Annotated in this window: 53 protein-coding genes, 3 tRNA genes and 1 rRNA gene (2 of these 57 cut by a window edge); 24 read left to right on the forward strand and 33 right to left on the reverse strand. The window is 56.6% G+C overall.

Annotation, left to right across the window (positions count from 1 at the left end):
* Positions 1 to 201, reverse strand: the 5' portion of a protein-coding gene (gene lgt, locus ACP15P_RS08675; protein WP_424928074.1) for a prolipoprotein diacylglyceryl transferase. 675 nt of this gene lie to the left of the window's left edge; 201 of the gene's 876 nt are visible here — the first part of the coding sequence; it begins with the start codon at positions 199 to 201; its stop codon lies off the left edge, out of view.
* Between the two features lie 139 nt (positions 202 to 340).
* Here lgt and ACP15P_RS08680 point away from each other — a divergent pair, with 139 nt between their 5' ends.
* From ACP15P_RS08680 to ACP15P_RS08705, 6 genes are all read left to right on the forward strand, one after another.
* Complete coding sequence (locus ACP15P_RS08680) at positions 341 to 586, forward strand: accessory factor UbiK family protein (protein ID WP_424928075.1); 246 nt, start codon at positions 341 to 343, stop codon at positions 584 to 586.
* Positions 587 to 791: 205 nt separating this feature from the next.
* Positions 792 to 1,295 carry a type III secretion system chaperone family protein gene (locus ACP15P_RS08685; protein WP_424928076.1) on the forward strand — a complete coding sequence of 168 codons (504 nt, stop codon included), beginning with the start codon at positions 792 to 794 and terminating at the stop codon, positions 1,293 to 1,295.
* Positions 1,296 to 1,347: 52 nt separating this feature from the next.
* Entirely contained in the window at positions 1,348 to 2,169 is an 822-nt protein-coding gene (gene proC / locus ACP15P_RS08690) for a pyrroline-5-carboxylate reductase (RefSeq protein WP_424928077.1), read from the forward strand.
* 104 nt (positions 2,170 to 2,273) lie between these two features.
* Positions 2,274 to 2,759, forward strand: a complete 486-nt coding sequence (locus ACP15P_RS08695; protein WP_424928078.1) for a phasin family protein — start codon at positions 2,274 to 2,276, stop codon at positions 2,757 to 2,759.
* Between the two features lie 94 nt (positions 2,760 to 2,853).
* Positions 2,854 to 3,192, forward strand: a complete 339-nt coding sequence (locus tag ACP15P_RS08700; protein WP_424928079.1) for a tRNA-binding protein — start codon at positions 2,854 to 2,856, stop codon at positions 3,190 to 3,192.
* Between the two features lie 116 nt (positions 3,193 to 3,308).
* Complete coding sequence (locus tag ACP15P_RS08705; RefSeq protein WP_424928080.1) at positions 3,309 to 5,123, forward strand: M3 family oligoendopeptidase; 1,815 nt, start codon at positions 3,309 to 3,311, stop codon at positions 5,121 to 5,123.
* A gap of 21 nt (positions 5,124 to 5,144) precedes the next feature.
* Here ACP15P_RS08705 and ACP15P_RS08710 read toward each other — a convergent pair whose 3' ends face one another.
* Positions 5,145 to 6,317: a glycosyltransferase family 4 protein gene (locus ACP15P_RS08710; RefSeq protein ID WP_424928081.1), complete on the reverse strand. Its 1,173-nt coding sequence runs from the start codon at positions 6,315 to 6,317 to the stop codon at positions 5,145 to 5,147.
* Positions 6,318 to 6,554: 237 nt separating this feature from the next.
* Between ACP15P_RS08710 and ACP15P_RS08715 the strand changes: the two genes are divergently transcribed.
* Both ACP15P_RS08715 and tdh read left to right on the forward strand, forming a co-directional pair.
* Positions 6,555 to 7,763 (forward strand): glycine C-acetyltransferase, encoded by a 1,209-nt coding sequence (locus ACP15P_RS08715; protein ID WP_424928082.1) that lies wholly within the window; start codon positions 6,555 to 6,557, stop codon positions 7,761 to 7,763.
* A gap of 8 nt (positions 7,764 to 7,771) precedes the next feature.
* On the forward strand, positions 7,772 to 8,797 hold the full coding sequence (gene tdh, locus ACP15P_RS08720; RefSeq protein ID WP_424928129.1) for an L-threonine 3-dehydrogenase: 1,026 nt from the start codon (positions 7,772 to 7,774) through the stop codon (positions 8,795 to 8,797).
* Positions 8,798 to 8,804: 7 nt separating this feature from the next.
* Here the strand turns inward: tdh and ACP15P_RS08725 are convergent, their stop codons facing one another.
* The 3 genes from ACP15P_RS08725 to ACP15P_RS08735 form a co-directional block, all read right to left on the reverse strand.
* A complete protein-coding gene (locus ACP15P_RS08725; RefSeq protein ID WP_424928083.1) occupies positions 8,805 to 9,614 on the reverse strand; it encodes a CE1 family esterase in 810 nt (269 codons plus the stop codon).
* Positions 9,615 to 9,629: 15 nt separating this feature from the next.
* Entirely contained in the window at positions 9,630 to 10,724 is a 1,095-nt protein-coding gene (locus ACP15P_RS08730) for a PLP-dependent cysteine synthase family protein (RefSeq protein ID WP_424928084.1), read from the reverse strand.
* A 268-nt stretch (positions 10,725 to 10,992) separates the two neighbouring features.
* Positions 10,993 to 11,637 (reverse strand): L,D-transpeptidase, encoded by a 645-nt coding sequence (locus tag ACP15P_RS08735; RefSeq protein WP_424928085.1) that lies wholly within the window; start codon positions 11,635 to 11,637, stop codon positions 10,993 to 10,995.
* Between the two features lie 268 nt (positions 11,638 to 11,905).
* On the opposite strand from ACP15P_RS08735, the gene ACP15P_RS08740 reads away from it, so the two are divergent.
* Both ACP15P_RS08740 and ACP15P_RS08745 read left to right on the forward strand, forming a co-directional pair.
* A complete protein-coding gene (locus ACP15P_RS08740) occupies positions 11,906 to 12,172 on the forward strand; it encodes a hypothetical protein (protein ID WP_424928086.1) in 267 nt (88 codons plus the stop codon).
* A gap of 215 nt (positions 12,173 to 12,387) precedes the next feature.
* Positions 12,388 to 13,236, forward strand: coding sequence for an alpha/beta fold hydrolase (locus tag ACP15P_RS08745; RefSeq protein ID WP_424928087.1), 849 nt, complete (start codon positions 12,388 to 12,390; stop codon positions 13,234 to 13,236).
* Between the two features lie 18 nt (positions 13,237 to 13,254).
* Here the strand turns inward: ACP15P_RS08745 and ACP15P_RS08750 are convergent, their stop codons facing one another.
* Complete coding sequence (locus tag ACP15P_RS08750; protein WP_424928088.1) at positions 13,255 to 13,521, reverse strand: DUF2312 domain-containing protein; 267 nt, start codon at positions 13,519 to 13,521, stop codon at positions 13,255 to 13,257.
* 109 nt (positions 13,522 to 13,630) lie between these two features.
* Here ACP15P_RS08750 and ACP15P_RS08755 point away from each other — a divergent pair, with 109 nt between their 5' ends.
* Together ACP15P_RS08755 and ACP15P_RS08760 are read left to right on the forward strand one after the other, a co-directional pair.
* Positions 13,631 to 13,843 (forward strand): hypothetical protein, encoded by a 213-nt coding sequence (locus ACP15P_RS08755; protein WP_424928089.1) that lies wholly within the window; start codon positions 13,631 to 13,633, stop codon positions 13,841 to 13,843.
* A 36-nt stretch (positions 13,844 to 13,879) separates the two neighbouring features.
* On the forward strand, positions 13,880 to 14,557 hold the full coding sequence (locus tag ACP15P_RS08760; protein WP_424928090.1) for an SDR family oxidoreductase: 678 nt from the start codon (positions 13,880 to 13,882) through the stop codon (positions 14,555 to 14,557).
* A 7-nt stretch (positions 14,558 to 14,564) separates the two neighbouring features.
* On the opposite strand, the gene ACP15P_RS08765 is transcribed toward ACP15P_RS08760, so the two are convergent.
* The 7 genes from ACP15P_RS08765 to ACP15P_RS08795 all read right to left on the reverse strand — a co-directional run bounded on the left by ACP15P_RS08765 (position 14,565) and on the right by ACP15P_RS08795 (position 20,148).
* Complete coding sequence (locus ACP15P_RS08765; protein WP_424928091.1) at positions 14,565 to 15,305, reverse strand: type 1 glutamine amidotransferase; 741 nt, start codon at positions 15,303 to 15,305, stop codon at positions 14,565 to 14,567.
* A gap of 19 nt (positions 15,306 to 15,324) precedes the next feature.
* Positions 15,325 to 15,996, reverse strand: a complete 672-nt coding sequence (locus ACP15P_RS08770; protein WP_424928092.1) for a LysR substrate-binding domain-containing protein — start codon at positions 15,994 to 15,996, stop codon at positions 15,325 to 15,327.
* Between the two features lie 18 nt (positions 15,997 to 16,014).
* Positions 16,015 to 16,266, reverse strand: a complete 252-nt coding sequence (locus ACP15P_RS08775; protein WP_424928093.1) for a LysR family transcriptional regulator — start codon at positions 16,264 to 16,266, stop codon at positions 16,015 to 16,017.
* Between the two features lie 343 nt (positions 16,267 to 16,609).
* On the reverse strand, positions 16,610 to 17,335 hold the full coding sequence (phbB, locus tag ACP15P_RS08780; protein ID WP_424928094.1) for an acetoacetyl-CoA reductase: 726 nt from the start codon (positions 17,333 to 17,335) through the stop codon (positions 16,610 to 16,612).
* Positions 17,336 to 17,432: 97 nt separating this feature from the next.
* Positions 17,433 to 18,608, reverse strand: a complete 1,176-nt coding sequence (locus ACP15P_RS08785; protein ID WP_424928095.1) for an acetyl-CoA C-acetyltransferase — start codon at positions 18,606 to 18,608, stop codon at positions 17,433 to 17,435.
* Between the two features lie 113 nt (positions 18,609 to 18,721).
* A complete protein-coding gene (locus ACP15P_RS08790; RefSeq protein WP_424928096.1) occupies positions 18,722 to 19,966 on the reverse strand; it encodes an alpha/beta fold hydrolase in 1,245 nt (414 codons plus the stop codon).
* On the reverse strand, positions 19,963 to 20,148 hold the full coding sequence (locus ACP15P_RS08795; RefSeq protein WP_424928097.1) for a hypothetical protein: 186 nt from the start codon (positions 20,146 to 20,148) through the stop codon (positions 19,963 to 19,965). Before ACP15P_RS08795 ends, ACP15P_RS08790 begins: the two co-directional genes overlap by 4 nt.
* A 105-nt stretch (positions 20,149 to 20,253) precedes the next feature.
* Here ACP15P_RS08795 and phaR point away from each other — a divergent pair, with 105 nt between their 5' ends.
* Positions 20,254 to 20,856 (forward strand): polyhydroxyalkanoate synthesis repressor PhaR, encoded by a 603-nt coding sequence (gene phaR, locus ACP15P_RS08800; protein ID WP_424928098.1) that lies wholly within the window; start codon positions 20,254 to 20,256, stop codon positions 20,854 to 20,856.
* A 24-nt stretch (positions 20,857 to 20,880) separates the two neighbouring features.
* On the opposite strand, the gene ACP15P_RS08805 is transcribed toward phaR, so the two are convergent.
* From ACP15P_RS08805 to ACP15P_RS08840, 8 genes are all read right to left on the reverse strand, one after another.
* Positions 20,881 to 21,738 (reverse strand): EAL domain-containing protein, encoded by an 858-nt coding sequence (locus tag ACP15P_RS08805; protein WP_424928099.1) that lies wholly within the window; start codon positions 21,736 to 21,738, stop codon positions 20,881 to 20,883.
* A gap of 55 nt (positions 21,739 to 21,793) precedes the next feature.
* Positions 21,794 to 22,870 (reverse strand): PX domain-containing protein, encoded by a 1,077-nt coding sequence (locus ACP15P_RS08810; RefSeq protein WP_424928100.1) that lies wholly within the window; start codon positions 22,868 to 22,870, stop codon positions 21,794 to 21,796.
* Positions 22,871 to 23,009: 139 nt separating this feature from the next.
* A tRNA-Pro gene (locus ACP15P_RS08815) sits at positions 23,010 to 23,086 on the reverse strand.
* A gap of 79 nt (positions 23,087 to 23,165) precedes the next feature.
* Positions 23,166 to 23,639 (reverse strand): DUF192 domain-containing protein, encoded by a 474-nt coding sequence (locus ACP15P_RS08820; RefSeq protein ID WP_424928101.1) that lies wholly within the window; start codon positions 23,637 to 23,639, stop codon positions 23,166 to 23,168.
* A complete protein-coding gene (locus tag ACP15P_RS08825) occupies positions 23,632 to 24,147 on the reverse strand; it encodes a cold-shock protein (RefSeq protein ID WP_424928102.1) in 516 nt (171 codons plus the stop codon). Before ACP15P_RS08825 ends, ACP15P_RS08820 begins: the two co-directional genes overlap by 8 nt.
* Before the next feature lie 252 nt (positions 24,148 to 24,399).
* Positions 24,400 to 25,134: an SDR family NAD(P)-dependent oxidoreductase gene (locus tag ACP15P_RS08830; protein WP_424928103.1), complete on the reverse strand. Its 735-nt coding sequence runs from the start codon at positions 25,132 to 25,134 to the stop codon at positions 24,400 to 24,402.
* Positions 25,135 to 25,447: 313 nt separating this feature from the next.
* Positions 25,448 to 26,059 carry a pyridoxamine 5'-phosphate oxidase gene (gene pdxH, locus ACP15P_RS08835; protein ID WP_424928104.1) on the reverse strand — a complete coding sequence of 204 codons (612 nt, stop codon included), beginning with the start codon at positions 26,057 to 26,059 and terminating at the stop codon, positions 25,448 to 25,450.
* Between the two features lie 97 nt (positions 26,060 to 26,156).
* Positions 26,157 to 27,452 carry a DEAD/DEAH box helicase gene (locus ACP15P_RS08840; protein WP_424928105.1) on the reverse strand — a complete coding sequence of 432 codons (1,296 nt, stop codon included), beginning with the start codon at positions 27,450 to 27,452 and terminating at the stop codon, positions 26,157 to 26,159.
* Between the two features lie 442 nt (positions 27,453 to 27,894).
* Between ACP15P_RS08840 and gpt the strand changes: the two genes are divergently transcribed.
* The gene (gpt, locus tag ACP15P_RS08845; protein WP_424928106.1) at positions 27,895 to 28,401 is read left to right on the forward strand and encodes a xanthine phosphoribosyltransferase; all 507 of its coding nucleotides are present in this window, start codon (positions 27,895 to 27,897) and stop codon (positions 28,399 to 28,401) included.
* Between the two features lie 48 nt (positions 28,402 to 28,449).
* On the opposite strand, the gene ACP15P_RS08850 is transcribed toward gpt, so the two are convergent.
* The 4 genes from ACP15P_RS08850 to ACP15P_RS08865 all read right to left on the reverse strand — a co-directional run bounded on the left by ACP15P_RS08850 (position 28,450) and on the right by ACP15P_RS08865 (position 32,779).
* The gene (locus ACP15P_RS08850) at positions 28,450 to 28,998 is read right to left on the reverse strand and encodes a P-loop NTPase family protein (protein WP_424928107.1); all 549 of its coding nucleotides are present in this window, start codon (positions 28,996 to 28,998) and stop codon (positions 28,450 to 28,452) included.
* A 57-nt stretch (positions 28,999 to 29,055) separates the two neighbouring features.
* The gene (locus tag ACP15P_RS08855; RefSeq protein WP_424928108.1) at positions 29,056 to 29,361 is read right to left on the reverse strand and encodes a hypothetical protein; all 306 of its coding nucleotides are present in this window, start codon (positions 29,359 to 29,361) and stop codon (positions 29,056 to 29,058) included.
* A gap of 228 nt (positions 29,362 to 29,589) precedes the next feature.
* A tRNA-Leu gene (locus tag ACP15P_RS08860) sits at positions 29,590 to 29,676 on the reverse strand.
* 205 nt (positions 29,677 to 29,881) lie between these two features.
* Positions 29,882 to 32,779 (reverse strand): chemotaxis protein CheB, encoded by a 2,898-nt coding sequence (locus ACP15P_RS08865; RefSeq protein WP_424928109.1) that lies wholly within the window; start codon positions 32,777 to 32,779, stop codon positions 29,882 to 29,884.
* A gap of 230 nt (positions 32,780 to 33,009) precedes the next feature.
* Here ACP15P_RS08865 and ACP15P_RS08870 point away from each other — a divergent pair, with 230 nt between their 5' ends.
* The 6 genes from ACP15P_RS08870 (at position 33,010) to ACP15P_RS08895 (ending at position 38,703) form a co-directional block, all read left to right on the forward strand.
* Positions 33,010 to 33,714, forward strand: a complete 705-nt coding sequence (locus ACP15P_RS08870) for a hypothetical protein (RefSeq protein ID WP_424928110.1) — start codon at positions 33,010 to 33,012, stop codon at positions 33,712 to 33,714.
* A 294-nt stretch (positions 33,715 to 34,008) separates the two neighbouring features.
* On the forward strand, positions 34,009 to 34,665 hold the full coding sequence (locus ACP15P_RS08875) for a hypothetical protein (protein WP_424928111.1): 657 nt from the start codon (positions 34,009 to 34,011) through the stop codon (positions 34,663 to 34,665).
* Between the two features lie 566 nt (positions 34,666 to 35,231).
* Positions 35,232 to 35,882, forward strand: coding sequence for a DsbA family oxidoreductase (locus tag ACP15P_RS08880; RefSeq protein ID WP_424928112.1), 651 nt, complete (start codon positions 35,232 to 35,234; stop codon positions 35,880 to 35,882).
* Positions 35,879 to 36,157, forward strand: coding sequence for a GNAT family N-acetyltransferase (locus tag ACP15P_RS08885; protein ID WP_424928113.1), 279 nt, complete (start codon positions 35,879 to 35,881; stop codon positions 36,155 to 36,157). The genes ACP15P_RS08880 and ACP15P_RS08885 overlap by 4 nt, the downstream gene beginning before the upstream one ends.
* 27 nt (positions 36,158 to 36,184) lie before the next feature.
* Positions 36,185 to 36,787 carry an NAD(P)H-dependent oxidoreductase gene (locus ACP15P_RS08890; RefSeq protein ID WP_424928114.1) on the forward strand — a complete coding sequence of 201 codons (603 nt, stop codon included), beginning with the start codon at positions 36,185 to 36,187 and terminating at the stop codon, positions 36,785 to 36,787.
* Positions 36,784 to 38,703 (forward strand): monovalent cation:proton antiporter-2 (CPA2) family protein, encoded by a 1,920-nt coding sequence (locus ACP15P_RS08895; RefSeq protein WP_424928115.1) that lies wholly within the window; start codon positions 36,784 to 36,786, stop codon positions 38,701 to 38,703. Before ACP15P_RS08890 ends, ACP15P_RS08895 begins: the two co-directional genes overlap by 4 nt.
* 25 nt (positions 38,704 to 38,728) lie before the next feature.
* Here ACP15P_RS08895 and ACP15P_RS08900 read toward each other — a convergent pair whose 3' ends face one another.
* From ACP15P_RS08900 to dctP, 3 genes are read right to left on the reverse strand one after another with little or no spacing between them, the layout of a single operon-like run.
* Complete coding sequence (locus ACP15P_RS08900) at positions 38,729 to 39,985, reverse strand: TRAP transporter large permease (protein ID WP_424928116.1); 1,257 nt, start codon at positions 39,983 to 39,985, stop codon at positions 38,729 to 38,731.
* A 30-nt stretch (positions 39,986 to 40,015) separates the two neighbouring features.
* Complete coding sequence (locus ACP15P_RS08905; protein WP_424928117.1) at positions 40,016 to 40,501, reverse strand: TRAP transporter small permease; 486 nt, start codon at positions 40,499 to 40,501, stop codon at positions 40,016 to 40,018.
* Positions 40,502 to 40,512: 11 nt separating this feature from the next.
* Positions 40,513 to 41,415 carry a TRAP transporter substrate-binding protein DctP gene (gene dctP / locus ACP15P_RS08910; protein ID WP_424928118.1) on the reverse strand — a complete coding sequence of 301 codons (903 nt, stop codon included), beginning with the start codon at positions 41,413 to 41,415 and terminating at the stop codon, positions 40,513 to 40,515.
* A gap of 390 nt (positions 41,416 to 41,805) precedes the next feature.
* Here dctP and ACP15P_RS08915 point away from each other — a divergent pair, with 390 nt between their 5' ends.
* Positions 41,806 to 43,461 carry a hypothetical protein gene (locus ACP15P_RS08915; RefSeq protein WP_424928119.1) on the forward strand — a complete coding sequence of 552 codons (1,656 nt, stop codon included), beginning with the start codon at positions 41,806 to 41,808 and terminating at the stop codon, positions 43,459 to 43,461.
* Between the two features lie 113 nt (positions 43,462 to 43,574).
* Here the strand turns inward: ACP15P_RS08915 and aspT are convergent, their stop codons facing one another.
* Positions 43,575 to 45,266 carry an aspartate-alanine antiporter gene (gene aspT / locus ACP15P_RS08920; RefSeq protein ID WP_424928120.1) on the reverse strand — a complete coding sequence of 564 codons (1,692 nt, stop codon included), beginning with the start codon at positions 45,264 to 45,266 and terminating at the stop codon, positions 43,575 to 43,577.
* Positions 45,267 to 45,339: 73 nt separating this feature from the next.
* Positions 45,340 to 48,081, reverse strand: a complete 2,742-nt coding sequence (locus ACP15P_RS08925; RefSeq protein WP_424928121.1) for an ornithine decarboxylase — start codon at positions 48,079 to 48,081, stop codon at positions 45,340 to 45,342.
* A gap of 745 nt (positions 48,082 to 48,826) precedes the next feature.
* Between ACP15P_RS08925 and ACP15P_RS08930 the strand changes: the two genes are divergently transcribed.
* From ACP15P_RS08930 to ACP15P_RS08940, 3 genes are all read left to right on the forward strand, one after another.
* On the forward strand, positions 48,827 to 49,189 hold the full coding sequence (locus ACP15P_RS08930) for a hypothetical protein (RefSeq protein ID WP_424928122.1): 363 nt from the start codon (positions 48,827 to 48,829) through the stop codon (positions 49,187 to 49,189).
* A 3-nt stretch (positions 49,190 to 49,192) separates the two neighbouring features.
* Positions 49,193 to 50,422: an HlyD family secretion protein gene (locus tag ACP15P_RS08935; protein WP_424928123.1), complete on the forward strand. Its 1,230-nt coding sequence runs from the start codon at positions 49,193 to 49,195 to the stop codon at positions 50,420 to 50,422.
* A 129-nt stretch (positions 50,423 to 50,551) separates the two neighbouring features.
* Complete coding sequence (locus tag ACP15P_RS08940; protein ID WP_424928124.1) at positions 50,552 to 50,893, forward strand: hypothetical protein; 342 nt, start codon at positions 50,552 to 50,554, stop codon at positions 50,891 to 50,893.
* A 24-nt stretch (positions 50,894 to 50,917) separates the two neighbouring features.
* Here ACP15P_RS08940 and ACP15P_RS08945 read toward each other — a convergent pair whose 3' ends face one another.
* The 3 genes from ACP15P_RS08945 to rrf form a co-directional block, all read right to left on the reverse strand.
* A complete protein-coding gene (locus ACP15P_RS08945) occupies positions 50,918 to 51,181 on the reverse strand; it encodes a hypothetical protein (protein ID WP_424928125.1) in 264 nt (87 codons plus the stop codon).
* A 150-nt stretch (positions 51,182 to 51,331) separates the two neighbouring features.
* Positions 51,332 to 51,408 (reverse strand) — tRNA-Met (locus ACP15P_RS08950).
* Positions 51,409 to 51,527: 119 nt separating this feature from the next.
* Positions 51,528 to 51,574: ribosomal RNA gene (rrf, locus tag ACP15P_RS08955) — 5S ribosomal RNA — on the reverse strand; it runs 68 nt beyond the window's last position.

Below are 51,574 nucleotides of genomic sequence, written 5' to 3' on the forward strand. Positions count from 1 at the left end.
GGTCAGCAGATCATCGACCTGCTCGCGGGCCAAGGGAGACCGGCCGCCCCAGAGGTAAGGGTTTCGGCACAGCGAAATCACATACCGCCAGCCCAGCAGCAGCCCAACAATGTAGGCCAGCGCATACCAGCGCAGCGCAACCTGAACCCCGAACAGGTCGACCGCGAAAATGACCGGGTCGATATCTGGGAAAGTGATCATCCGGAAAGGTCCACCCGTGGCTGTTTCGTCGGCACTGCATTCCAGGGGCGCGGATCGAAGTCAAGGCGCAGTTTTCAGCCGGTTGGCAAACGCCGGAAGCATCGCCATATAGGTATGAACGGCAAAACGGAGATACCCGATGCAGACGCGAAACAAGGTTCTGGATGACGTTGCACAGCTGATGTCAAACGCGATGGGCGTGGCACAGGGCGCAAAAACCGAGGCCGAAACGGCAATGAAGGGCATGCTGGACCGCTGGCTGGCGGACCGCGACCTGGTGACACGCGACGAGTTTGAGGCGGTGCGCGCCATGGCTCAGAAAGCGCGCGAAGAGAACGAGGCACTGAAAGCCCGGCTGGATGCTCTGGAATCAAAAACGCCCTAAAAAGTGTCGCCCACAATCGATGCTAATTTTTCGATAATCCGGTGGATGATTTAATTAACCTGGCAAAAATATTTTTCTTTACAGGTTCCGGATCATCCACCACCATATGTGGTAGGTCAGTTGGAGAGTTCACTGACCAGTTGTTGTTCTCACGCCCCCAAGCGGGGTATCCCCGCCCTGGGGGCCTTAAAGAGAGGCGCCGGGTATGAGCATTGTAGAACGTGACTTCGATTGCGAGGATATCCACCCCATCGACATCGTTGAGACACTCGCTGAGGAGCGGGAGTGGGATTTCGACCGCATTGCGGACGATCAGATTGCGATGGCAATTGAAGGTGGCTGGAGCACCTACTCCGTTACTCTGGCGCTTTCACAGGAAGATGAGTCACTGCGCCTGATCTGTGCATTTGAAATGGATCCCGAGGACGAATGCCTTGGCGAGCTTTACAAATCCATGGGAATGGCAAATGATAAATGCTGGTCCGGCGCGTTCACCTATTGGCCGGAACAGCGTTTGATGGCGTATCGGTACAGTCTCAATCTCGCTGGAGGTGCCCTGGCGTCTTCCGCGCAGATCAACGATATGGTCCGCGCGGCGGTAGCTACGAGCGAATGCTTTTATCCAGCGTTCCAGCTTGTGGCCGGAAACAGTGACAGCGCGGAAAACGCGCTTGGAATTGTGATCTCCGAAGCCTACGGTCGCGCCTGATACCGGCCCCCCCTTTCCGGGTCCTTATGGGGTCGGAAAGGGGGTTATTCGAATGGACTTTTCTGAAATTTCCGATCGCGGACTCGTGCTTGTGGGCTGCGGAAAGATGGGTACGGCCCTGCTCGATGGATGGCTGAGACAGGGTCTGGAGCCAAATTGCTTTACCGTTATTGACCCCAAACCGTCCGATCATCTTAAAAATCTGGCCAAGGATGGTCTCCGGCTGAACGCCGAGATGCCGCCGAATCCCGCGATCGCGGTTCTGGCGGTGAAACCGCAAATGATGGGCGAGGTTCTTCCACAGCTCTCCGCACTCTGCGGAGGACAGACCGTGTTCCTGTCAATCGCGGCCGGAACGCCCATTTCGCGGTTCGAGGAAAGCCTTGGTGGAAATTCCCCGATTATTCGAGCCATGCCCAACACACCGTCGGCTATTGGCGAGGGAATTACGGCTCTAGTCGGAAACGCCCAGGTTGACCCTGGCGACCTCGAACTTGCTGACAAACTGATGCAGGCCGTGGGCAAAACGGTCCGGCTCGAAAACGAGAACCAGATGGACGCGGTAACCGGCGTGTCCGGGTCCGGGCCTGCTTACGTGTTCCTGATGATGGAGGCGATGACAAGGGCCGGCGTCGCGCAGGGTCTGCCGGAAGATCTCGCTCTTGAGCTGGTACGTACGACGGTCGCCGGTGCCGGTGCGTTGGCAAACTCAGGTGACACAAAACCGGAACAACTTCGCATTAATGTCACCAGTCCGAAAGGAACGACGGAGGCCGCCCTCAAAGTGCTCATGCGTGAGGGCAACGGGCTGACCGAACTAATGGAGGAAGCCGTGGCGGCTGCCGCGGACAGGGGGCGGGAACTGGCCAAATAAAAAAAGAAAATTGTGCAGCGCAACATTGAGCTCTTGACTTTTTGTTGCACTGCAACATATAGAGAGCGGGAAGCAAAACAAACCCACAACCAAGGAGACGTACAATGTTCGACCCGAAAAGCATGTTTGACCCGAAAGCCTTCTCCTTCGACGCGGAGAAGATGGTGGAATTCTTCAAGCAGAATGACTTCACCAAACAGCTGTCCGAATTCAAAATGCCTGGCGTAGACCCTGAATCCATCATGGCCGCTCAGCAGAAGAATATGGATGCGCTGGTTGAAGCCAACAAAGCTGCTGCTGCCGGTTACCAGGACCTCTTCAAAAAGCAGATCGCAATTTTTGAGGAAACCATGTCCGAGGCACGCAAGCACATGTCCGGCCTCGACAACGCCAAACTCGACCCGGAAACCGCCAAGGCACAGGGCGAGCTTGCAAAGGCGGCTTTTGAGAAAGCACTCGCCAACATGCAGGAACTGGCTGAGACCGCTCAGAAAGCCAACTCCTCCGCCTACGAGATCGTGTCCGCACGCGTTCAGGAAGGCATGAAGGAACTCGGCGATCTGGCTGCGAAAGCAACCACGAAAGCCTGATACTGGCCTTTTTCCGACAGGCATAATGACGAAACCGCTTGCCCCCATTGGGGCAGGCGGTTTTTTTGTGTCCGAAGACAACAAAGGGCCAGACATGACTGAAATTACTTTTGACGACTTCATGAAGGTCGACATCCGCGTTGGCAAAATTGTCCGCGCTGAAGAGTTTCCCGAGGCACGCAAACCGGCATTCAAACTTTGGGTCGATCTTGGCCCGGAGATCGGTGAGAGAAAATCGTCAGCCCAGATTACCAAACACTACACGCCCGAGGAGCTTGAAGGCCGCAGGGTCCTGGCAGTGGTCAATTTCCCGCCGCGCCAAATCGGCCCCATCCGCTCGGAAATCCTCGTGCTGGGCGTCCCGGATGAGGATGGTGAGGTCGTTCTACTGGCACCGGATCAGGACGTTCCCCTCGGCGGGCGAATGTTCTAATCAGCGCCCGCCCTCTTGAGTTGACGCAGGATTGCTTTACCTGATCAGGACCAACGAATTTCCGGACCGCGTGACAGGCTTTCATGTGAACCGGACAAACAGTCAGAAGGATTCCCATGTCCCACCCACTTTATGACGCGCGCGACCCGGCTTCGGGAAACGAATTCGGAAACCTCCCGGAATGGGATTTGACAGATCTCTACGCCGGGCCGGATGCGCCGGAACTGACGCGGGACCTGGACTGGCTGAAATCGGAATGTGCGGCCTTCGCGGGTGAATATGAGGGAAAGCTGGCCGACCTGGACGCGGCTGGCCTGCTGAAATGCATTCAACGGTATGAGCGCATTCAGTCGGTTTCGGGCCGGATCATGTCCTATGCCGGGTTGAGATACTATCAAAACACCACGGATGCGGAGCTCGGCAAGTTTCTGGGAGACCGTCAGGCGCAGCTGACGGAGTTTTCCACACCGCTGGTTTTTTTTAGCCTCGAGATGAACCGGGTGGATGACGCCCGACTGGATGCCCTGCTCAACGAAAACGAGGAACTGGCGCGGTATCGACCGGTCCTTGAGCGTCTGCGGGCCATGAAGCCGTATCAGCTGTCGGATGAACTTGAGAAGTTCCTGCATGACCAGTCGGTGGTCGGTGCCGCCGCATGGAACCGTCTGTTTGATGAGACGATGGCCGGGCTCGAATTTGAGGTCGATGGCGAGATGCTTCCGCTTGAAGCGACGCTGAACCTGCTGTCGGAGCAGGACAGATCGAAACGTCAGGCGGGCGCGGAAGCCCTGGTGGCGGTCTTCCGCAAAAACCTGCCACTGTTCACGCGGATCACAAACACACTGGCGCAGGAAAAGGCCATTGAGGACCGGTGGCGCAAGCTGCCAACACCACAGGCGTCGCGCCACCTTGCGAATCATGTTGAGCCGGAAGTGGTCGAAGCCCTGCGCAATGCCGTGGTGGAGGCCTATCCCCGCCTGTCTCACCGGTACTACGCGTTGAAGGCAAAATGGCTTGGCCTCGAGAAAATGGAGGTCTGGGACCGCAACGCGCCGCTCCCCCAGAAGGACGACAAGAAAATCGGCTGGGACGAGGCGCGAAAGACGGTGCTTGATGCCTATGCCGGGTTTGATCCGAAAATGGCGGAAATTGCAGAACCATTCTTTGAGAAGGGCTGGATTGACGCGCCGGTTAAGCCGGGCAAGGCACCTGGCGCGTTTGCGCACCCAACGGTGACGGACGTGCACCCCTATGTTCTGCTGAACTACCTCGGCAAGCAGAGGGACGTAATGACCCTCGCCCATGAGCTTGGACACGGCGTGCATCAGGTTCTCGCGGCGGATCAGGGCGAGTTGCTGTCGTCAACGCCTCTGACGCTGGCTGAAACCGCGTCGGTGTTTGGCGAGATGCTGACGTTTCAGAAACTGCTCGATGCCGCGCCGGATCAGGCTGCGCGGAAAATCCTTCTGGCCGGCAAGGTCGAGGACATGATCAACACGGTCGTACGGCAGATCGCTTTCTATGACTTTGAATGCAAGCTGCACGCGGCCCGTGCGAACGGTGAGTTGACGCCTGATGACATAAACGCGCTGTGGATGTCGGTGCAGGCCGAGAGCCTTGGGCCGGTGTTCAACTTCATGGACGGCTATGAGACCTTCTGGTCCTACATCCCTCATTTCATCCATTCGCCGTTCTACGTGTATGCCTATGCCTTCGGTGATGGTCTCGTGAATGCGCTTTATGCGGTCTACCGAGAGGGCGACGCGGACTTTACGGACAAGTATTTTGAGATGCTGCGCGCTGGCGGCTCGAAACATCACAGGGAACTGCTGGCACCGTTCGGTCTTGATGCCAGCGATCCAAAGTTCTGGGACAAGGGACTTTCACTGATCAGTTCGATGATCGACGAACTGGAAGCGATGGAAAGCTGAGTTTCCAGGCGGATCCCAGTTTCAGACCTGGGGTCCGCCAGCCATATCAGAGATCAGCCCAATGAGCTTTTTGCGGCAGTCGGTCAGGGCGTAGCGGTCGAGTACGGTCTGACGGGCGTTGGCGCGCATATCCGCCGTCCCTTTTCCCCGGTCCAGCACATCCGCGAGCGTATTGGCGAGATTGACCGGATCAAAGAAGTCTACGAGCACCCCGTTGACGCCGTCTTTCACAACCTCCTGAACTGGCGCGGTTGCCGAACCGACGAGAGCCACACCGGACGCCATTGCCTCCAGCATCGACCAGGACAGGACGAAGGGATAAGTCAGGTACGTGTGGGCGGCTGAAACCTGGAGGACGCGCAGGTAGTCCGAGTATGCGACCCGTCCCAGGAAGTGAACCCGTTCGAGAGGAGGCTTAACCTCCTCAATCAGTATTTCGCGATAAGTCTTGCCGTCAGGCGGCGTGCGTCCGTAGCTGACGTCATTACCGCCAACCACTACGACACGCGCATCCGGCCGACGCTCGAACAGGTGCGGCAGACAGCGAACGAAGGTATGGAACCCGCGGTAGGGTTCGAGATTACGGGCGACATATGTCACCACGGGGTCGCCGGGGCGAAGTGTGACGCCACTCTGGAGTTTGATCTCCGCGTCCGGGTTGGGTTTCGCCAGGTCGCAGTCAATCCCGTCATGGATCACTGAAATCTTCGAATGGTATTCGGTCGGGAACTGTTTCTTCTGCCATTCAGTCGGGGAATAGCCGTGATCCGCGGCCTCAAGCGACAGGAGGTGATAGGCGTTTCGGGTGCGGGTCTGACATTCAGAGTTCAGATCTGACGGGTATTCCGGATCAAACCCGACGTCAGCCCCCTGCCCATGATAGTAGAACTCGCAGAACGACAGAAGCGGGACATCAGGGAACACATCCTTGAGATAGAGGCCTTCGCCCCAACCCGGATGGGAGACCATAACATCGGGGCGAAAGCCCGAGTTTTTTAAATCAAGTGCCTTGCCGGCAGCCCCTTGCCCGTTAATCACGGCCGTTTCCGTACTGCGCAGGTAGTGATGTATGCCCTCCGTCGCGCCCCGGTGGGGTTTGTATTCGACCTTTCGCACCCCCTTCATAGTGGGACGGTCCGGTTGGGTGATAAAAACAACCTGATTTTTGGGGTCAGCCGCCAGCGTTTTGGCCACGTGCCTGAATTGTGCAGGAAAATTCTGATGTACAAACAGGATGTTCAAAAAAACCGCTCCCTTTCAGCCAAATATCGGGAGATTGCGCGGGTGGCGGGCGTCAGATCAACCCTAAATATCGGCATCGCCCTTTCCACCTTGATGTTACCCTGTATTCTCGTGACAGAAGGTGCCGGTTTCCGATATCGCGGATGTGCGGCAGTTCGCGGCAATCGGCAACTGCGAAGGAGTTGTTTCATGAACGAAAAGTTCCTCGGTCACGTCAACGACATACTGGACGGGCTGGAAGATGACGGTCTCTACAAGCACGAACGTATGATCACCTCGCCGCAGGCCGGACGGATTTCCGTCACGACCGATGATCAGACACATGATCGGGTGGTCAACCTCTGTGCGAACAACTACCTCGGTCTTGCCAATGATCCCCGACTGGCCGAAGCCGCGAAAGCCGGGCTCGACAGCAACGGATATGGCATGGCGTCGGTTCGCTTCATTTGCGGGACACAGGACCTTCACCGGGGACTGGAACAACGATTGGCGCGGTTCCTGGGCAAGGATGACGCCATTTTGTTTGCGGCATGTTTTGATGCAAATGGGGGATTGTTTGAGCCCTTGCTGGGACCGGAGGACGCGATTGTCTCCGATGCGCTCAACCACGCATCAATCATCGACGGAATCAGGCTCTGCAAAGCCCGGCGCTATCGGTACGCGAACAACGACATGGCCGACCTTGAGGCCCGCCTGATCCAGGCCAGGGAGGATGACGCGCGGTTTATCATGATCGCAACGGATGGCGTGTTCTCGATGGACGGGTATCTGGCGAACCTGCCGGGCATTGTGGAACTGGCGGATAAATATGACGCGATGGTGATGGTCGATGACTGCCACGCCACGGGCTTTATGGGTCCGCAGGGACGGGGCACCCACGCCCATCACGGGGTTGCGGACGGTGTGGATATTTTGACCGGCACCCTTGGCAAAGCCCTCGGCGGCGGCATCGGGGGATATACGGCGGGTCCACAGGCGGTGATTGACCTGCTGCGGCAGCGGGCACGGCCCTATCTTTTTTCAAATTCAATTCCACCTTCAATAGCTACCGCTTCTCTGGCCGCGCTGGATATTGTTGAAAACGGCGACGACCTTCGAGAACAGCTGTTTTCGAACACGGAGTACTGGCGCCACGGCTTGACAGAGCTTGGTTTTGAACTGCTGCCGGGGGAACATCCGATTGTTCCGATCATGTTGGGCGATGCCCGGCTGTCACAGGATATGGCAGCAGAGCTTTTTAAGCTCGACGTGTTTGTAGCGGGGTTCTTTTTCCCTGTGGTCCCCAAGGGCAAAGCGCGCATTAGGACGCAGATGAATTCCGCCCTGACGCGTGAGGACCTCGATTTTGCACTTGATGCTTTTGGGCGGGCCGGACGGACAACGGGAGTGCTCAAATGACCAACGGCATGAAGGCGCTCGTTAAGGCCAAAGCGGAACCCGGCCTTTGGATGGAGCATCGCGATGTGCCGGAACCTGGCCCGGATGACGTTCTGATCCGCATAAACAAAACCGGGATCTGCGGCACCGATATTCACATCTGGAACTGGGATGAATGGGCGCAAAAGACCGTGCCCGTTCCGCTAGTGACCGGGCACGAGTTCGCCGGTGAAATCGTGGAGGTCGGACGTAACGTTGCGGATCTGGAAATCGGTCAGCGCTGCTCCGGAGAGGGTCATTTGATCGGAAAGACCTCGCGGCAGTCGCGGGCTGGCCGGTTTCATCTGGACCCGGATACTCGCGGCATTGGCGTGAATGAACCCGGCGCATTCGCGGAATTCCTGCGGCTTCCGGCATTCAATGTCGTACTGCTGCCGGATTCGATTGACGACGAGATTGGCGCCATTCTTGATCCCTTGGGGAATGCCGTTCACACCGCGCTCAGTTTTGATCTGATCGGCGAAGATGTGCTTGTCACCGGAGCAGGGCCAATCGGGATTATGGCGGCGGCCGTTGCGCGCCACGTGGGTGCCCGACACGTCGTCATAACGGACGTGAACCCGGACAGGCTGGCTCTCGCCGGTCGGGTGGCGGATGTGGTCCCCGTCAATGTGGCGGAGCGGGACCTTGACGAGGTCAATGGAGAACTGGGCCTGAAGGAAGGGTTCGACGTCGGGCTTGAGATGTCGGGCAACCAGAGGGCGCTCGATCAGATGGTCGAGGCGCTGGTGATGGGAGGGCGTATCGCCCTGCTTGGAATACCACCCGGAAAATCTCCTGTGGACTGGTCGCGGATCGTGTTCAAGGCCATCACCATCAAGGGTGTTTACGGTCGGGAGATTTTCGAGACCTGGTACAAGATGATTGCCATGCTGGAAAACGGCCTCGACGTTTGCAATGTAATCACCCACCGCTTTGACGTGGATGATTTTGAGCAGGGTTTTGAGACCATGCGGAGCGGTCAGAGTGGCAAGGTGGTTTTAAGCTGGAGATAGGTGCCTGCTATTTTCCAGTTATCAGATGCCACGCCCTATCGATATCCGCGATCCTGAATTGATGAGTGCCCTCAAACAGGCAGAGTTCGAGGAAATGTCCGTCTGGTGACGTTCGACGCTCACAATCCAGCTCGTCATCCGAAAAGTACAAACCGGGACCGTAGCCACCGCTGTCGGCCATCATGGACACGGCCTCGTTCACATCGCCCTGATATGTATCCGCAATTTTGCGACCGATGATGGGCACCACCGTGTCGGAGGTGCCATGGTAGTGGACGAGGCTCACCGGGGCACCGGCGCATTGCCCGGGGATCGGATCCCAAAAGGTTCCGGAAAGCGGGATAAAGCCGGAGAATGCACTGTCCGTCTCACAGGCGAGGTTCCATGTCAGCATTCCACCAGCGGAAAAACCGGCCATGACGAGTTCGTCCTCATTGAGCTGGAAACGCGTAGAGAGGTCGGAAATCACGTCATCTACGTAGGCCGGTTCATCAGTATCCGCCTTGTTTTCAGCCCCCGGTGAGCCGGGCAGAGCCCAATCATCAGCCGCCGACTGAAGCGCCACAACAGCGACGCCGAGACGCTTCCCGAGATCAATCAGATTTTGATTGCGCATGACATCTGCAGCCGTTCCGCGGTAGCCATGAGCAAAAATGAGGGCGCCCGTAGGGCTTTCCGTATCATGACCTTCGGGCAGCGCCATCCGGTAGGTTCGGTCGCCAACCACGCAATCGGTTTCGACACCGCAGGCGGAAGCATGTGTCGCCAGGCCCGATGAGATCGCGGCCAGCAGGAACAAAGCAGTCAGTCGATCCATTGGAGTTGCCGACCCCTAACCCATTTGAAAACCGGGAGTGGATTTGGAAATGGCCGTTTCCTCCTCATTCATCTCCGCGCCAAAAGGCTCAAAGAGTGGAGTTGAGAGGTAACGTTCGCCCGTATCCGGCAGCATTGCCAAAATCACGGAACCGGGTTCAGCCTGTTCCGCAAGCTGCATCGCAATCGCGAATGTCGACCCTCCCGAGATGCCGGTGAAGATGCCTTCCTTCGCCGCGAGCTGCTGCGCCCATTTGATGCCATCAGCCCCGGCTACGGGGATCAGCTCATCGAAATAGTCGCCGTCGATGGCCTCCTGAAGAACCGACGGAATGAAATCCGGTGTCCAGCCCTGAATGGGGTGTGGCTCAAAGGCCGGGTGACTGGCGGACGGACCATTGTCCGCTCCCCTCTCCTGCGGTGTTCCTGACCCGACAAGCTGGGCATTCGCGGGCTCGGACAGAATGATTTTCGTATCAGGTCTTGCCGAGCGAAGGAGACGCCCGAGGCCCGAGACCGTCCCGCCGGTGCCATAACCGGTCACGATCATATCAAGCCTGCTGCCCTCAAAGTCCGCAACGATCTCCCGTGCCGTGGTGTTCTCATGAATGTCCGCGTTCGCATCCGTCTCAAACTGGCGCGCCAGAAACCAGCCATTTTGTTCGGCAAGTTCCTTTGCTTTCTGGTACATACCAAAGCCCTTTTCAGCGCGGGGCGTCAGAACAACTTTGGCACCCAGATAGCGCATGACCTGTCGGCGCTCCACGGAGAAGCTGTCTGCCATCGTCACCACCAGCGGATAGCCTTTGGCGGCGCAGGCCATCGCAAGGCCCACACCGGTGTTGCCGCTGGTGGCCTCAACGACCGTCTGCCCTGGTTTGAGCGTGCCATCCCGTTCAGCCGCTTCCAGAATATTGATCGCCAGACGATCCTTCACCGACGACGCCGGATTGAAGAACTCGGCCTTCACGTAAATGGTGACGTTGTCCGGTGCGAGGCGGTTGATCCGGATGCATGGCGTGTTGCCCATGGTGTCGAGAATGCTGTCGTAAAGTTTTCCGCGACCTTCAGTCCGGCGAATTTCTCCACCGTTTCCGCTGGTTGTCCCCATTTCTCAGTCCCTCCCACATCATTTTCCGTTGCCATCGCGCAGCCCCCGAAAAAATGCGGGTAACTACTGCGTCGCGTGACAGTGCGACAGGACTGGCGGTTCATGTCAACATTGCAATGGACACGGAAACGCGAGCCGCGGTGGTATATCCAGAAGTCCCCCGAAAAAACGACACCCTGGCCCGGGCGCGCAAGCGTCTCCGGACCAGGGGCTCCAGTCGTACCTCGATAGTTTCAGTTTGTGTGGAACTGCCGTTGGGGCAGAGCGTCTACATCACGACGACTTTTGCACCCATCTCCACGCGCTCATACAGGTCGATCACATCCTGATTGAGCATCCGGAAACATCCCGACGACGCGGCGTACCCAATACTGTTGGGCGCATCGGTACCGTGGATCCGGTATCCGGAGTCGTGGTTGCCAAAGTTGATGTAGAGCGCCCGTGCACCCAACGGATTGTTCACCCCTCCAGGCATTCCCTTGGCCCATTTGGCCAGTTCCGGCGAACGTTTGATCATTGCCGGCGGAGGAGTCCAGCGCGGCCACCGTGCCTGACGTGAGATGTAGCCGGTCCCCGTCCAGCCAAATCCCTCACGTCCTATTGCCACCCCGTAGCGCAGTGCCTTGCCGTTCTCCTCCACCAGGTACAGGAAAGGTCCCTTTGTATCGACAACAATGGTTCCCGGCACCTCCTCCGTCTCGTAATCCACTCGGTTCTGCAGAAGCGCGGGATGAAATGCCTCCGTGTCGATGGCCGCGACGACCCGACCGTGGTCGGTTCTTGCCGAGTAATGCGACGGATCTACGGGCTGCGGATCGGACGCCGCCCGTGTCACGTCCATATCTTCCATCATGCAGCCTGAAACGAGGGCCGCACCCGTAAGCAAAGAAATCAATCGTACCGGCATGGACATACCAGAGGTCCCCCTTATCGCAGGTTGCATTTCAACTGTGTGTGAAAAGTGCCTTCTGGCGGTGGCAGCAGAATCACGATTCGCTGCCCATGTAGGAACACATAGAGAACAAAGGTTGCGGTTCGCTAAAAACGGAATTTACCACGTTGAAAGGAATCGCGCGGAACACACCTTCCCGGCGCAGGCACCGCTTGTTTTGCACCCCAAACACCGGCTACCGTGAGAGTTGAGCTGACGGTGGAGGCGAAGGGTGCGGATATTTCGGGTAGTGTTCTGGGTGTTCCTGGTCCTTTACGCCCTTGCGATGGCGGTTTTCGTTGTGGGCTGGTTCGGTCTTTTTGGATTTTCCCACGATCCGCTGGCCGGTGTATTTCTGATCCCGCTCGGTCTTCCCTGGAACTTTGCCGGCGATCTGTTCCCTCTCGCGATGCAGCCCTATGTTTCACTGGCGGCACCGCTGATTACGCTCGAAATTTTGCGGCGTCTGTCAAAGCCAAAAAGGCGGAAAGCGCAGACGGAACACGGTGGAGTGTGAACCTCCTTTCTCTCGCCAAACGATTAGCCAATTAACCAGACACACACGCAGCTGTGGAAAATTTCACGTTTATTGCGCTAAAAAGTCTCGACAAATCGACATCAGTTGACGGGACCACAGTAATGACGCTTTTTCTCATCTACATGTTTTTGAAGAACCGTCGGCTGTCCCGGCAATAAAGTTCAGTCGCAACACTTCTGCGAACGTCGAATAAATTGGCATTTCAGTTACATAAACTTCCAGGCGGAGGGGTTGTTCGATCCTTCCACTACGGTAGCGGCAGGCCGGTCCTTGCCCTGCACGGATCACCCGGCAACGGCCACATGTTCGCCTCCTGGGAGGCAGTCGCGCGGGATCTCGGTGTCGAAATCATGGCACCTGACCGGCCAGGGTGGGGATCATCCGACATACTCGGCCTGGACCACGCCGGTTTTGCCGCATGGCTGGCAGATGTGATGGACGTGCTGAAGATCGAGCATGCCCCGGTTATCGGCGTGTCCTGCGGAGCCCAGTGGGCAATCGCAGCGGCAGCTGGCCTTCCCGACCGTATCAGCGGTTTGGGTGTGGTTGGAGCCATGGGACAATGCGATTCCCGTGAAGCGTTGTCCGGCATGTTGGCCGGGAACAAACTACTCTTAGGATTGGCGAGGGTTGCACCGCAACTGCTGACGCCGGTCCTCGAACCGGTCATGCGATTGGCCCGCTTCAACCCTTCGGCCACGATCAGGAGATTCGCAGCCAGCAGCATAGAGCCGGATCGGGTTCTATTACTCCACCGGCCCCACAGGCACGCCTACCAGGGAGCGGTCGAGCATCTTGCACCGGATTGCGCGCGGGCGATGGCGCGGGATCATATTCTACCCGCGTCCCAATGGAGCATTGACGCGACGCGCATTACACAGGCCGCGACTCTGTGGCACGGCACACGGGACGTTTCCGTGCCGAGGCATCACTCGAAACGTCTCGCCAACTGGCTGCCGAACGCACGGTTAAACGAAATCCCGGGAGCAGGCCATTTGATTAATCTGTCCCACGGGCGGCAAATTATTGAGGCGGTTCTCTGACGGCGCAGCGGTTGTCCACTACATGCCCAGCGCTTCCTTGTACAACTCGAGGACGGCTTCCTCTTCGCTGATTTCCTGCGAATCCCGTTTGCGCAATGCGATCAGTTTGCGCAGCACCTTGACGTCGTATCCCCGGCCTTTTGCTTCGGCCATCACCTCTTTCTGGGCGCTGGCGATGTCCGCCTTCTCCTGATCCAGACGCTCATAACGCTCTACAAACTGGCGCAGTTCCCCTGCTGTAACACGGTATTGCGTCTGCTGTTCGTCCTCGACTACGTCTTCCATGAAACGTTCCTGTTCTAATGTGGTGCCCGGTGTCCTACCCGTGACCGGCGCTGACTTGCAACCCCTGGCGCACCGGAGTATGCCGGATCAGATAATTCTGGAGAAGCCATTGATTTTTATATCCATTGTCGGCGGCGTTTTTGTCCTGGCCGGGCTGTTCGGGCTTGGTTACTGCATCCGTGAAGGAATCAGGATCCGTGGCGCCCAGCTCGCGCCTGAGGAAATCAACGCGAGACTCCAGAAACTGGTCGGGATCAACCTGGGATCGGTTGCACTGGCGGCACTTGGACTTGGGCTTGTTGTCGTCGGACTGATGCTTTGAGACCACCCAAACTCGAGAGCCGCCATGGAGGCTGACTTGAACAACACCATCCTCATCACCGGTGGAAGCCGCGGCATAGGCCGGGAACTGGCGCTTCAGGCAGAGGCGCGGGGTGATACCGTTATCGTCACCGTGCGTAACACGGACGCGGACCACCGGCTGCCCGCCTCCATCCGGGTCGAGCAACTCGACGTAAAGCGACCTGAGGAAAGTGCGGCCCTCGCAGCTTCGCTTGACGGGATCGCGATTGATACCCTCGTGTGCAACGCGGGCATCTTCCCGTCCCGCGGCGGCATTCGGGAAGCGGACTATTCCGTGGAGGACTGGGTGCAGGGTATGATGACAAACGTGGCCGGGCCGTTCTACGTGGTCAGGGCGCTCTTGCCTAATCTAACCGCATCCAGATCACCGAAAGTCGCAATGATCTCGTCCTCCATGGGGTCATCCACAAATGCCGCGGGTGGATCCTATATCTACCGGGCGTCAAAGGCGGCGGTCACCAATCTGGCCTGCAATCTCGCGGTAGAACTTGCGCCGCAACGGATAGCGGTGGGAGCTTTCGATCCCGGCTGGGTCAAAACCGATATGGGAACCGACGCCGCACCATTGAACGTATCCAACAGTGTGGCGGGCCTTCTTGAACGTATCGATGGGCTGCATCCCGATAATACAGGTATATTCGAGACGTGGATGGGCGACCGGATGCCCTTCTAAGCCAAGGTCAGGCGGCCGCTCGTGACGCCGCTTTCCTGCGCAGAAAATCGACTATCGTTTTAGCCCAGTTGTCCGCGTGCAGCGGGCCATCGAGGTTTTCGAGGGCTTCGTCCACGAAAGACGACGGAATAGGCTTATCCCTGCGGAGCCTCAAAAGCTCATCCATGAACTTAGGTCCGAATTCGGGATGGGGCTGGACCGTGATCGCATCGGGGTCCTCAATATCGCCATATGCCAGCGCCGCGTATTCGCAATGGGAATTCACTGCAAGAACGGACGAATTCGGCGGCAGTTTCGTCACCTGATCCTGATGAAGCGCCAGAACGAAATAATGATCCGGGACTTGCGTCATCCACTCAGGCCGTTGAACGACTGCATAATTCTGACGTCCAAGACGCCATCCCCTGTCCGACTTTTCCGCTTTTCCTCCCATGGCCTCAGCGAGAATTTGGTGACCGAAACAGATTCCGACGACCGGAACTTTTTGCTCCATGCAATCGCGCAAAAACGCCTTGAGAGGCTCAATCCACGGCAAATCATCATAAACCCCGTGACGCGAGCCGGTAACGAGCCATGCGTCCGCCTGATCAGGCGATTCCGGCATTTCACCAGCCACCACATGTACCGTTTCAAACTCAATCGCCGGGTCGGCATCTGAAAGCAGAGCGCGAAACATGGCGGGGTAATCCCCATGACGGGCGGCAAGATCCGGAACCACATCACCAGCTTCAAGAATACCCAGTTTCATCGTCTTTCCTCTCACAGGCCTACCGGTCCTGACCTATCTCAATCTTTTCGAACCCGTCGCCAAGAGAGCGGTCCTTGTCGATCTCCTCTCTGGCCCAGTTCCTGAACAATGCCACGGCAGGGCGGTTCTCGGTGCCGGCGGGACAGACAATCCGGTACTGAACAGGCGCGGTCAATGCAATCCGAAACGGCGCCACCAACTGGCCGGCGCGCAGATGTCTAGCGGTAATTGATGCGCGGCCCAAGACCACCCCGTTACCTTCAAGCGCGAGATCAACTGCATGATCCGCCTGGCTGAAACGTGGTCCCTTCAGAGGCGCGTGCTCAACCCCCACGGCCTCGAACCAACGATCCCAGTTGGGCGGGTTCGGCAGAAACGACAGGCTGTCGTCGTGAATCAGCGTTTCACTCAGGAGATCGGACGGCTTCGTGAGACGGGTCGCCACGTCGGGGTGCATCATCGGAGTGATGAAACCCTCGTAGAGCATTTCCGAGAACAGCCCGGGATCCTCTCCCTGTCCAAACCGGATGGCGATATCCACATCATCCCTGGCAAAATCCACCAGCTTGAGCGTCGCGATGAAACGCAACTCAAGATCGGGATGCTTCTCCGCGAAATGGAACATGCGCGGGGCAAGCCATTTGGCGGTAAAAGACGGCCCGGCAGTAATGGTAAGGCGGGACGGATCCACGAACCGTTTAGCCGCATTCTATGCCCCCCGCATATCCTGAAATGCGGTCGACAGACCAGGCAGCAAAATGCGCCCGGCCTCCGTCAGCTCAACCGCCCTGTTCAACCTGTGAAACAGCGGCGCTCCCATATCAGCCTCAAGACTTTTGATTTGGTAGCTCAGCGCAGCAGGCGTGACCGACAGTTCATTGGCGGCCTGCGCGAAACTCATATGCCTGGCTGCGGCCTCAAACGCGCGTAACGCCACAAGCGATGGGAGTCTGTCCGGCATGTTGCAGTTCAGTTTTTTTTAAGTGACCTCAAAAAAGTCTCGTTTGTAGATGACCCGATAAATTCGGACATTCAAGGTCAGAAATCGGTCGAATTGACCGGCAGACAGTTAAGGAATGTGGAAATGGACTTCAATATGCCTACCCAGCGGCAAATCGATCAGGCCGTCCAACGTGCCCACACCGAACGGAGCCGGGCCATACGTGAAATTTTTTCGAAGTGGCCCGCACTTTTTAGTCTTGGCCTACCGCGTTCTAAACGCCAGCTGAGAATGCGCAGCGCATAAGAATACAAAAGGGCGGGTCGATTGACCCGCCCTCTGCAATTTCTGCCTGAATTTTTGTTCAGGAGAAGAACTGAGCGCCGTTCGGTGAAAGGGTCGAACCGGAGAAAAATCCGGCGTCGTCCGACGCGAGGAACACAACCGCACGGGCGATTTCCTCAGGTTCGCCGAGACGACCAACCGGGATCTGCGGGATAATACGCTCGTTGAGAACCTTCTCGTCAATCGCGCGAACCATTTCGGTGCCGATGTATCCCGGACAAATCGCATTCACGGTAATACCGGCGCGGGCGCCTTCCTGAGCCAGAGCGCGGGTGATCCCGATATCGCCAGCTTTGGCGGCCGAGTAATTTGCCTGACCAGCCTGACCCTTCTGACCGTTCACGGAAGAAATGTTGATCACACGACCAAACTTGCGCTCTCGCATACCCGGCCAGATCGGGTGGGTCATGTTGAATACACCGCTGAGGTTGGTGTTGATTACTTCGGACCACTGCTCCGGCGTCATGCGGTGGAACATTGCGTCGCGCGTAATGCCCGCGTTATTGACGAGAACCTCAATCGGACCAAGTTCAGCTTCGACCTTGGCGATACCGTCTTTACAGGCGTCGTAGTCAGCGACGGACCATTTCCAGGTCTTGATGCCCGTGTCTTCGGTGAATTTGGCAGCGGCCTCATCGTTACCGGCATAGTTGGCTGCCACTGTGTATCCGGCATCTTTCAAAGCAATCGAAATAGCGGCGCCAATTCCGCGTGTACCGCCTGTGACCAGTGCGACTCTTCCCATGTTTCCATCCCCCTACAAGGTTAGACTTTTGATATCGATTAAATTTTTGTGGCGATGGCGGGCCAACAGTCATGCCGTTCCCCGCCAGGCCGAATAATCAGTCGCGTTCAACGCAGAGGGCAACGCCCATTCCACCGCCGATGCAGAGCGTGGCAAGGCCCTTCTTCGCATCGCGACGCTTCATCTCGAAGAGCAGCGTGTTCAGCACACGACAGCCCGACGCACCAATCGGATGACCGATCGCGATCGCACCACCATTTACGTTCACGATCGACGGATCCCAGCCCATGTCCTTGTTAACGGCGCAGGCCTGTGCGGCAAACGCCTCATTGGCCTCTACCAGATCAAGGTCACCAACAGACCAACCGGCTTTTTCCAAAGCTTTACGGCTCGCGTAGATCGGGCCAACACCCATAATGGACGGATCAAGGCCCGCTGTGGCGTAGGATGCAATACGTGCCATCGGCTCGATACCGCGCTTCTCGGCGTTTTCCGCCGTCATGAGAAGCGTAACGGCCGCACCGTCGTTCAGGCCGGACGCGTTGGCAGCGGTCACGGAACCATCCTTGGTGAAAGCCGGGCGCAGCTTCTGCATGGCTTCCATGGTTGCGCCGTGACGGATGTATTCGTCCTTCTCGACCACAATATCGCCTTTACGGGTTTTGACCGTAAACGGAGCGATCTCGTCATCGAACTTTCCGGCCTTTTGCGCCGCTTCAGCCTTGTTCTGCGACGCTACGGCAAACTCGTCCTGCTGGTCACGGGAAATCTGCCATTTTTCGGCCACGTTTTCCGCGGTCTGACCCATGTGATAGTTGTTAAAAGCGTCCCAGAGACCATCCTTGATCATGGTGTCGGTCAGCTTCATGTCGCCCATTTTCTGACCGCCACGCAGGTTCTGCGCATGTGGGCTCAAAGACATGCTTTCCTGACCACCGGCGACCACGATGTCCGCATCCCCAAGCAGGATGTGCTGGGCTCCCAGCGCAACAGCACGAAGACCGGATCCGCAAACCTGGTTGATGCCCCACGCGGCACTTTCCTGTGGCAGACCGGCATTCACATGCGCCTGCCGTGCCGGGTTCTGCCCCTGACCGGCGGTCAGAACCTGTCCGAGAATCGTCTCGGATACCTCTCCAGCATCCACGCCCGCGCGCTCGAGCACCGCCTTGATGGCTGTGGCCCCAAGATCATGGGCAGGGGTGTTGGCAAAGCTCCCCAGAAAGCTTCCAACCGCTGTGCGTGCGGCCGATGCGATCACGATGTTCGTCATTACAGTCCTCCAAATCGGCTCCCCCACGAGCCGGCCCCGGTAAGAGCGTCACGTTTGGAACGAATCACGCAAACGCAACGCGCCTACTTTCGTCGCATAACTGGGGAATACCCTCAACTGTTATGGGTTAGCAGGAATTCCGCGAGTGGTTTCCAGACCGCATTCCGGGCGTTCCCACCGACAACCATTCCCACATGTCCGGTATCAGGAAGCATGACCGCACCGCCTGGAATGGCCTGCGGCAACGCTTCGGCCAGAGGCGGAGGTGCGATCGTGTCACGCCTTCCACAAAACGAAATCGTGGGAATACGAATGTTGCGGGCATCGACCCGCGAGCCCAAAAACTCCCATTTGCCCAGCGCGGGCGCATTGCGAATTTGCCAGTCGACCAAGAGATCCTCTGCCGCTGGAGCCGCCATGCAGACCCCGTCCGACAGCCAGTCCTCAAGTGCAACAAACAGCTTCGCTTCCATTCCATTCGGAGCCAGTGAGGCGAACCGGCGGAATTTGATCGAGGCCTGCATGGGATTAACCATGGAGAAAAGCGTTTGAAACAGGATTACTGGAATGAAGCCGAAAGCTTCCCCCATACCACGGAGAAGCCGCACCACATGCTCCGGCCCATTGGCGCGGATCATTGCGCGCAGCGCTCCGGCGATGCCAACCGTCGAGTTGAAATTCCACGGGGCTCCGATTGTGACGAGATTGGCCACACCTTCCGGCCTGTTTGCGGCCAGGCCTGCAGCCAGTGTTCCACCCATACAATAACCAAGCACGGACACATCACGACCGGTCATATTGCAAACATGCTGCAGCGCGGGAATCAGTCGCTCCCTTCCATAATCTTCCATGGAGAAATCGGCTTCGTCCTGCGTCGGCCCAGCCCAGTCGAGCAGAAGAGGACGCACTCCCTGCCCGGCCAACCAGCGCAGCATGGACCGCTCCGGCACCAGATCCAGAATGTAGTGTTTGTTGATGAGACTGGGAACGACCAGCACGGGAAGGCCAATTGGATCGGTCGCCTCCGTTATTCGGCCATAGTCCAAAAGCCGCGCGGACCCCGCCTGCCAAATACACTCCGGATCCTCCAACTGGCGTCGGTAGGGGTGCCTCTGCCACTTTTCCATGCCTTCGACCATGGTATGCAGACGTCGGGCCACCTCCAGGCCAACCTCAATGCGGTCTATCGCGGGCGACAGACCGGCAGCGGCACCACGTAATTCAGGGCGCCACGGGAAGTTGGCGCTACTTGCGCGTGGAGAGGCGAGCAGTGCCTGACTGTAGGACACCAGCGCGGCTCCAAGATGGAAGATGACAGGGCTGGGCTCTCCCTGTCTTAGAGTGGGAATTTCACTCATCCGTTCCAGATCCGCCGAAATTCCCGGCCGGTCAGATCGTCCTTGACCGCCGCTTCACGCAACTGGACTTCCCAGAGGTCGAGATAAATTTCAGCGCGAACCCGATCCGGAACCGTCTCAGCTTCGCTACTGGTTTCCGGTTGAAGTGTTTCGGTGTCGCTCGCGCAGCGGTTCATCCCCATGTGCCCCTTCTACCATTCGCATGTGCAAAAAATAAGCCTTTTCGCGCCCGGTTGACGCGGCTAACATCAGGCAGGGTGGAAATTAAATAGCCAGGAGACATGTGCGTGGCTGAGAACCAGGATAAAGCGGCCGAACCGATCATTATCAAAAAGTACGCCAATCGCCGACTCTATAACACGGCCAAATCAAGTTATGTAACTTTGGACCATCTGGCACAGATGGTGCGCGACGGCGAGGACTTTGTTGTCAACGACGCAAAGTCAGGTCAGGATATTACCCGATCCGTATTGGCACAGATCATTTTCGACGAGGAAGCCAAAGGGCACACGATGCTGCCGGCAAATTTCCTGCGCCAACTCATCCGTCTATACGGTGACACCCTGCAGGGTTTTGTTCCGGGATATCTCGAGGCGTCCATGGACACATTTGCCCGAAACCAGGATCAGATGCGAAACCACGTGCAGAAGGCGTTTGAGGCAAACCCGGCCCTTGCCAACTTTGAGGCACTGGCCCGCTCGAACATGGAATGGTTTGAAAACGCCATGCGCATGTTCGCTCCCTTTGCCAATAATATTGGGGCACAACAGGGAGAATCCGGCGAGACGCCCAAAGACGGTGAAACAAAAAAGGATGTTGAACTGGACGAACTGAAGCAGCAGCTGGCCGAAATGCAGTCTCAGCTCGCCAAGATCGTCAAGGACAAGTAGCGCTGCTGCCCACCCAGGTTCGGATCACCCGGCCGCACGCCGCCTGTTGTCAGGATTGTGCGGCGACTCTGCCGCGGCGGATGGACGACCGAACAGGTATCCCTGCATGCAGTCCACTCCATTTGCGGTAAGCCACTCCGCATCCTGCACGCATTCGACCCGCTCTGCGATGCAGAGCATCTCGAAGTGCTTTGCGAGCTTCAAAAGGCATCCGATAAGAACCTGGGAATCCGGCGACCTGTGAACACCCTGCACAAACGAACCGTCAATCTTCACCATGTCAAAGCGGAACCTGCTGAAATGGCGAAACCCAGCCGCCCCTGCCCCGAAATCGTCGAGCGCGAAAGCCGGACCCATTGAACGCACAAAATTCATGAACTCGATGGTCTGATCGGCTTCGGAGATCGCAGCGGTCTCGGTAATCTCAAGTATCAGTCGACCACATACACCGGTACCGCCGCGATGTGCGGCGGTTAGAATCGATAGCCACTGTTCATCGCCCATGGAAAGCGGCGAAAGATTCACGGACAGGCGAAGACCAGGATTATTTGCGAGAACACTCAATGAATGTTCCAGCGCTGCCCGGTCAACTGCCCGCCCGAGTTCAGTCGCTTCGATCGTAGGCAAAAACGCACCCGCTGGCAAAATCTGTCCGTTCGGCATGCGAATGCGTGCCAGCATCTCGTGAAACGCAGCAAAGCCTGGGTTATCTGAACGAACGACGGGTTGGTAATGGAAACCCAAACGCCCCTGTGACAGGGCCTGAGCGACGGTGAACCGCACCCTTGCATTGGCCTCGACCCGTCCCATCAGTTCCTGCCGGCCATTGCCCGCAGGATCATTCATCAACCGGAATGCGTCGATGGCTGGAACGGTTTTCATGGCACGGACTCAACATCATGGTTTCAATTCAGTAACCATGATTGGCAAATGTTCACTAAGAGTTTGTGAACAAACCCGAAACATTTCGGATCCCGCGCTCCACCATCCCCTCACCGGGACCATAAAACAACGCACGATCACTCAGTGTTTCACACACCTTTTGGTGTATCATTTCGAACACGTCAATCGGCAGTCGCTCAAAGACGGGATGTGCCTCAGCCGGCTCCGGGAACAAATCCATCTCCCGTTCAGCGAAAAACTCACTTACAATCCATTTTAAATCTTCCTCGTATTGGCCCATGATTTCCCGCCTCCGCGTGAGACCAAGGAACGCCATTTTGCGTGTCATCCAATCGAATTCGCCCGCACGCTGTATTTCCAACAGCCTTTCGATCAGGTTTTTTAACTGAGCTGGCGGGAGTTTCTGATAATTCATCAGTCGCTTGTACTCCGTCAGGTAGGCATGCAGGCTTGTGTTCCTGCGCTCCGGAGGACTGGCAAGAGCCACGTTGAGGCCCAACCCACGCAATAGTGCCATTTCCGGACCATCGGGGGCCTGAATCAAGTCTTCGTAGATAAAAACGTTTACGCGTTCGAAAGCCTTCTGGAACAGGCGCAACTGGAACCTGTAGTCCAATCGCATTCGCACTCCCGGAGAGTCCCAAAAAGACTGAATGGTATCAGTGCGATTGGTTTTTTTGATGGTTTCCTGATAGCTGGATTCAGCATAGCTGTCCGGGCGCCGAAGAACGATGGCAACTTCAGTATCTGCGCCAAATGTCTCGGCAAGCAGATTCACAAAGTTCCGGCGGCGCTGCCGTGGCTTCTCGTCCTTTTTCAGGCCTATAGCATGCCGATAGCAACGCTCGGAACTGATCAGCAAAGCCGCATCGTCATCCGCTGTTGAACTGAAACTTTTGATTACGCGCGAAGCAACGCTTCGTCCTTTTTCCGGCTTGCTCGCCAAGAGGCCGATGAGCGAATGGTGGCCCACCGAATCGTGAAGTCCGACCTTCGACAGGTCGGGGAATATTAGCCCCTGCTTAAGCAGATCAGCGCGATTATTTCTAAGACAGGCCTGAAATGAGGTCGTTGCGGTTTTGTGAGTTCCGACGTGCAAGATTTTCCGCATTGCCAACTTTCAGTCTTTCCGTGGTAAAACACCCCAGGTTCGAGCGCCTTTGTGCGGTTTATCGATCATTTTCCTGGGATGTGCCAGCCGGAAGACAGCGCGAAAAAGCACCACCGTTTCAAAAAACCGGAAGAAAAAATGGTCGGGGCGATAGGATTCGAACCTACGACCTACGGTTCCCAAAACCGCCGCGCTACCAGGCTGCGCTACGCCCCGACGCGGCACCGTCTAGCGCGGCTTCCGGTCCAAGGAAAGCGAAATTTGCAAACAGCCTAAAAAACGGGATGCGATACGGTCAATCGCAGGGCCAGGCGGCTCTTTCCTGGTCGATGGATGGGTGCCGCAATTCAGCCCCCTCATCGATACCAAGCGTGGACGTCATGCCTCCGTTGATTTCGAGAACGTACTGAATGCGATTTCCACCCGGTATCGGCGTTTCGTCAAGGGGAACCGCGTTTTCGTGAAAGGAGACCAGAGCCCCGGTTTCGTCAAAGAACAGCATGTCGAGAGGAATAAGGGTGTTCCGCATCCAAAAGCTGACCGGCTGCGGGTAGTCATATACAAACAACATTCCCGCAAAACGGCCAAGGCTCTCGCGGTGCATCATGCCACGCGCGCGCTCCGCTCGGTCGTCCATAACCTCAACGTCGAAGCGATAGGTGGATTCACCCAACCTGATATCTAGCGCATCGTCCTGACACTCGGCGGCCAGCGCAAATGCGGGAAGGAACAACGCTAAAGTAAGCGAAGAGCCGAAGATCCTAGGCATTGTCGTATTCATTCGCGCGCGCCACGTAATCCCAGCTCCTAACCTCGTAGACCATCGGCCCGCGTGGGCCTGCCGTGATGCGAACGGCCAGAACGTCACCGGCCACAACCTCGCCGTATCCATACTGACGCAGTGTTTCCATGTGCAGGAAAACGTCATCCGACCTGCCAAAGATGTTTACAAAACCAAAGCCCTTGACGCGGTCGAACCATTTGACCCTGGCGGGCTCAAGTTCGCTGGCATGGTCTCCGGAAGGTGCGGGTGAGGTGCCCGGGTCGGCTTCGACATCTGACACCTCAGGGACGATCTCCACGACTTCGACGGCCTGTCGCCCCCTTTCAGTCGACTGAACCATTAGAACAATGGACGCACCTTCAGCCACGGACGTGAAACCGTAGGCCCGAAGAACGTTTCCATGGAGCAAAATATCGCCCTCGCCATCATCCGTGACGACGAAGCCGTAGCCCTTGGTCGTATCGAACCACTTTACATTGCCACGGACCAGCATTCCAAATAGCCATTTACACAAGGCGGGTCCCGAAGAGGACCGGCGAACATCAAACCAGAAAAACTGCTATACAAATTCCATATAGCCGCCCACCTGTCCAAGGGTAACGTCTCTGCCGCGCAACGCAACAAAGATCGTTAAAAACGGGTTACATTAATTCATGAACCACGCCACAAATTTGAACGAAATGGCATGTATTGTCACGCAAATTCCCGAAAAACGTCATCCGGATTGAGGCAAAGGCGACCCAGGTTATACATGTTGGCCACCATTAATCTCGACCTCCACTCCGGAGACATACGAGCTTTCCTCGGAACAGAGGAAAAAGATCGTGCGGGCCACTTCTTCCGGCAGGCCAAGGCGCCGCAGTGGTATCTTTTCGGCAAGTAATTCGCTGCCCGGCGAGAGGATCGCCGTCTCGATTTCACCCGGCGCGATTGCGTTTACCCGAACCCCGCGCGGACCAAAATCATGCGCCATTTCTCTCGTCAATGCGGCCAGAGCGGCCTTCGACGTTGAATAGGCTGCACCCGCAAAGGGATGAACCCGCGAACCGGCAATGGACGTGACGTTGACGATGGCGCCCTGAGCCGCCGACAGTTCCTCGACAAGCCCGCGGGCCAGCACAACGGTTGCAAAAAAATTAACGTGGAACACACGCCCCCAGTCCCGCAGGTCGGTGGTGAATGTGTTCAGCCGCTCACCGTCCGGCCCCTTCGGAGAGATACCGGCGTTATTGACCAGCGCCTCCAGCCGATTGCCCGGAAGCCGCTCGCGAATGGTTTCAACCGCGCGCATGGTGTCATTGGGATCCGAAAGATCGACCTGGATGTGATCCTCCTCACCCGCGTCCCAGGGGCAGTTCTCCGGGAATGGATGTCTGGAGCAGGTCAGGACGCGCCAACCCTGGTTGGCGAAGTGCTGGACTGTTGCGTGGCCAATTCCCCGGCTCGCCCCCGTCAGCAATAGGGTTTTTCTGTCTGGCATCGGACCATCTCTAAGGTATGGGAGTCCGAGCGACTTTAGGGGCTGTGCACGGCGACACAAGTTGAATGATCGCGCAGCCGTACCAATTCTTTGCCGGTTTCAGATACCGCCAGCCAGTTTGCCGTCGAGGTCACCGAGGCTAAATCCGCGCTGCGCCGGCTTTCTGGTCTCTTTCTTTGATGCCTTTCTGGTCATGGCGTTTCTCCCTTTTCAGAATGGTGATCTCTTTTCTGAAACCAGGATAAGCCTGAATGCGGAATCAGTTCTGTGATCGCCGTCACTCAGCCGAAACCTCGCAAAATCGGGCCGTTATTCAGGGATACAGCCGAGTGACAGACCAGCCACCGGCGTCGTTTCTCGTCCAGCGGAACCTGTCGTGGAGGCGGTGGGCCCCGTCGGCCCAGAATTCCATTTCCTGCGGCACGATCCGATACCCGCCCCAAAACGGTGGCCGATCCGGATTGAGACCCTTACTGGCTGTCACGCGCGCGACGTCAGCCACCAACTGACCACGCGACGACAGAGGCCGCGACTGTTTGGAAGCCCACGCGCCGAGGCGACTCTTGAGGCTGCGGGAACGGAAGTAGGCGTCCGCGGACGGGCCTTCCTCTTTTTCAACCGTGCCTCTCACCCTGATCTGACGACGCAAAGATTTCCAGTGCAGGACAAATGCGGCCTTCCCTGCGCCATAAATCTCTCCAGCTTTGACGCTCTCGTAGTTTGTGAAAAACACAAACCCGTCATCCTCAACATCCTTCAGGAGAACCATCCGCACATTCGGCATTCCCGTCGCATCGACCGTGGCAAGCGCGATCGCATTTGGATCGTTTGGCTCAGAAGACTCAGCCTCTTTCAGCCACCTGCGCACGGTTTCCATGGGGTTGTCACCGGCAAAAACCGGATTGTTTCCCTGATCTTCAGACATTGCCACTCATCCACATCAAAGGTTCACGGTCGAAAGTGACATATCCCGAAGAGAAATCGAAATGCAGCGAAAACGTCGAAACTGATGACGATTTGATCTACGAGGCTCCACGGGCTTTGCGGTTACCGGACTGGCCATTCCGATTTTTGTTGGCCCCCTGCCGCCCGGCGGAGCGGCTTCTGCGACGGCGGTTCCCTGGTTTGGCCCCACGCGGCTTGGCGGCATTTGCCGGCGACGACGACTGTGGAATTTCCGGAATGCTGAAACCATCAGGCAGATCGAGAACCTCGACCTTTTGCCGGGTCAGTTTTTCGATGTCACGCATGTAGGGACGTTCATCGTTGGCGACAAACGAGATCGCCAGTCCATCAGCTCCGGCCCGCGCGGTCCTGCCGATCCTGTGGACGTACTGCTCAGGCACATTCGGAATTTCATAATTGATGACATGGCTCACACCAGGCACATCCACACCCCGTGCGGCAATGTCGGTCGCCACGAGAACCTTGCAATATCCCGACCGAAATGCAGCCAAAGCACGTTCGCGTTGTGGCTGGCTTTTGTTGCCATGAATCGCGGCGGAGGAAATTCCCGCCTGTTCGAGTTTTCGCACAACCTTGTCCGCGCCATGTTTCGTCCGGGTGAAAACCAGCACACGGTCGTAATCCAGATCGCCCAGCGTCTTGACCAAAAGTGCATGCTTGTCACCCGGGTTCACGTAAAACGCCTGTTGAGTCACGCGTTCCGCAGTGGTGGCAGCGGGCGCAACGGATACCTTTGCCGGATCCTTAAGATACTGGCCCGCGAGGTCCGCAATTGATTTCGGCATGGTCGCCGAGAAAAACAGAGTCTGACGTCGGCGCGGAAGCAGGGGGACAATGCGACGCAGCGCATGAATGAAGCCCAGATCCAACATCTGGTCCGCCTCGTCCAACACAAGCACCTCAACATGATCAAGGTTCATGGCCTTTCGGTCGATCAGGTCAATCAGTCGGCCTGGCGTTGCCACCAGCACATCGGTTCCCTTCTGCATCTGACGGATATGCCGGTTGATAGGCACGCCACCAAACACCGTCCCGACAGTCAGTTTCAGGAACTGGCCGTACTTTTTGAAGTTTACGGCAATCTGACCAGCCAGTTCACGGGTCGGGGCAAGGATCAGCACACGTGTACTCATGTGCGGCGGCCGTCCGGGCTTGCGGCTCAGCCTGTCGAGGATCGGCAGGGCAAACGCTGCCGTCTTCCCCGTACCGGTCTGGGCGATACCGAGCAGGTCACGGCCTTCCAGAACCTGCGGAATGGCCTGCACCTGAATTGGTGTTGGCTTCGTGTAGCCGGTGGCTTCCAATGCTTCGGCAATTGGTTTCGCCAGCGGAATTTTCGAAAAATCGTTCATTACAACCTGTAAAAGCACATTGGGCACCGCGCCATCGGCGCGTTGCTGCGGGCTCCCTAAGAGACGGCCCGCGCGAATCAGGACGTAGTTAAAAATCGTGCCTTGTCGACCGGGACTCACGGAGACCCATATCAGCCCCCGGCTTCACGCCGTCCTGACCAGAAGGTGTTATCCAACCGGCACCGGGACGATATGGCTCCGACCTCGTCAAAAGTCAACCTAACCGGGCGAAGGATCGAGCGCACTTCAGCTTCATGGCATTTCTAATGATCGGAGTGACTTCGAAATCCTTGTCAGAACGCCGTCACTCGCCTAAACCCTTGCCACCTATTTTGAAAGATACGGCCAAACATCATGGTGCAATCGACGGACCAACAGCCAATACTGTCGAACGCCCCCTGTCCGTTGGCTTTGGCCGGCACGTGATACGGGGGAACACCACATGACCGAACAACTGCCCCATGAAAAAGGCTTCCATATTTCCTGGGACCAGATTCACAGGGACAGCCGGGCGCTCGCCTGGCGGCTCGACAAAAAGGGTCCCGGCGAAGACGGATCATGGCGGGCAATTGTCGCAATCACCCGTGGCGGTATGGCGCCGGCCATGATAATCGCCCGTGAACTTGACGTGCGCACCGTCGATACGATTTCGGTCAAATCTTACGACTGGCAGATGCAGTCCCGCGCGCAGGTCCTCAAACATCCAAGCCCGGAGGTCATGGGGAATGAGGGAGAGGGCGTACTCATCATCGATGATCTAGTCGACACTGGCAAAACCCTCGAACTGGTACGGCAGATGTACCCCAAAGCCCATTTTGCCACGGTATACGCCAAGCCCCACGGCCGCCCGATGGTGGAGACCTTCATAACGGAGGTCAGCCAGGACACCTGGATATTCTTCCCCTGGGACATGGCCCTTCAGTACGTTCGCCCCTATCGCGGCGATTGATGGCCGACAGGACAGTCCCGCACGCTTGCCGCAGGCGGGACTAAGCCATCACCCGTCCAGCGCATGTTCAACGGTTGTAACCAAGCGCGCGACGGGTTGATCTCCATCCACCTTCACCACCGGGCAGTTCAAACTCCCCAGCCAGATTTCATGACGGTGCAGGCTCCGCCGGGACAGACCGCCGGTTTCGTAGTTGTCCGCCCATTTCAGAAACGACAGCACATCGCTTCCCGCTTCGTCCAGCAACTGCTCCCTCCGTATCCCCAGTCGCTTCGCCTCCCGATGCAGGAGGCGCTTCATGCGTACGTTTCCTTCAGTACGTACAAACACGACAAGATCGAAATAGGGCACGAGCGAATTCCCCCAGCTCTCGAGCGCTCCACTCAGGACCCAGGCCGGGCGATCAAGGAAAATCTCGTTCATCAAACGCAGACGGTCATGTATCGGTCGGCGATCCCGATACGGCGGATTCGTCGGCTTCCAGAAATAGTCGTCCGTGTCGTGATGCGGGATGGCAAACCTCGTCGCGAGCGCCCGCCCGAGGGTGGTCACGCCAGCCCCCGACGCACCAGTCACATGAATTCTGCGCGTCACCATCAGCGCCGGATAACCCTCTCAAACCCTGCCCGGTCGAAACGGGCGCCCGTTCGCATATTATCCACAGTTAACCGGAGGACGAACGGCAATAAACGTCCTTGCCAAGGGGGCACCATCCGGGTCCACAATCAGGTCCAGCCGGGACGGCCCAACGCTGACCACCGACGCACGAATTGTGCCTCCGTCTTCCACGTCTTCCCAAACCACGGTGGCCTCATCCACCCAGCGCCAGGCCGTCAGGCGAAATGGCCCACCGCAACTGCCATTCATCAATGTCCCGTCCGAAAAGAATGCCAGCACTTCTGCGGCCCGGTCAGGCTGCGACGCATCCAGCCAAACCCTGTTTTCGACCAGTGCTTCCATACCTTCATTGGATGATCCTACTCCGGGCAAATCGACAGAAGGCACGCGCATGGAACCGCAGCCCGAAAGGATCAGGAAACCAAAACAGAATAGAAAATATATGCGCAGTGCGATCAAATTGCGGTGCATGATCCGACACTACAACAGGATCCAGAAAATCACAGAGTTTTCCGACCGTTTATCGGATTATGCCAAAGTTTCCTGAAACGGTATCAAAGTCTGGGAAATTGGTGCGGCTGAGAAGACTCGAACTTCCACGGGAGTTACCCCACAGCGACCTCAACGCTGCGCGTCTACCAATTCCGCCACAGCCGCACTCACTTGTGGGGCGGCTTCTAGCAAAGCCATCTGATCTCCACAAGGCCTGAAATGACCGCAAATCACCAATATTCGAAATACGTCAATGCGTCGTTTCAGGCCGGTGAACACGAGCAGTAAACTGGTCTCCATTCCCCGGCACGTGGCGTCCAACAATACGTCGCCCGACGGAATCCGGATCCGCAGGAATACCTGCGGATCCTCAAGAATCCTCGAGGCTTACCGCTGCCAGATCCCTGATGCTTCCAGTGTCGGAAATGTCCGTGCCAACAACGAAGATCATTGGTGATTTTTCGTCCTTGCCCTCGTGCAGAAAACGACCGAACGTCAAAAGGAGTTTTTCACCCCGATGCTTGGTAGCAATGGCAACCTGAACGCGTTTGGAATCAGGCTCTCCTTCGATCAGCTGCCGGTCGACATCTTTCAACATGGGAACGTGCTCAGGATCGACAAAATCGTAGTAGTTCTTGCCCTCAGCATCCGCCCTTGTCGTGCCCAGCGACTCGGCCATCTTTTCGCTGATCCGGATGATCGTGCCATCCGCCGTGTGGTTCATGATATGAAAGCTGGTCTGGTTCAGGATCACGTCCAGTTCCTGAACGATTCCCGGAAAGTCAGACACAACGATCGTTATCCCAAGAACCTGCCCCTTCATGTCGAAAAATGGCGAGCAGCTCAGCTTGTAACGCACGCCTTCCGAGGAAAATTCCCGCTCAGCCGGCTCACCCAGATGCAGAGCCTCGCTGCATATCGGCGCGAGCGCCGGGAAATTTTCTGGCAACACGCACTGGCTGACATGCGGCGACGCGATGGGCAGGCTTAGACCATACATTTTCACGGCAGCATTCGTGGCCTGTGAGACCTGGAGCGCTGTATCGAGGACCAAAATCGACAGAGGTGTGGTCTCGAGAACGGATACAAGTTCACCGGTCCGGCCACTGAGTTCAGCGGCCGTCACCTGAAGCTCCTCGTTAACGGTGATCAGTTCCTCATTGGTGGACTGCAACTCCTCATTTGAGGTTTCCAGTTCCTCGTTGGTCGCCTGAAGCTCCTCGTTGGTGGACTGAAGTTCCTCGTTCAGCGACTGAAGTTCCTCATTTGAAGTCTCAAGTTCCTCAATCGTTTGCTGCAGGGCCTCCCGGGTGGTTGCGACCTCATTTTCCAGCAGATTGATGTGATTGGATACCGGGTCGCCAGTGCCGTCTTCCACGGAAGCAGGGACGGTTTTGGAGAAATCAATGGGCGTTTCCCGAATTACAAGCAGAGCAGCCCGCTCGTTAATGTTCTTCGCAACAATCGGATAGGCTTCGAGGCGCACTTCCGCGTCATCGCCGTTTGCCAGAAGGTGACGGACCCCCACCCTGTGCTCGCCATTTTTGAGAGCCATGGTGATGAGGCTTCTGGCTTCCTCCCGGAGCGGACGGCGCAACAGGTCGAGATGCATCTTGAGACTGCTGGTCTGATTCATCTCGATATATGGGCTTACGTCGCCGTAAACACGGGCGATCGAGTAATCGTCGGTAACGAGAAGCGAGTTCTTACCAAGCGACTTCGCTAGAGCTTCGAAAAGCTGCCTGTCAGTTGAGTTCCCGGAGTCCGATGTCTGGTCCCTTGATGGCAGTTGCCGCGACTGATTGTTTGCACGAACACGCGAATAGGGCGTGATCTCCGGTCGACGGATCGATCGCTTGCGGTAGATATGCGAGGAGTGCCGCTCGGGGATGAAAAGCTCATCTGAGCCGGCTACCGTCTCGGCAGTTCCGAGGAACAGGAGCGACGAGTTGGTCATCGCATAGTGGAACCGGGCCATGACCTTCTGTTGCAGGCTGTTGCCGAAATAGATGAGCAGGTTGCGACAACAGAGAAGATCCACCTTCTGGAACGGCGGATCCTGGCAGACATTGTGATCAGAAAAAAGGATTGCTGACCGAAGTGAGTCCACGACCCGAACACTGTCCGCCTGACGCACCAGGTACTTATCCGCGAGCTTTTTGGGAATATCGTTCAGAGCGGCCAGGCCGTAAACGCCTTTGCGCGCAATCTGAATGGCGTCCTTGTCGATGTCCGTGGCAAAAATCTGAACCCGGTCCTTCAGCGACACCTGCGGACCGCCCAGAGCCTCTGACAACAGCATGGCAATGGAATACGCCTCCTCGCCTGTCGCACATCCTGCGATCCAGACCCGCATCTGGCGGCCACTGCATTTCACGATCAGTTCGGGAATGAGACGTTCGAGATGCTCGAATTCAGGCTTATCCCTGAAGAACCGCGTCACGGAAATCAGCAGGTCCTTAAACAGCGCATCAACCGCATGGGGATTGTCCCGACAAAAACGCGTGTATTCCTCCTTCGTGTCGATCCCGAGCGCAATCATACGCCGCTCAATTCGTCGACCAATAGTGGTCTGTTTGTAATCACGGAAATCGACGCGTGTTCGCGCGAGCAGGATCTGGAGAAGGTCGGAATTCGGCGACTGTTCGAGGTTATCCTTGCGGAACTCGTCAAAATCGCGGGGTGACGTCAGAATTTTCTGCAGATGGGTTCCGATGGCCTGCGGGCTCAGAATGAGGTCAACGCATCCGGATTGAATGGCCGATGTAGGCATTCCGTCGTACTTTGCAGTCTCCCCATCCTGAGCGATGGTAATGCCGCCTGCTTCGCGAATCGCCTGTACGCCATACGCGCCGTCGGTTCCCGTTCCCGATAGAATGATCGCCATCGATTTTGCGCCATGCTTGTCCGCGAGACTGAGCAAAAACCTATCGACCGAAGGCTTGGGCGACGCCACCTCCGAACTTGGATCCACCAGACGCAGACTGGTGCCGTCGTAGATAACATCCGTATTTGGCGGTGTAATATAGATGACATTCGGTTCCGGCACGATACCGTCCGTGACGTCCTTCACCTGAAGCGAGGTCTGCCGGCCGACAAGTTCCGTCATCAGACTTTTGTGATGCGGCGACATGTGCTGCACGACGACATATGATACCGGCAGGTCCACCGGGAGGGTCGAGACAAGTTCGCGTATCGCCTCCAACCCGCCTGCAGACGAACCGACAGCAATAATTGTTAGCTTTTCCTTAACAGCCGTTTCCAGCATTTTTCAGGTTCCATCAACATAAGAGAATTCAACCCTAACGGGTTCAACCGCAATTGTCCTCTAAAATAAGGGGTTTTTGCCCCTCCCGGTCTTAATCAAATCCAAGGCAGCCAAACAACCGCGTTTTGCTGCACCTGCGTCAGCACAGGCTTTCGTTTACCATTTGTCAATAAAATCCCCATAAGACTAAATCTCCTAAAATTTTGTTCGAATTGCGAAGGACGGACATTGTGACTTCAGACCTGACTTCGAATGACAAGCCACGTTACCTCACCCTCAATTTATTTCTGCGGGATGACGGCGGCATAAATGTACGATCCTGCGAAGTCGTGGGGCCCGGGTTTCGTAATCGAACGTCGTTTCAGGGCAAAAGCGAACTCGACCATGTCTTGGTATCCGAACTTTCTGGCGCGATTAGCAGCTGTCTGGATAAAATCAAGGACGGCTCGCGGGCGCTCTCGCTGCCAGATTTTGTGGTCGAAATGCCCGGCCTGATTCTGGCCGGCGTAAGGGTTTTCGTGTCGCTGGCAGTCGACGGTGTGAAAAACGTCATCTTCCGGTTCCTTGAGTTTGTTGGGGGCATCAACCACGCTTTTAAGGCGAGCGTTGGTCTCGAGATGTCCGCGACGAGCCAGATGGAACGTCTGGCAATGAACATATTGTCCGACCTTTGCCTGCCACTCCTTAACCTCTGCAAGGCAGCGGAACTGGCTCAAATTGGTGATAACAGCCGCATGTGCAAATATCTGGTGGAGCGGGCCAACGAAGTGGAGTTCCAGGCCGAACTTCTCAAACGGTTCGTTTTCAACAGTAGCGAGCCGGAACGGGTGGCGATCAGCTCTTCAAGCGATTCGCGTCGGCGAAGCCGACCTTTGCAGCGCAGTGCGCAAAATCAGGTGCTGCACGAGGACGGCGAAATTCTGACCGACCAATGATCCATTCGGTTTAGGACAAACTTTTTTTCCATTTTGTATTATGGCGTGGCGGCAGTTTTCTAATTCCTCCCGCGCACATTGTTGTGCCCGCTAAATGGCCGGCTCCCCCCTTCAGTCCTGTATCCAAGGCGTACGAAAAAACCGTACGGTTTTGATTTGCGAACCCCAACTCTCTCAAAAATTTGAGACACTTGGGCTAATCGCGGCTGCGGCGTTTATCTTTTGTAAACCAATTTAAAATAATTCCTAACATCGCATGAACAACATCTTAACAGCACGGAAGGGGCGGAACCGTTGGACGTAGAAAACCATAACAGGGTGTCCGGGCGCTATATCACTCTGAACCTCGCCCTGAAGGATGATGAGAACATTGAGGTGCTGTCCTACGATGTGTTCACGGGCGGATTTCACAACACGACAATGTTCAACAAAAACAGCACCATCGATGAAGTCCTGGTCGATGAGCTTGCCAGTGCGATCAAGTACTGCACCAGACGCCTGAACGACGACCTGCAAATGCTGGTGTTACCGGACTTTCTGATTCAGATGCCCGGACTGGTCCTGTCCGGAGCCCGCGTCATCATATCGCAAACCAGAGATGGCGCACGGACAGTCATTTTCCGGTTTAAGGATTTTGTTGGAAACGTTGCGGGCGCCTTCAAGAAAAATGTGGGGCTCGCATTGTCGGACACCAGCCAATTCGAGTTGATGGCCGTCGACATTCTCTCAGATATCTGCAGCCCGCTCATTGATCTTTGCACCCGTCCGGAAGTTACCCAGGTGGGCCGCCAGAGCGGTGTTGGAAAGCAACTGTCCAGCATCGCGGCGGAAATAGAGTTTCAGCTCGATTTACTACGGCGTTTCGTGTTCCCGGAACCTCCTGCAGCAAAAAAGGCCCAGCGACGGCCACAGTTGGCATATCAACAGCAGGAGGCCCACCACGCGGGCTGACGAAATCCTCCGATACCGTCCCTGTCCGTAGAGGCTTGAAAACAACCTTAGAGTTTGGTCACGCTTGCGTGGCCAACACATCACCCAGCCAGTCGTTGAATACCGCAAGGCGTCGTAGACCGGAGCTTCGCGTGAAATAGAGCGCAGTGATTTAGAGGGGCTTTGCCTCAAGCTGACCTGGAAAAAGCTCAACCAGCCGCCCGTCTTAAATGTCCCGCGTTACAAGATAGTCCGAAAAACGCGAAATTCCCGTTGCGCACAGGACAACCAAAATTGCGCGAGCAGGCCCGCGTTCTGACGTCACCCCGCCTCCTACTTGTCTATCTTTATCACTGCCGTGGGTCACGGCGGCAATTTCAAATGCCACGAAATGCCCTTGGCTGAATCATTAATTCTGGCCGTCTGTTGATCGTACACACGCGGCGAAAAACTCACGGATGGCTTTCCAGTGGCGAAAAGTTTCGAAATGATCCGGGGTGGCTGAATCGCACGGCCATCCCTACATGGCGTGGGTGTCCGACCGGCACACAGTATGCAGGAACCCCAACTGACGTCAGGAACAGGCCATGAGCACCCCAAACCCAATCCGTGTGGACATCGTATCGGACGTAATCTGTCCCTGGTGCGTCATAGGGTACCGCCAGTTGGCGAAAACGGCGGAAAAAACCGGTATTCCCATTGAGGTGCACTGGCATCCATTTGAACTCAATCCCGACATGGCCCCGGAGGGTGAGAACCTGCGAGAACATATCGCCGCCAAATACGGGACCACTCCCGAAGCCTCCCGTGAGGCACATGTCCGACTGACCGAACTTGGCGCGGCCCTTGGGTTTGAATTCAACTACACGGATGACATGCGGATGGTTAACACTTTCCGCGCACACCAGTTGATTGACTGGGCCGAGGACGCGGGCAAAGGCCATGAGACCAATGCCGCGTTGATGGAAGCTTTCTTTACCCATCGGCGCAATCTCAACGATATTTCCGTTCTGGCCGAGGAAGCCGCAAAAATCGGTCTCGACCAAGATGCGGCGCGAACCATGCTTGAAAGCGGCGAAATGGCGGATATCGTTCGCGAGAAAGAACAGTTCTGGACGTCACGTGGTGTAACCGGAGTTCCCGGCACGATCTTTGCTCGGCAACATTTTGTGTCCGGCGCACAGGGCGAGGAAAACTATGGACGCATCCTCGAACTTCTTGCAAAGGAAGTTGCATGACTGAAATCCATCGCGAGGAAGGCGAAAGCAAAGGCCGCTACTGGCACGAAATTGATAGCCATGTGGCGGAACTGACCTACACCCGGGTGGGCAAAACTCAGATCATCATTGATCACACGGCGGTTCCCGATGCGCTTCGTGGACGCGGAGCCGGCGCAAAACTCGTGGAACGCGCGGTAAATGACGCCCGTGCCGAGGGTTTGAAGGTCATACCTCTCTGTCCCTTTGCGAAAGCGCAAATCTCACGACACACGGAGTGGCAGGACGTTCTATAGAGCGCCTCCTGATCGAAGGAGACAGGCTTGGCCAAGGTCCTGCACATTTTCGCACACCCCGGACAGGGCACGTCGCGCGTCAACCTGGCGCTCTGGAAAGCGGCCCAATCCGTCGACGGCATAACAGGCGTCGATTTGTATGCGGTTTATCCACGCTACGACATCGACATTGATGTCGAGCAACAACGGCTTCTGGACCACGACGTGATCGTTTTGCAGTTTCCCCTGTTCTGGTACTCCTGCCCTGCCTTGGTGAAGGAATGGATCGATCTGACGTTCGAACACGGGTTTGCCTACGGACAGGACGGAGATTGCCTGAAGGGAAAACACCTGATGCTGGCCCTGACCACGGGCGGTCCGCACGGAGCCTACAGCCAGCAGGGTTACCAGCACTTCGAACTCCGTACCTTTTTGACGCCTTTTGAGCAGACCGCACGACTGTGTCAGATGGGCTTCCCGGCACCTTATGTGCAATTCGACGCTCTGGCTGCAGACGGAGCGGATCACGCACGTGGGTTTACGGCACTGCTGACTGCGCTCAGGGACGATACCTTTGATTTCAGGCGCGCGGGAGAGGCCGAACTTTTGACCCATGACACACTTCCGCTGAAAGAAGGCGCGCGCCCATGACGGATTTTCTCCTGCTGGCCTTTCTGTTTCTGGCCGCCGGTGTGGTCTCCGTGCCCATCGCCTCCCGCCTCGGGCTGGGGTCCGTTCTGGGCTACCTGATCGCTGGTATCGCGTTGAGCCCAGTACTTACTCTGCTCCATGTCGACGTGATCTCGATCCAGCATTTCGCCGAGTTTGGCGTCGTCATGATGCTGTTCCTCGTGGGCCTCGAGCTGGAACCACGCCTCCTTTGGGAGATGCGCGCGCGCCTGCTTGGACTTGGTGGCCTACAGGTCGGGCTGACGGCTTCCCTGGTAGCCGCGGCCGCCTTCGCGTTCGGGCAGGTGTGGCAGGTCTCGGTGGCGATCGGTCTGATATTCGCTCTGTCATCAACAGCCATCGTTCTCCAGACTTTGAACGAAAAGGGACTGATGAAAAGCGACGGTGGTCAGGCGTCTTTTTCCGTTCTACTCTTCCAGGATATCGCCGTAATACCCATCCTGGCTTTTTTGCCCCTGCTGGCTATCCCGGGATTGGCGGGTCATGACGATTCTCATGGTGCAGAGGAGGGACATGGAGCGGCCCTTTCGCTGGTCGATGGACTTCCCGAATGGCAAGCCGCTTTGCTTACTCTCGCCGCAATCGCGCTCGTGGTCGCCGCGGGCATGTATCTGACCCGACCGGCCTTTCGCTTCATTGCCCAAGCTAATTTACGTGAAATTTTTATCGCGGCCGCACTTACCTTTGTGATTGGCATAGCCCTTCTGATGACGATGGTTGGATTGTCACCGGCGTTGGGAACGTTTCTTGCCGGCGTCGTGCTTGCCAACAGCGAATACCGGCACGAGCTTGAAAGCGACATTGATCCGTTCCGCGGACTGCTGCTCGGCCTGTTTTTCATGACCGTGGGTGCCAGCATCGATTTTGGTCTTTTGGCCGATAACACGCTTGTCATCATTGGCCTGACCCTAGGGGTCATGGCGTTGAAGACAGCGGTGCTCATGGGGCTCGCCAGGATTTTCAAAGTGCGGGACGAACAGAGCTGGCTGTTCAGCATGGCCCTTGCGCAGGCAGGAGAGTTCGGCTTCGTACTGATATCCTTTGCGACAGCGAATTCGGTTTTGCCGGATGATATCGCGGCCCCACTGACGTTAATTGTGACCCTGTCGATGATGCTCACGCCGATGCTGTTCATCGCATACGACAAATTTGTCCTTCCCAGGTACGAGGAGGCCGAGCCGCGTGACGCGGATGAGATCACCGCGCCGAGCCACATCATCATTGCGGGGCATGGGCGTTTTGGAAGCGTGGTCAACCAGATGCTGCTCAGTGCCGGTCATGAGACCACGGTGCTGGACCATAACGCCGGAATGCTGGAACGCCTGCGTGTTTTTGGTGTTCGAGCCTTCTATGGGGATGCCACCCGTCCGGATCTTTTGCACGCCGCCGGGATAGAAAACGCGAAAGTGCTGGTGGTGGCGATTGACGACAAGCACAGGTCTACTGAACTTGTCCGCTACGTGGCCGGGAACCACCCACATGTTCACATCACCGCGCGCGCAATGGACAGAAACCATGTCTATGAACTTTGGGGCGCAGGGTGCCGCGATGTCATTCGGGATACTTTCGACAGCGCAGTTAGGGCCGGTCGATCCGTCTACGAGGCTCTGGGCACCCATCCGTTTGATGCTGAACGGGCGGCGCGCGGTTTTGTATCCGAGAACCAGCGCACCATCCGGGAACTGGCGGGACTTTACGATCCGGCTGTCCCGAACCATGAAAATGCCCCTTACCGAGAACGGGCCAGGGAACTTCTTGACGAACAGGCTGAACAGATCCGCGCGCGTGGCCGCGGGGCCTTCCACGAGCGTTCCGAACGCGGCTGGACACCGCCTACGCCTGAAGACGTTAAAGCGGTTGCACGCAGGCTGGAATGATACGCAGCCATCGGGCCTGAGCAATTTAGAGCAGCGCCAGAGAAAGGGCGGGCAGGAAGGTCACCGCCAGAAGCACCGCCAATATCAGTGCTGCGAAAGGTGCGACCGCCCGAACAACTGTACTGAAGTCGGCACGAAAAGCCATCATGGCGACGAAAAGGTTGATGCCAAGCGGAGGCGTCAGCAATCCGATTTCGAGGTTCATCACCATGATCACCCCAAAATGCACCGGATCAAAGCCATAGGCCACCGCCTGTGGCATCAGCAGCGGCCCCAGTATGACGATGGCTGACAGAGCATCGAAAAGGCATCCGACGCATAGAAGTATCAGGTTCACAGCAAGTATGAAGATCGTCCCGTTTGAGACTGTTTCCGTCATCCAAATAGTGAACTGCTGGGGAACCTGTAACACCGTCAGGAGCGACTTGAGGCTGAGCGCGACAGCCACAATCGGCAGCAGCACCCCTAACATGCGTGCCGTATCCATCAGTGCGGCACGCATCTCCTCAAATCCAATTTCGCGATGGACGACGGCCTCCACAAAAATCCCGTACAGCAGCGCGACCACCGCCGACTCGGTGGGCGAAAAGTACCCTGAGAATATTCCCCCAAGCAGCATCACCGGCATCAACAGTGACCAGACACCTTCGGCGATCGCTTTAGCCAGTTCGGGACCATTCAAAAGGCGCGCAGGAAGTCTGCGGTTAGCGACTACCGCGTAGGCGGCGAGAACCCCGGCCAGCAACAGGCCGGGTATCAAACCGGCCAAAAACAAATCTGCAATCGAAACTTCACTGACAATGCCATACACAATCATCGGGATGGATGGCGGAATGATTATCCCCAGCGTTCCAGCCGAAGTAAGAGCGCCCAGCGCGAAGTTCCGGGAGTAGCCCTGCTCAATCATGGCTGGATACATGACCGGCCCGATTGCAAGCAGTGTCGCTGCTGATGAGCCGCTGACCGCCGCGAAAACGGCGCATGACAGGATCGCGGCAGCCCCCAGCCCGCCTGGCAGAGGAGCTGTTGCGAGCGTCATGATTCTCACCAAACGTTTGGCAATCGCCCCGCGGCTGAAGACGTTTCCGGCGGCGATAAACATGGGCACGGCGAGCAGTGCCTCACTGTTGAGGCCGATCCACATATCCTCGGCAAGGTAGTCCAGCCGACCGCCGCCCCAGACCATGTGAACGTACGCTGCACCCACCAGCAATATAACGATAAGGTTCTGTCGCAGAAGCAGCAGAAAAAACGTCAACAGGATCAGACCGGTAATGGCCAAGTGTCAGACTCCCGCGCCGCTTGTGTCAAATCAGGGACTGTCTGCGACCGGGCGCAACCCCGGCTTCAGCGCGAAAATCAAATGACGCAGACCACTACTCAGAAATGCAGCCGGCATAACCAACTGAAACGGCCATACCGGGATCAGGAAAATCGCGACCCTGTCACCAGCCGCCTGCGTCTCGGAAATGAAATAGACACAAACAATTGCGAATGCGGCATGGAGGAGCGCGGCAACCATATCTGAAATTCGGTTTATGAGCGCATCAAATCGAGCCGGCAGAACCCGATCGCAGACAGTCGGGCGCAAATGAGAGCCACTGCCAGTGGCGAGCGACATGCCGAAGAAACCTGCGGCGGCGGTGACCAGGACAGCCATCGTTTGTAGACCAAGGACCGGCATGCCCATCACTTCGCGCGCGATAATCTCCCATCCCAGCAAAACCACGACAGTCAGATAGGCCATGACGGCAAGAGCACCCTCGATGCCCTGAATCGCCTTAAGAAGCCTGGCCATCCGTTACCTCTCTAGCTGCCACAGACCGATTTTACCTCATTCAACCCGGCCCAGATTTCCGCAGCATGATCGCCGAGATCGGTGATAATGCTTTGGCGCACATCCGGCGCAAACCGTTTCCATGACTCAAGCTCTGCTGGAGAAAGCTCATGGATCACCGCGCCATCCGCCTCAGCTTCCTTCAGAAGGTTTTCTTCCGCCTCGCGGGTTGCTTCTCTCAGATCAGCCATACCCAGTGCGGCGCGGCTGATTGCTTCCTTCGCAGAAGGCTCCAAACGCTCCCAGGTTCTGTTGGAAATCAAAAGTGCACCCAACTGATGTCCGTGCGCCGTCATAATGATCTGCGGCGCTTCGGCAGCATATCCAGCAGCAACGCCCATAACGAGAGGCGTTGTAACCGCGACGACCGCACCCGTTTTCAGCGCTGGCATGGAATCAAGTGTTCCCAGCGGCACCGCAGCCGCACCGGTCGCCTGTATGAAAAGTGTGTCCGCCGGCGTCGGGGAGGTGCGTATTTTTTGGCCCTGCATTTCTTCCGGCGTACGGAAAGCTGTTTTCGACATGATCACCATCCGCCCCACCTCAAAAGTGGACAGCAGGATCACACCGGCGTCCTCGAATTCGGCATCGAAGACCTCGTGAAGATATCCGTCCACCGCGCAGTCTCTTTGCGCAACGGTGTCGAAAACATAGGGCAGCTGAAGCAGCCCGTAATCCGGGACCAATAGCGACGACGCCACGTTGGAGAGAAGCGCCATATCGATCCGTCCGCGGGCAAGTTGCCGCGCCACCGTCTGTTCATCACCAAGCTGACTGTTGAAGTAGTTCACGACGGTAATGTTGCCGGCCGTCAGTTCGGAAACCTTGTGAGAAAACTCCTCCAGTGCCCTGCCCCACGGAGTGGTCGCTGGCACGGCAGTTCCCAGCCTCAACTCTTCAGCACCAACAGACGCCGCGTTAACCGGCGAGAGGGCCAAGGCCGAACCTGCGAGGACAGCCTTAGCAATTCGATTAATTTCCAAAAAACTTATGCAACCCAAAATGGAAAACATGGACTACCTGCAAAAATACAAATTTTCATCGACCGGCGGGCTCTCGAAGACCCAAAAACCTGATTGTCGCGTTGAACACTCTGTGCTCCGGTACCACACCTACGCGCTACTATCGACATCCAGAAGAACCGGCTCGGCAAAAAAACCTTTTGTGACAGATACTTCTCAGGGCATCAAAAAATTCAGCGGTTGACGACAGACTGCTGCATGATTGTACTATCCGCGCGGGAAAGCAAGATCCGGGGGACGGCGATGAGTGAAGTTGGGCATTCCGCGCCAGCGGAAGCGGCAATTCGTGAGGAACTGCAGCGCATTCTTGCATCGAAAACGTTCACGGCTTCAACGAGAAACCGTAATTTCCTCAGCTACGTGGTGGATGAAACACTCGCCGGACGCGGCAACCGGATAAAGGCATACAGCGTTGCAACCCAGGTGTTTGGACGAGGCGACGATTTCGATCCTTTGCTCGACTCGATCGTCCGCATCGAGGCCGGACGCCTGCGGCGTGAACTGGAAAGATTTTATCTCAAGGAAAGTCATCCTGGAGGTGTAACCATCAATATTCCGAAGGGCGGCTATGTTCCGTCTTTTGAAATCCGCAAAGTCGACACCGAAAAAACCTCAGGATCAGAACGTGCATCGTCGGGGCCCGCAATCCTTCACAATCTGGGACCAAGCGTGATCGTTCACCGGTTTGAGGAAGCCGGGGACTGCTCGGTCTTCCCCGGGATCGGCCGCAAATTGAGCTGGCAGGTGATCTCCGCATTAACGCGCTACACTGAGATTTTTGTCTTCGGGTATGAAACGACCGATTATCTCGCGGATGCTGTAGGCCACAGCGACAAACCGCAGGAGTTCCAATCCGATTATGAACTTTTCGGGACGGTGACGGTCTCGAAAGAGGCTCTGAATGTCGACCTCCTGTTCCGGCGCACTCCGGATCGGCGTTTTGTCTGGGCACATGATTTCAAATGTGAAATCGACGAGGGATGCACGCCGTCAGAGATGGTGGAGGTCTGCAACGATATTGCCGGCCAAATCGTGCGAAAAATTGCCGACAGGGATGGAATTCTCGACTGTCAGGCCCGCGAAAGTGCGGGGCAGGCACCGAACACATTTGCGGCGTATCAAAAGCTGCTTGAGTTTCACGATTATTGGCGTTCGCTGGATCCGAAACTTTATGAGTCGTTGAGAAGGGATCTTGAGAAAACCGTCTCGGAGGATCCGAATTTCGCCAACGGCCTCTCCTGTCTCTCGATGGTTTACTCCAGTGCCGTGCGTTACGTTTATGATATCAGTCATGCGTGTACCGACCCGCTTGAACGGGCATTCGAGCTTGCGAACAGGGCGATACTGTTGGCGCCCAATTCCAGCCGGGCCTATCACGCGCGGGCAATTGCGGAATGGTTCTCAGGTCTTACTCAGGAGAGTTTGAAAACGCTCCAACATGCCCGATCCCTTAATCCGAACGACTCCGAAATACTGGCAGAACTCGGATTTCGCTATGCAATGCGTGCCAAATGGGGGCTGGCGGTGCCGCTGATTGAAGAATCGTATATTCGGAACCCGATGCAGGCGACGACCTACCGCATGGGTCTGTTTCTCTATCACTACGCCGAGGGGCGATACGATACCGCGTTGCGCGAGTGTGTACTTATCAATGCGCCAAGCGTTGGAAATGTGCGTGTTTGCGCGGCGGCCGCTCACTGCAAACTTGGACAGTTTGCCGAGGCGCATCAGGAACTGCGCGAGGCCAAGAAAATTGACCCCGACCTGCCCTCACGGCTGGAAGCGGATCTCATGATGCGCAACGTCCACCCGGACCTTATCCACAATCTGGTCTCAACCGTCGCCGCGATTGATCCAAGATGGGCCATCGGGAACGAACCCGGACGTCTCAAAGCGTAAGCTTTCCCAAACGAAACAGGCGGCCCATCAAGGTAGCGACCGGCAATAGTTTTTCGCGCACTGCAAACAGCCCCTGCCACGCGCCTCTTATTGCGCACAACAGGGTGTTCACATCAGGTAACAAGCAGGACGATAACAAGACCCCAAAGTGTCAGCAGCGTGTTGCTGACCGCGTAAGGCACGGTATAGCCCAGCATGGGCACGTCACTCTGCGCCTGCTCACCGACCATCGCCACCGATGCGGTCGAGGTGCGTGATCCGCCACAACAGCCGAGGTTGATTGCGTCATGGAAACGAAAGATGTGTTTTCCGATGAGCGGTGCCAGCAACATGGGCACCGAGGTGGCCACAACTCCCCAGACGAAGAGACCAAATCCGGCCTCCTTAAGTCCCGCGATAAATGTGGGTCCAGACGTCAGGCCAACCACGGCGATAAATACATTGAGGCCGACCGAGTTCATAAACCAAAGCGTTGGTTGAGGGATGTTACCGATCTGCGGCTTCACCGTACGCAGCCAACCGACAAAAATACCCGCAAGCAGCGCACCACCGGAGGTACTTAGGGTGATCGGAACTCCGGCGATTGGGAACACATAGGCACCGATCAGTCCACCAATCAAAATGGAAAGACCAACGAGAACCATATTCGTGATCGTCTGAGGCCGGTCTGCGAATCCTACAGTCTTCGCAAAGCTCTCGACATGAGTTTTCGAGCCGGCCACACGCAGAATGTCGCCACGATGAATTTTGGTACCTGGCATCACGGGGATATTCACTGCAGCCGATCCACGACGGATGGAGTTGAGATACACTCCGCGGGTATACGGCTCTTTCGCAATGTCGATCAGTTCCTGACCATCCATTGCTTTTGATGTAACCAGCACATCAACCGCCTCGACGGGCACGTCCAGCAGTTCCCGGTCGTCCACCTCCTCAGCCGCTCCGAACAGATGCACCAGGACATCCCGGCGACCCGAAACCGCAACCACATCGCCAGCTTTCAGGGTTGTATCGTCGCCCGGTGAAACGAGTTCACCGTCGCGCCGCAACCGTTCAATGAAAATGCGCTCCCCTTCAGCAAATGCTTCCGCGCCAGCGCGGGTTTTTCCTTCGACGGCCCCGCCGGGCTTAACACGGTAAGCACGAAGTTCCCGCGCCCGCCAGGCGCTGATGTAGTTGGCATCCTGCGTTCCGCCCTTAAGGACGTCCCGCTCATACTGCTTGCAGGCATCGGCAATATTGACGCCGAGCAGTTTCGGACCAACGAAAGCCAGGATCCAACCCGTCCCAATCGTGCCGTAGAGATAGGTAATCGCATAGGCCACCGGGATCCTTGACATTTCCGTCTGGGCTTCTTCCGGCGTTAAACCGAGGTTACGTATTGCGTCCTCTCCCAATCCAATCGACGCGGAAATTGTCTGCGCCCCCGCGAGAAGACCAGCCGCGAGGCCCGGACCGTAGCCAGCGACAATCGCAGCGACATAAACGGTGGCGAGGCAAAGGCCTGAAACGACAACGGCGAACACCGCCTGTGGCGCTCCATCCGTCGCAATTCCTCGAACAAATTGCGGACCGACACCAAAGCCCACGGCGAACAGGAACATGATAAAGAAGATCGATTTAACCTGTCCGGAAACCTCAATACCAATCTGACCGATCAACACACCGGCCAGCAGGGTGCCAGTTACGGCGCCAAGGCTGAAACTCCCGAACCTCTTGTTTCCAATCCAGTAACCCACCGCAAGCGTGAAGAATATCGCGACGTGCGGGTTGGCCCGAAGGGTTTCAACAATGTAACTCCACATGGGTTTTCCCTGCTCCTGTGAAAATATGGCGACCGGACCCGCGCGTTGCGGGTTCCTGCAAGCCGCTACGTTTTTATTTCCGAACGTGTTCGCTGGCGTGGTCTGGCCGAATGAGTTTCAGGCCCTTTGCAAGCTCAAAGCCGTGAATCTCGGTCACATCCAGTTTGCGCATGAAGTCGATGGTCTCCTTCGAAATCACCTGACCAGGAACCATGATCGGAAACCCCGGAGGGTAAGGAATCACAAAATTGGCTGAAATCATCTCCGGACCATTTTTCAGGCGCTTGTCGACCTCGGGACTGTCGAGAGGTACATATTCGCAACCTTCAGGATAGTAAGCGCTGAAGAAGGCAGACCGCATGTCTCCTTCCCAGGTTTTCTTCCCGGCGTCCCACCGAAACGCATCGTGAAAGTGGCTGAAGTCAGGCAAATTGGGTACATCCTCCATCAGGGACTTGACCCGCGCCTCAAAGGTTGCCCTCGCGTTTTCGCCACCCCGTGCCAGATCTTTCTCGAGGTTTTGGCAAATTTGCAGCAGCACCCTGACAAGCTGCGCCACATCGCTCCGTGTGTTGTTGATGTTCGACTGCAGGAGAACCGAATTTCGAGACGTTTTGTTCAGCTGAATATCGAACTCTTCGGCGAGAAGTTTTTTGAACTGGGTGCCATCAAATCCGGCGGTGCCACAAACCAGCGTCATCCGGGTCGGGTCGAGACAAAACTCATCCTCGTGCATCGAACGGACCTGATCCGTCCAGGAGATGCCTTCGTCCAGGAAATCCGTGAAACCGCTGGTCCGGTATTCCGCCGGTACCATCTCATCCGCTCCCAGGACACGGAAATACTTCGAAATTAGCGGATGGCTGTTAATCTCGTTCCGGATGTCGAGCGCAATCTCAATTGCATTCGCAACAAGGCCATAACCCTCCAGTTCCATTTGCCGCCGGGCAACATCCAGACTGGCGATGAGCTGCTGGTTTGGGCTGGTGGAGGCGTGCGTAAATACCGCCTCGTGGAATTGTGCCTCAACCTCACCGAAATCCACATCCCTGACGAGCAGCATCGATCCCTGCCTGAGAGACGACATGGACTTGTGGGTTGAGTTCGTCTGATACACCCGCAGCCTGATCTGACGCGGATCCGGGATCAGTCTTGTCTCGAGCAGCTTGGCAGCTTTGGGGTTTTTCCCGAGCTTCTTCTGCTGCTTTTCGTATTCCTCAACAGACGCAGGGTCTTTCATCCAGGTTTCAATTGCTTCCGCCGCACCCATCGCGGTGCGCTGACGCAGAAATGGCGACCAGCGGGCAAATCCGAACCAGGCTTCATCCCAGAGGAAAATAAGATCCGGCTTGATGGCCAGACACTCCTCCATGACCCGTCTTGTGTTGTAGATGTGCCCATCGAATGTACAATTCGTGAGGTCCACCATTTTTACCCGGTCAAGCCGGCCCTCCGCCTTCAGGTCGAGAAGCGCATTCTTGATCGAAGAAAGGGGGACCGCGCCGTACATGGAGTATTCCGTCATTGGGAATGCTTCGATGTAAAGCGGCTGTCCACCTGCCAGGACCAGACCGTAGTGATGGGATTTATGGCAGTTTCGATCCAGCAGAACGATGTCACCCGGCGCCACCAACGCCTGATGCACCATTTTGTTGGACGTCGATGTTCCGTTGGTCACGAAGAACACGTGGTCCGCGCCGAACGCCCGGGCCGCCATTTCCTGCGCTTCCTTGATGTTGCCGGTGGGCTCGAGAAGACTGTCGAGTCCTCCGGTCGTAGCCGAGGATTCAGCCAGGAAAATGTTCAGCCCATAGAACTCGCCCATGTCGCGAATCCAGTCGGATTTGAACACGGATTTGCCGCGTGCGATTGGCAGCGCGTGGAAGGTACTGATTGGACGCATCGCATATTTCTTGAGGTTGTCAAAAAATGGCGTACGAAACCGATCGGACACGCCTTCAAGGATGCAGAGGTGGAGTTCCAGGAGTTCCTCCACCGAGTACAGCACCCGGCGAAAATCAGATGCGCGCGGGTCTCCGGCCACGCGCTCCACGTGCCGGTCGGACAGCAGATAGATATCCACCTCCGGCCGGATTTTTTTGATTGCGCCGGCGAGCGACAACGGGAGGTCATCCTCCGACAGGTGCTCCGCATCCAATCCAGCGGATGTGAGGAACTGTCGAAGCGCGGGAACGGATCCCTTGGTTTCCAGATCAAACCCTTCGTAGAGAGTTACCGCCGAAACTGCGGGGTTCAGCAGGACCGCACAGATCGCTTCCTCAAAACTTCCGACAACCACCGCCTCGTAAATGAACGGGTCCTCGGGTCGACGAAGCCGACGTATTTGGTCGATGATATGATCCGCCCGTGTGGCTGCACCAGGCGCAACGAACAGAGTCTCGAAATAGGGACGGTGCGACTGACCCCGCGCAAGGGTGGTCGTGTTGATCTCAGGAGGTGCCTCTGCGGCAGCCTCTGCCGTCATCCAGTCACCCGGATCCTCCTTGTAAGTTCGGTCCAGAATGGATTCGGAAATGCGCTGGACCAAAGAAACCGCTGAATCGGCCTGCCCGCTCTCGATCCTGTCGCGCAGCGTGGCGATGAGCTTGTGGCCTGGATAGGCAAAGAAACGTTCGTTCGGCCCCAGCGCCTCGAATGCCGACATGACATCCGACTGCAACTGCGGGTCGCGGGTCCATTTCCGCGCGGTCGCGTGAAGGCTGCGCCAGTTGTCCGTCCGTGTCCCTGGAAGCGAAAAAAAATGATCAATACGACTGTCCTGCCCCGATACGGGCATAATTTTCTTTTTTGGCATGGGTTTTGTCCCTCGCGGAAACCTTATGTCCTGAAATCCCTGACTGATCGTAGCCAGGCGTGCGGCAGCGGTTCCACAGGCGGTATGTAGTTAACTGTAAAGCCCACGCCGCAAACACGACGAGACGCGCGCTAATCGACGTCGGCAGTTTCCAAGAACCACCGGAGTTCCCTCTCGAGTTCATCCAGAATCTCGCGATATTCCCCTATTTCCGGACGTAAATTCGCATCCGGACGAGCTTCGAACCGGCGCAGCGATGCATTAGCCAGCGCAAAATCCTCGCACACGGACCTGAAATAGGCATTTTTGAGATACAACCTGCGCACTGGCGATCCCTCTTCGGGAAACCGGGCGAGAACATGTGCCAACGCGTGCATAAGGCCGCCTTGCCTCTCCTGGACCGGGCAACCGGCACCCGCAAACGGGACCGGCACCCTTGCATATTTCGTCAGAAATCCTCAGGCAAAAAGCCGCAACGGTGAGGTACGTAACCGTTAACACGCCGAACGTACCGGTCGCGGCCCCCTGGACCAGTCCCGCACTAACAGTGACTTACATCCTCCCGGTTCGGACAATGGTCCCCATAGAGATAGTGTCATCCGGGTGACCCAAATTGGGACTTATGGGACTACGCGGATTCCACCGTGAACCCGGAATCGAAAAAAGGGGGAGAGCGTTAGTGGCCAACGGGACAGAAACTGCTGCTGATTTGCACCCTTCGGCGCCACATTATTTGCCATCATTCGTGCCGGGTCCTGACGGAGGTGACTGGCTCCTCGTTGCAGTGGCGGTTCTGCTCCTGCTGATCGTGGTGGCCATAGGTGTATTTTATCTCAAGCTGCATCACCTTCCCGAACATATGGCTCATAAGGGCCAAAAGGTTCAGTACGAAATCGTCGCGGTACTTTGCCTCATCGCCCTGTTCACGCACAATCATGCCTTTTGGATAGTGGGTCTGTTGCTGGCCCTGGTGCCAATTCCGGATTTTTCAACACCCCTGAACCGGATGGCCGCCGCACTCGGGCGCATGGCGGGACTGTCAGGCACGAGAAGCCAATCCGCTGACACAACCGCTACGGATGCGGCCCCTCACCAGACCGAAACCTGACATATGCTCGAATTCCTGCTCTGCTCGCTTATCACCATCCTGCCCGACTACCTTTATCGGCGCTTTGCACAGGGCAAGAGGTTCGGACATGAAATCAACCTCTTCTCAGTTTGGTACGAACTGCGTTGGGGTATCACGCTCTGCGTCATTTTGACGATTTGCCTGATCACCGCTGTTTTCTATTTTCATCCCACGACCAAGGCCGTGAACTCGACCTTTCGAACGGTGACCATCCTACCCGAGAGCAATGGTCGCGTGGCCGAGACATTCGTCGAAATAAACCAGAAGGTGGAAGCGGGCCAACCGTTGTTCCGTCTTGACGACCTGGAGGAACGGGCAGCACTAGAAACGGCGCGCAGAAAAATTGCCGAAATCGAGGCGGCCCAACGGGTCGCCCGGTCAACGCTGAGGGAAGCCGAAGGCCGCATCATCCAGGCACGCGGACACCTGAAACAGGCGCGGGACGAGTATGATACCCGAAATCAGCTGTTGCGACAGGCAAGCAGCGCAATATCGGAGCGGGAAGTTGAAAGAGCGCTCGTTCAGGTTCAAACACAGATCGGCGCGGTAGATGCCGCCGTCGCGGCCCGGGATACCGTCCAGGCCGAACTGGACTTCCAGCTGCCATCGCAAAAAGCGCGGGCCGAGGCTGAACTGGAGGAAGCGCAGGTTGCGCTCGACAAAACCCTGGTCGTGGCGGGAACGGATGGATATGTGCAGCAGTTCTCTCTGCGGCCCGGAGACGTGGTCAATCCCATGTTCCGACCGGCTGGTATCCTGGTGCCGGAGCGCAACGTGAACGGCCTCGCGGCTGGTTTCGGGCAAATTCAGGCGCAGATCATTCATCCTGGTATGCTGGGCGAGGTCGCCTGCCCCTCCCGTCCGTGGGAAATCATACCGATGGTCGTGACCGAGGTTCAGGATGTCATTGCGGCCGGTCAGGTCCGACCAACCGATCAGCTCGTTGATATCGGCCAGATGCCCCAGGCAGGTACCATCACCGTGATCATGGAACCCCTTTATATCGGTGCCCTTGATGGCCTGCCCCAGGGCGCGTCGTGCATCGCCAATGTCTACACCAGCAATCACGAACGTCTGGACGAGCCGGGGTTGAGCACCGGGCAATGGATCGTTCTTCACGCAATCGACACGATCGGACTGGTGCACGCTGCAATACTTCGCCTGCACGCTGTCCTAATGCCGATCCAGACGCTGGTTTTGACCGGACACTAAGTAAATCCGCATGCCATGATGCCGCGTTTCAGAATGTCACAGTAAATCACTGCGTGCCTGACTTGTCCCAATCTGTGCAGCCTGCTGAATTATTTGCACGCTTCAGAATTAGCCAAAGGATCATTTGACATGACACGAACGGTAATACGCAGGCTCATCGCAATTGTGACGATCTCTTATTCAATACTCCTGCCCACGGCGCAGGCCCCTGCGCAAACGGGACAGGCCTCAGATTTCTCCGACTTTCCTTTTTTGATTTACTGCGAATACGAGAAAATTGGTCATGCCTACTATTTCTCACAACTCAATCCCGATGGCACAGCCATATTCATGACGCCCGACAGTCAGGTCGGCACCATAACAGTGAACGGCGTCGCCCGACGCGTCGACGGCCAGCGTTCCGGAAGCTGCAGCGGAAAGACACTGGCCGATCTGAGAGCCGAGAAGCGGGCATTCGACCTGCTTCGCTGACAGGTCGGCCAGAGAAAAGAAGCCTCAGGCGGTAATTGATACGCCCTTTGCCGCCTGGTAGGCCTGAACGTAACCACGCGCGATAGACCGAACCGCACGGCCAATCTGCAAATATGCCTCATCATCAAAATTGGCGAAGGACACCCTTGCGAACCAGTTTGGTGCCGCAAAGCCGGAACCATTGAGCAGAACAATGCCATGTTCCTCGGCAAGCCGAAACGGAATGTCGAGGGGATGAATATTCTCCTTCACCCAGGTAACGACATCTTCGCCCACATATTTCCGCAACCAGAATTCCAAATCAATGATGCCGTAATAATGGTCGAAATAGGGGCCAGTTCAGGCGGCCAGCCTCCCGGGACGGGCTTGTATCAGGACAAAAGTACCTTGTGAGGCGCACCGCGACTTATGCGCAAGTTCGAAAGTGCTTTAGAACGATGGTTGCGGGGACAGGATTTGAACCTGTGACCTTCAGGTTATGAGCCTGACGAGCTACCGGGCTGCTCCACCCCGCGACGCTTTTGCAGAGTTGCAGTTTTGTGCTGCGTGACGGGGAAGGTTTCCCCGTATCGGCTTCTGCGTGCCGTCTGGTATTTGATTGAGACCGTAAGAGAGCGTTTGGTGTGTCTGACAGGTTTGGCGGTGACCTACTCTCCCACGTCTTAAGACGCAGTACCATCG

The organism is Amaricoccus tamworthensis, assembly GCF_049800875.1.
Taxonomy (GTDB): domain Bacteria; phylum Pseudomonadota; class Alphaproteobacteria; order Rhodobacterales; family Rhodobacteraceae; genus Amaricoccus; species Amaricoccus tamworthensis.

Coding starts and splice junctions, on each gene's coding strand:
- ACP15P_RS08680 (WP_424928075.1), top strand. CDS start 341: ATGCAGACGCGAAACAAGGTTCTGGATGACGTTGCACAGCTGATGTCA.
- ACP15P_RS08685 (WP_424928076.1), top strand. CDS start 792: ATGAGCATTGTAGAACGTGACTTCGATTGCGAGGATATCCACCCCATC.
- proC (WP_424928077.1), top strand. CDS start 1,348: ATGGACTTTTCTGAAATTTCCGATCGCGGACTCGTGCTTGTGGGCTGC.
- ACP15P_RS08695 (WP_424928078.1), top strand. CDS start 2,274: ATGTTCGACCCGAAAAGCATGTTTGACCCGAAAGCCTTCTCCTTCGAC.
- ACP15P_RS08700 (WP_424928079.1), top strand. CDS start 2,854: ATGACTGAAATTACTTTTGACGACTTCATGAAGGTCGACATCCGCGTT.
- ACP15P_RS08705 (WP_424928080.1), top strand. CDS start 3,309: ATGTCCCACCCACTTTATGACGCGCGCGACCCGGCTTCGGGAAACGAA.
- ACP15P_RS08715 (WP_424928082.1), top strand. CDS start 6,555: ATGAACGAAAAGTTCCTCGGTCACGTCAACGACATACTGGACGGGCTG.
- tdh (WP_424928129.1), top strand. CDS start 7,772: ATGAAGGCGCTCGTTAAGGCCAAAGCGGAACCCGGCCTTTGGATGGAG.
- ACP15P_RS08725 (WP_424928083.1), bottom strand. CDS start 9,614: ATGGATCGACTGACTGCTTTGTTCCTGCTGGCCGCGATCTCATCGGGC.
- ACP15P_RS08730 (WP_424928084.1), bottom strand. CDS start 10,724: ATGGGGACAACCAGCGGAAACGGTGGAGAAATTCGCCGGACTGAAGGT.
- ACP15P_RS08735 (WP_424928085.1), bottom strand. CDS start 11,637: ATGTCCATGCCGGTACGATTGATTTCTTTGCTTACGGGTGCGGCCCTC.
- ACP15P_RS08750 (WP_424928088.1), bottom strand. CDS start 13,521: ATGGAAGACGTAGTCGAGGACGAACAGCAGACGCAATACCGTGTTACA.
- ACP15P_RS08765 (WP_424928091.1), bottom strand. CDS start 15,305: ATGAAACTGGGTATTCTTGAAGCTGGTGATGTGGTTCCGGATCTTGCC.
- ACP15P_RS08775 (WP_424928093.1), bottom strand. CDS start 16,266: ATGCCGGACAGACTCCCATCGCTTGTGGCGTTACGCGCGTTTGAGGCC.
- phbB (WP_424928094.1), bottom strand. CDS start 17,335: ATGGGAAGAGTCGCACTGGTCACAGGCGGTACACGCGGAATTGGCGCC.
- ACP15P_RS08785 (WP_424928095.1), bottom strand. CDS start 18,608: ATGACGAACATCGTGATCGCATCGGCCGCACGCACAGCGGTTGGAAGC.
- ACP15P_RS08790 (WP_424928096.1), bottom strand. CDS start 19,966: ATGAGTGAAATTCCCACTCTAAGACAGGGAGAGCCCAGCCCTGTCATC.
- ACP15P_RS08795 (WP_424928097.1), bottom strand. CDS start 20,148: ATGGGGATGAACCGCTGCGCGAGCGACACCGAAACACTTCAACCGGAA.
- ACP15P_RS08805 (WP_424928099.1), bottom strand. CDS start 21,738: ATGAAAACCGTTCCAGCCATCGACGCATTCCGGTTGATGAATGATCCT.
- ACP15P_RS08810 (WP_424928100.1), bottom strand. CDS start 22,870: ATGCGGAAAATCTTGCACGTCGGAACTCACAAAACCGCAACGACCTCA.
- ACP15P_RS08820 (WP_424928101.1), bottom strand. CDS start 23,639: ATGCCTAGGATCTTCGGCTCTTCGCTTACTTTAGCGTTGTTCCTTCCC.
- ACP15P_RS08825 (WP_424928102.1), bottom strand. CDS start 24,147: ATGCTGGTCCGTGGCAATGTAAAGTGGTTCGATACGACCAAGGGCTAC.
- ACP15P_RS08830 (WP_424928103.1), bottom strand. CDS start 25,134: ATGCCAGACAGAAAAACCCTATTGCTGACGGGGGCGAGCCGGGGAATT.
- pdxH (WP_424928104.1), bottom strand. CDS start 26,059: ATGTCTGAAGATCAGGGAAACAATCCGGTTTTTGCCGGTGACAACCCC.
- ACP15P_RS08840 (WP_424928105.1), bottom strand. CDS start 27,452: ATGAACGATTTTTCGAAAATTCCGCTGGCGAAACCAATTGCCGAAGCA.
- gpt (WP_424928106.1), top strand. CDS start 27,895: ATGACCGAACAACTGCCCCATGAAAAAGGCTTCCATATTTCCTGGGAC.
- ACP15P_RS08850 (WP_424928107.1), bottom strand. CDS start 28,998: ATGGTGACGCGCAGAATTCATGTGACTGGTGCGTCGGGGGCTGGCGTG.
- ACP15P_RS08855 (WP_424928108.1), bottom strand. CDS start 29,361: ATGGAAGCACTGGTCGAAAACAGGGTTTGGCTGGATGCGTCGCAGCCT.
- ACP15P_RS08865 (WP_424928109.1), bottom strand. CDS start 32,779: ATGCTGGAAACGGCTGTTAAGGAAAAGCTAACAATTATTGCTGTCGGT.
- ACP15P_RS08880 (WP_424928112.1), top strand. CDS start 35,232: ATGAGCACCCCAAACCCAATCCGTGTGGACATCGTATCGGACGTAATC.
- ACP15P_RS08885 (WP_424928113.1), top strand. CDS start 35,879: ATGACTGAAATCCATCGCGAGGAAGGCGAAAGCAAAGGCCGCTACTGG.
- ACP15P_RS08895 (WP_424928115.1), top strand. CDS start 36,784: ATGACGGATTTTCTCCTGCTGGCCTTTCTGTTTCTGGCCGCCGGTGTG.
- ACP15P_RS08905 (WP_424928117.1), bottom strand. CDS start 40,501: ATGGCCAGGCTTCTTAAGGCGATTCAGGGCATCGAGGGTGCTCTTGCC.
- ACP15P_RS08915 (WP_424928119.1), top strand. CDS start 41,806: ATGAGTGAAGTTGGGCATTCCGCGCCAGCGGAAGCGGCAATTCGTGAG.
- aspT (WP_424928120.1), bottom strand. CDS start 45,266: ATGTGGAGTTACATTGTTGAAACCCTTCGGGCCAACCCGCACGTCGCG.
- ACP15P_RS08925 (WP_424928121.1), bottom strand. CDS start 48,081: ATGCCAAAAAAGAAAATTATGCCCGTATCGGGGCAGGACAGTCGTATT.
- ACP15P_RS08935 (WP_424928123.1), top strand. CDS start 49,193: ATGCTCGAATTCCTGCTCTGCTCGCTTATCACCATCCTGCCCGACTAC.
- ACP15P_RS08940 (WP_424928124.1), top strand. CDS start 50,552: ATGACACGAACGGTAATACGCAGGCTCATCGCAATTGTGACGATCTCT.